The organism is Pseudomonas sp. PA-6-3C, assembly GCF_021605825.1.
Taxonomy (GTDB): domain Bacteria; phylum Pseudomonadota; class Gammaproteobacteria; order Pseudomonadales; family Pseudomonadaceae; genus Aquipseudomonas; species Aquipseudomonas edaphica.
Genome location: NZ_WKDV01000030.1, coordinates 1 through 57,671, shown reverse-complemented (window position 1 = coordinate 57,671; position 57,671 = coordinate 1). Strand labels below are relative to the sequence as shown.

At 59.8% G+C, this 57,671-nt stretch carries 35 protein-coding genes, 2 rRNA genes and 2 pseudogenes (1 of these 39 running past the window's edge); 11 read left to right on the top strand and 28 right to left on the bottom strand.

All coding sequences use genetic code 11. From position 1 onward, the window contains the following. The 13 genes from pgaA to GIW48_RS19620 form a co-directional block, all read right to left on the bottom strand. Positions 1–797 carry the start of a poly-beta-1,6 N-acetyl-D-glucosamine export porin PgaA gene (gene pgaA, locus GIW48_RS19680; RefSeq protein WP_099549574.1) on the bottom strand. It extends 1,684 nt beyond the left edge of the window, so 797 of the gene's 2,481 nt are visible here — the first part of the coding sequence; its start codon is at positions 795–797; the stop codon falls past the left edge of the window. 297 nt (positions 798–1,094) lie between these two features. Then, entirely contained in the window at positions 1,095–2,591 is a 1,497-nt protein-coding gene (locus GIW48_RS19675) for a YdgA family protein (RefSeq protein ID WP_017136594.1), read from the bottom strand. A gap of 147 nt (positions 2,592–2,738) precedes the next feature. Next, on the bottom strand, positions 2,739–3,371 hold the full coding sequence (locus GIW48_RS19670; protein ID WP_026013660.1) for a hypothetical protein: 633 nt from the start codon (positions 3,369–3,371) through the stop codon (positions 2,739–2,741). 80 nt (positions 3,372–3,451) lie between these two features. Next, positions 3,452–4,894, bottom strand: coding sequence for an efflux transporter outer membrane subunit (locus GIW48_RS19665; RefSeq protein ID WP_138449628.1), 1,443 nt, complete (start codon positions 4,892–4,894; stop codon positions 3,452–3,454). Then, positions 4,891–5,781, bottom strand: a complete 891-nt coding sequence (locus GIW48_RS19660) for an efflux RND transporter periplasmic adaptor subunit (RefSeq protein ID WP_017136597.1) — start codon at positions 5,779–5,781, stop codon at positions 4,891–4,893. The genes GIW48_RS19665 and GIW48_RS19660 overlap by 4 nt, the downstream gene beginning before the upstream one ends. Further along, on the bottom strand, positions 5,778–5,987 hold the full coding sequence (locus GIW48_RS19655; RefSeq protein ID WP_016969155.1) for a DUF1656 domain-containing protein: 210 nt from the start codon (positions 5,985–5,987) through the stop codon (positions 5,778–5,780). The genes GIW48_RS19660 and GIW48_RS19655 overlap by 4 nt, the downstream gene beginning before the upstream one ends. Then, complete coding sequence (locus tag GIW48_RS19650) at positions 5,984–8,062, bottom strand: FUSC family protein (RefSeq protein ID WP_236461028.1); 2,079 nt, start codon at positions 8,060–8,062, stop codon at positions 5,984–5,986. The genes GIW48_RS19655 and GIW48_RS19650 overlap by 4 nt, the downstream gene beginning before the upstream one ends. Next, positions 8,059–8,475 carry a MarR family winged helix-turn-helix transcriptional regulator gene (locus GIW48_RS19645; RefSeq protein ID WP_017136599.1) on the bottom strand — a complete coding sequence of 139 codons (417 nt, stop codon included), beginning with the start codon at positions 8,473–8,475 and terminating at the stop codon, positions 8,059–8,061. Before GIW48_RS19645 ends, GIW48_RS19650 begins: the two co-directional genes overlap by 4 nt. A gap of 292 nt (positions 8,476–8,767) precedes the next feature. After that, on the bottom strand, positions 8,768–9,181 hold the full coding sequence (locus GIW48_RS19640; RefSeq protein WP_143521893.1) for a hypothetical protein: 414 nt from the start codon (positions 9,179–9,181) through the stop codon (positions 8,768–8,770). Between the two features lie 138 nt (positions 9,182–9,319). After that, a complete protein-coding gene (locus GIW48_RS19635; RefSeq protein WP_099549579.1) occupies positions 9,320–9,757 on the bottom strand; it encodes a hypothetical protein in 438 nt (145 codons plus the stop codon). Then, a complete protein-coding gene (locus GIW48_RS19630) occupies positions 9,754–10,407 on the bottom strand; it encodes a hypothetical protein (protein WP_099549580.1) in 654 nt (217 codons plus the stop codon). The genes GIW48_RS19635 and GIW48_RS19630 overlap by 4 nt, the downstream gene beginning before the upstream one ends. Positions 10,408–10,646: 239 nt before the next feature. Next, positions 10,647–10,892: a DUF2789 domain-containing protein gene (locus tag GIW48_RS19625; RefSeq protein ID WP_099549581.1), complete on the bottom strand. Its 246-nt coding sequence runs from the start codon at positions 10,890–10,892 to the stop codon at positions 10,647–10,649. A gap of 33 nt (positions 10,893–10,925) precedes the next feature. Next, positions 10,926–12,536, bottom strand: a complete 1,611-nt coding sequence (locus GIW48_RS19620) for a glycosyltransferase family 39 protein (protein ID WP_236461026.1) — start codon at positions 12,534–12,536, stop codon at positions 10,926–10,928. Positions 12,537–12,730: 194 nt separating this feature from the next. On the opposite strand from GIW48_RS19620, the gene GIW48_RS19615 reads away from it, so the two are divergent. Together GIW48_RS19615 and GIW48_RS19610 are read left to right on the top strand one after the other, a co-directional pair. Beyond that, a complete protein-coding gene (locus GIW48_RS19615; RefSeq protein ID WP_236461024.1) occupies positions 12,731–14,887 on the top strand; it encodes an outer membrane assembly lipoprotein YfiO in 2,157 nt (718 codons plus the stop codon). Next, a complete protein-coding gene (locus tag GIW48_RS19610) occupies positions 14,884–15,588 on the top strand; it encodes a DUF3142 domain-containing protein (protein ID WP_200431231.1) in 705 nt (234 codons plus the stop codon). Before GIW48_RS19615 ends, GIW48_RS19610 begins: the two co-directional genes overlap by 4 nt. A gap of 110 nt (positions 15,589–15,698) precedes the next feature. On the opposite strand, the gene GIW48_RS19605 is transcribed toward GIW48_RS19610, so the two are convergent. The 10 genes from GIW48_RS19605 to GIW48_RS19560 form a co-directional block, all read right to left on the bottom strand. Continuing rightward, positions 15,699–17,150, bottom strand: a complete 1,452-nt coding sequence (locus GIW48_RS19605; RefSeq protein ID WP_236461022.1) for an efflux transporter outer membrane subunit — start codon at positions 17,148–17,150, stop codon at positions 15,699–15,701. Then, positions 17,147–18,205 carry an HlyD family secretion protein gene (locus tag GIW48_RS19600; RefSeq protein WP_138450956.1) on the bottom strand — a complete coding sequence of 353 codons (1,059 nt, stop codon included), beginning with the start codon at positions 18,203–18,205 and terminating at the stop codon, positions 17,147–17,149. The genes GIW48_RS19605 and GIW48_RS19600 overlap by 4 nt, the downstream gene beginning before the upstream one ends. A 15-nt stretch (positions 18,206–18,220) precedes the next feature. Next, positions 18,221–19,756: an MFS transporter gene (locus GIW48_RS19595; protein ID WP_236461021.1), complete on the bottom strand. Its 1,536-nt coding sequence runs from the start codon at positions 19,754–19,756 to the stop codon at positions 18,221–18,223. A 377-nt stretch (positions 19,757–20,133) separates the two neighbouring features. Then, positions 20,134–21,054, bottom strand: coding sequence for a LysR family transcriptional regulator (locus GIW48_RS19590; RefSeq protein WP_017136615.1), 921 nt, complete (start codon positions 21,052–21,054; stop codon positions 20,134–20,136). Between the two features lie 60 nt (positions 21,055–21,114). Continuing rightward, the gene (locus GIW48_RS19585) at positions 21,115–21,963 is read right to left on the bottom strand and encodes an ABC transporter permease (protein WP_236461020.1); all 849 of its coding nucleotides are present in this window, start codon (positions 21,961–21,963) and stop codon (positions 21,115–21,117) included. Between the two features lie 11 nt (positions 21,964–21,974). Beyond that, the gene (locus tag GIW48_RS19580; RefSeq protein WP_017136617.1) at positions 21,975–22,826 is read right to left on the bottom strand and encodes an ABC transporter ATP-binding protein; all 852 of its coding nucleotides are present in this window, start codon (positions 22,824–22,826) and stop codon (positions 21,975–21,977) included. A 20-nt stretch (positions 22,827–22,846) separates the two neighbouring features. Next, on the bottom strand, positions 22,847–23,740 hold the full coding sequence (locus tag GIW48_RS19575) for a TauD/TfdA dioxygenase family protein (RefSeq protein ID WP_170039346.1): 894 nt from the start codon (positions 23,738–23,740) through the stop codon (positions 22,847–22,849). Between the two features lie 214 nt (positions 23,741–23,954). Continuing rightward, the gene (locus GIW48_RS19570) at positions 23,955–25,319 is read right to left on the bottom strand and encodes an HlyD family type I secretion periplasmic adaptor subunit (RefSeq protein ID WP_017136619.1); all 1,365 of its coding nucleotides are present in this window, start codon (positions 25,317–25,319) and stop codon (positions 23,955–23,957) included. Further along, positions 25,309–27,465 carry a type I secretion system permease/ATPase gene (locus GIW48_RS19565; RefSeq protein WP_026013663.1) on the bottom strand — a complete coding sequence of 719 codons (2,157 nt, stop codon included), beginning with the start codon at positions 27,463–27,465 and terminating at the stop codon, positions 25,309–25,311. The genes GIW48_RS19570 and GIW48_RS19565 overlap by 11 nt, the downstream gene beginning before the upstream one ends. A gap of 41 nt (positions 27,466–27,506) precedes the next feature. Beyond that, complete coding sequence (locus tag GIW48_RS19560) at positions 27,507–28,865, bottom strand: TolC family outer membrane protein (protein ID WP_017136621.1); 1,359 nt, start codon at positions 28,863–28,865, stop codon at positions 27,507–27,509. A gap of 341 nt (positions 28,866–29,206) precedes the next feature. Between GIW48_RS19560 and GIW48_RS19555 the strand changes: the two genes are divergently transcribed. Both GIW48_RS19555 and GIW48_RS19550 read left to right on the top strand, forming a co-directional pair. After that, on the top strand, positions 29,207–43,780 hold the full coding sequence (locus GIW48_RS19555; protein WP_236490677.1) for a retention module-containing protein: 14,574 nt from the start codon (positions 29,207–29,209) through the stop codon (positions 43,778–43,780). Positions 43,781–43,932: 152 nt separating this feature from the next. After that, positions 43,933–44,271 carry a hypothetical protein gene (locus GIW48_RS19550; protein WP_017134430.1) on the top strand — a complete coding sequence of 113 codons (339 nt, stop codon included), beginning with the start codon at positions 43,933–43,935 and terminating at the stop codon, positions 44,269–44,271. 81 nt (positions 44,272–44,352) lie between these two features. Here the strand turns inward: GIW48_RS19550 and lapD are convergent, their stop codons facing one another. Continuing rightward, positions 44,353–46,299 carry a cyclic di-GMP receptor LapD gene (gene lapD / locus GIW48_RS19545; protein ID WP_017134431.1) on the bottom strand — a complete coding sequence of 649 codons (1,947 nt, stop codon included), beginning with the start codon at positions 46,297–46,299 and terminating at the stop codon, positions 44,353–44,355. A gap of 14 nt (positions 46,300–46,313) precedes the next feature. Continuing rightward, a complete protein-coding gene (lapG, locus tag GIW48_RS19540; RefSeq protein WP_370589355.1) occupies positions 46,314–46,937 on the bottom strand; it encodes a cysteine protease LapG in 624 nt (207 codons plus the stop codon). Positions 46,938–47,255: 318 nt separating this feature from the next. On the opposite strand from lapG, the gene GIW48_RS19535 reads away from it, so the two are divergent. From GIW48_RS19535 to GIW48_RS19515, 5 genes are all read left to right on the top strand, one after another. Then, a complete protein-coding gene (locus tag GIW48_RS19535) occupies positions 47,256–47,966 on the top strand; it encodes a GntR family transcriptional regulator (protein ID WP_017134433.1) in 711 nt (236 codons plus the stop codon). Between the two features lie 378 nt (positions 47,967–48,344). Further along, a complete protein-coding gene (locus GIW48_RS19530) occupies positions 48,345–49,103 on the top strand; it encodes a DUF3050 domain-containing protein (RefSeq protein ID WP_017134434.1) in 759 nt (252 codons plus the stop codon). Next, positions 49,100–50,056 (top strand): diiron oxygenase, encoded by a 957-nt coding sequence (locus tag GIW48_RS19525; protein WP_236462086.1) that lies wholly within the window; start codon positions 49,100–49,102, stop codon positions 50,054–50,056. Before GIW48_RS19530 ends, GIW48_RS19525 begins: the two co-directional genes overlap by 4 nt. Beyond that, positions 50,044–53,418 carry an amino acid adenylation domain-containing protein gene (locus tag GIW48_RS19520; protein ID WP_236462089.1) on the top strand — a complete coding sequence of 1,125 codons (3,375 nt, stop codon included), beginning with the start codon at positions 50,044–50,046 and terminating at the stop codon, positions 53,416–53,418. Before GIW48_RS19525 ends, GIW48_RS19520 begins: the two co-directional genes overlap by 13 nt. Before the next feature lie 11 nt (positions 53,419–53,429). Next, entirely contained in the window at positions 53,430–53,888 is a 459-nt protein-coding gene (locus tag GIW48_RS19515) for an SRPBCC family protein (RefSeq protein ID WP_236462092.1), read from the top strand. A 38-nt stretch (positions 53,889–53,926) separates the two neighbouring features. Here the strand turns inward: GIW48_RS19515 and GIW48_RS19510 are convergent, their stop codons facing one another. Then, a complete protein-coding gene (locus GIW48_RS19510; protein WP_017134438.1) occupies positions 53,927–55,807 on the bottom strand; it encodes a methyl-accepting chemotaxis protein in 1,881 nt (626 codons plus the stop codon). 385 nt (positions 55,808–56,192) lie between these two features. Between GIW48_RS19510 and GIW48_RS19505 the strand changes: the two are divergent. Both GIW48_RS19505 and GIW48_RS19500 read left to right on the top strand, forming a co-directional pair. Then, positions 56,193–56,867 (top strand): annotated as a pseudogene (locus GIW48_RS19505) (FecR family protein); the annotation flags it as partial. Between the two features lie 135 nt (positions 56,868–57,002). Next, a pseudogene (locus tag GIW48_RS19500) lies at positions 57,003–57,185 on the top strand (hypothetical protein); the annotation flags it as partial. 181 nt (positions 57,186–57,366) lie between these two features. On the opposite strand, the gene rrf (GIW48_RS19495) reads toward GIW48_RS19500, so the two are convergent. Together rrf (GIW48_RS19495) and rrf (GIW48_RS29970) are read right to left on the bottom strand one after the other, a co-directional pair. Continuing rightward, positions 57,367–57,482: ribosomal RNA gene (gene rrf / locus GIW48_RS19495) — 5S ribosomal RNA — on the bottom strand. 109 nt (positions 57,483–57,591) lie between these two features. Then, positions 57,592–57,671: ribosomal RNA gene (gene rrf / locus GIW48_RS29970) — 5S ribosomal RNA — on the bottom strand; the annotation flags it as partial.

Genomic DNA, 57,671 nt, shown 5'->3' with positions numbered 1-57,671 from the left:
GCAACCACGTAGCGTTCTTTTTCGGTGCGGGTGGCGAACTCGGCCATGCGCACGCGCTCGGCGGCGAGGTCACCTTCGAGGCGGCGCTGGGTCACCGCGTCGAGCAGGCCCGGATGTTTGGCCGACAGGCGCAGCGCCGGCTCCGGCAGGCGGGCCTTTTGCAGGGCGACGATGTATTCGCGGACCACTTCAGGCTTGTCACCGGCGCGAGTAAAGGCTTGGTCGAACTCGAACAAGGCGTCGTAGTTCAAGCCTGCGCGGGTCAGCGCATAACCCAGGGCCATGCGGCGGTTGGGGTCATTGGGTTGCGCCGCCACCAGTGCGCGCAAGCGCTGCACGGCCGTCGTGGCCTGGCCGCCGTCGGCCTGGGTCAGCGCCTGGCCCAGCTGCAGGTCGACATTGCCCGGCTCACGCACCAGCGCTTGCTGATAAACCGCCAGAGCCTGCGGCCACTGCTTTTGGTTGCGATAAGTGCGCGCCACCGTGGCCAGCGCCTGGGTGGTGAGGTTGCGATTTTTGCCTTGGGCCTCGTAGACCTTCAACACTTCGGCGTCTTGCCCTGCCCAACCGGCAATCACCAGGTGATCGCTGATCTGGCCAGGTGTCTGGCGTTCAGGCGGCAGTTGGCGCAATTGGGTCAGCGCGGGAGTGAAGTTGCCGTTACGCGCCTGGATAATCAGCGCGTCATAGGCTGGGTCGGCGAAGGCAAGGCTGGGCGTCAGCAATTGGCTGCATAAGGCGGCCCCAACGAGCAGGCGCAACCGGCCTGAAGCACTGGTGGGTAGTGTTCGCAGCATATCGTGAGCTTCCTTACACACGGAAAGCTATAACGATAGGTGGTCCTGAGCAAAACGCATCAGGGTGCCGGCGTCTCGTGACCCGGCCTAGCTTTCCTGTAGGAACTATCTCTTAGGAAAGTAGGGAAATGCCCAAATCAGAACAATTGTTCAGAATTATCCAACCGCAGAAAAACCAATGGAGGCCAAGGCTTGCCTGAGCTAAGCAGCCACAGCCGGCCTGTATGCCGGTTGTTTGACTGCCGCTTCAGGTAAACCCACGCCTCCAATATTTATTTCTTACCGATGTAAGAAATCTTACTGCGCGCCGCTGACCGCACCCGCTTTGGCCATCACAAAGCCAATGAATTGCTCCACGGTCATCTTCTGGCCATTAAACGTCACTTCGTTGTTGGCGTAGTGCAGCTTGGAAACCACGTCAGTACCCACCAGGGTTGCCAACTGAGTACCAACGGCCATGCCACTGACCATCTCGGCCGCCATCTGTGATTGCTGTTCGATGGCTTTAGGGTCGGTCACACCGCCCACTTCCGCTTGCAGGGCAGCGACGTCGCCGATCATCGGCTTGGACAGGGTCAGGTTGGCATCCAGCAGCGCGATAACCTGCTTGCCCAGCTCAACCGGTGGCAATTCCATCGAGGTGGGCTTGGTCAGGTCTACCACCAGGTTGAATTTGCTTTCACCGTGGGTGGTTTTCAGCGACAGGTTTTCCACTGCCACTTGCGGCTTGGCGGCCAGCACCTGGTTGACGTTGGCCTCGGCCAGGGTCTGCTCGGCTTCGGTCAGTTGCAGCTCAGGCACCGGTTGGCCGGCAGCCGCGGCGGCTTGCACCGGCTGCATCTTGTCCTGGTAGAGCTTGGTCAGCACCAGCATCGCCGGGATGTCGATGTTCTTCATGCTCAGGGCCATGGCGGCCGAACCTACGGGTTTACCCTGGTAGCCGATTTCGTCGATCTTGTAGTCAACGCGGCCTGCCAGGTTATTGTCCTTGGTTTCGCTGGTGTCTTTTTGCTCGAAGCCCTTGAGGGTCAGCACGGCTTTCTGCGGGCCGAAGGTGACTTTTGTGTCGGTCAGCTCAACGGTGTTTTGCCCGGTGTAGAAACCGAAGGTGGATTTTTCCAGGTTGCTGGCCACGGTCAGGCCGGACAGTTCGGCTTCAAGCGGCTGGCCATTGGCGTCGATCACTGCAACCTTGAGGCTGTTCATGTAGCCGCTGGCCTTGACCTTCTGGCCTTCGGCGCTGCTGTCGAAGTCCAGGTTGGCGCCCGAGAAGCTCACCGAAGACTTGTCGTCCTTGATGTCCAGCGGCAGCAATTCGACGTTGCCGTCGACCGAGCGGTTGTAGCCGATATTGGCCACGCCCTTGAGCGGCGACACGTCTTTGCTGGCGGCGAACCATTTTTCGGTGGTGGCGTTCTTTTCCAGCGCATAGTGACTGGTGGCCATGACCGGCAGCCACTTCAGCGTCACCAGGCGCGAGAACGGCAACGGGCCGTGTTCGATATGGTCGACGAACAACAGCTCAGGGTTCGGGTTTTCTTCACCGAACACGCTGCCTTGGCCTTTGAGGCGGTAGTGCGCGGTGCTGCTGAACAGGCCACGATCCAGGGACACCAGCTCCAGGTTCACCGTGCCATCGACGCCGGCCATAGAGGTCTGCAGTTCTTTGTTGGCGTTCTGGATGGCGGTTTGCAGCACCGGCTCCAGTTGCTTACCGGTGTACCAGGCGCCGCCTGCACTAATGGCGCCGACGGCGACAACGAAACCCAAGAAAACAACTGCTGGCTTATTCATGAAGTGACCTGATCAAATCCTGTGAGAAGTGGGCTGTCTTCCTTGAACCCCGAAGGGGTTGGCTCAAGCCCGCCGAAAACGGGGGAAGATTAGCACTGGCGGCCGATAACGGCCCAGCTTTTCAGAGAGGTCAGGTCAGCGGTTGGTTCACGAGTATTCCAATTCAACCTCATCGAGTTGGTGATCGAAACTCTTCAAGCGTGCAGTCCAGGTGTACACCAACACCTCAAACTCGCGGTGTATCACTGTGTTGCTGGGGGTATCGGCCTTGGGGTCGCAGAAGTCCAGCTGGTAGCGTTCCCGCGCCATTTGCGTGGCCACGTCGGACAATTCCCGGGCGTTATTGAGCCAATGCCTACCGTCGGCGACCTGTTGGTCGAGCAGCACACATTGTTTTTTCAGGGCCTCGAGGCTTTTTTCCAGCGGCGTGCCGGTGAGCTCGCCCATGACTTCCTGGAAAGTACGCCCGGGCTGCCAGTAGCTGCCCCAGAAATAGCGGTCGAACACAGTTTCGACGCGGCGCAGAGCAACCTTGGTGTCCCAGATCGCCACGCGGGTCTTGCCTTGTTGAAGCAGCTTTTTCTTCACCCGTTGATTTTGATAGGACGCCCAGGCCACCACGCCGATGGACAACGTGCCGATCACCAGACAGGCGCTATCGAGAAACACCATGGCCTTGTCGAGTTGGTGGGCAAGCATGACGCCGTAGAAATAGGCAGCCGATAGCAACACCAGTGCGAAAAGCACGCACCAGAAAGCGGGAGCATAAGGGTTTTTCATTATTGGAATCCCCATGAGCAAACGCGAACTTTGTCAGACGGGCCTCACGGTGGCCCGCCTGTCAAAGCATAGCTTTTCGCTCAGGGTTTGCCGGGTTGTGACGCCTGCGTTCGTCCGCTTTCCCAACCGCCGCCCAAGGCCAGGAACAGATCGATCTGGCTCATGGCAACTTGCGTGTTGGCCGCTGCCAGCTGTGCACGTACATCGGTGTAGGTGCGAGTGGCCTGCAGGTCGGCCAGGAACGAGGCACGGCCGGCCTGGAAGAAGCGGTGCGTCTGCTCCGAGGCTTCCTTTGCGGACGCACCGGCGTCGGCCAGGGCGTCGCGGCGTTGCAGTTGCGCGGTGTATTGCGCGAGGCCGGTCTGGGTTTCGCGGATGGCATTGAGCACCACGCCATCAAAGTGCGCCAGGGCGCCCTGGGTCGCGGCTTCGGCTTCGTGGATACGTGCGCGGGCACCGTTGGTCGGCACTGTCCAACTGATCAGCGGGCCAAAGCCCCAGCGATTGGTCGCTGGTGTGCCGAGGTCGTCAAGAATGCCGACCGTGCCCACCGTGGCGCCGATGCTGATGTCCGGGTACAACGCACCGGTGGCCACGCCGATACGGGCGGTGGCAGCCGCCAGTTGGCGTTCGGCCTGGCGCACGTCGGGGCGGCGCTTGAGCAGTGCTGCGCCGTCGCCCACGGGCAGCAATTGGGCGATATGCGGCAGCTCGGCGCAGGTGCCGGTGCCTGCGGGCAGTTGGTCCACCGGTTTGGCCAGCAGCATCGACAAGCGGAACAAACCCGCCTGACGCGATGCTTGATAGCGCGGGATCTCGGCGCGCAAGGATTTGTATTGGGTCTGCGAGCGGGTCACCTGGGTTTCGTCACCGCGCCCGGCGTCGCGCAGGCGCTGGGTGAGCTTGGTGCTCTGGCCTTGCAGGTCGAGGGACTCATTGGCAATCGCCAGCTCTTCATTGGCCGCACACACCTGGGTGTAGGAGCGCACCACATCTGCCACCAGGGTGATGCGCGCAATATCGGCGGCGGCCTGGGCCGCGTCGGTGCTGGCCTGGGCACTCTCGATGCCACGCTGCAAGGTGCCGAACAGGTCAAACTGGTAGGACGTGCTGATGCTGGCGCTGCCGATGTTGGCCACCGGGACTTTTTCCGTCAGCAAAAACGCTTCGCCCGATTCCTGCAGGCGCTGGGCTTCCGCCTTGGCGCCAGCACTCCAACCGCCTGCGGATTCAGCCTCTTGGGTCTGGAAACGCGCGCGTTGCAGGTTGGCGGCAGCCACGCGCAAATCGGTGTTGGAGGCCATGGCCTGGCGCACCAGCTCATCCAGGCGCGGGTCGTTGTACAGCTTCCACCAATCGGCTGGCACCGGCGCCGACACCACGTTGTTGCCCTCGCCCGCGAGCTGCCCTTGCAGGTCGCCACGGTTGATGGCGGACGTTTCCGGCAGCTTGTAATCCGGGCCTACCACTTGGCAGGCCGACAGCAGCAAACCCAGCGCAGCGGTTGCCAGCAGCTGCTTCATGGTTTTTCTCCGTCTTTGACCTTATCGCCGATGATCGACACCGTGGCCGTGCGTCCGGCGATCATACGAAAGTCCGCCGGCACATCATCAAAGGCAATACGCACCGGAATCCGCTGGGCCAGGCGCACCCAACTGAACGCCGGGTTGACGTTAGGCAGCAGGTTGGAGCCGCTGGTGCGGTCGCGGTCTTCGATACCGGCGACGATGCTCTGCACATGGCCACGCAGACGGGCGTTGTCGCCGATCACGCGGATATCCACGGCCATGCCGACGTGGATGCCGTCGAGCTTGGTCTCTTCGAAATAACCGTCGATGTGGAAGGAGTTGCTGTCCACCACCGACAGCACCGGGCGCCCGGCGGTGACGAATTCCTGGTTGCGCGGTGCACGGTCGTTGACGTAACCGTCCACGGGGCTGCGGATCACCGAGCGGTCAAGGTTGAGCTGGGCGGCATCCACGGCCACTTGCGCCTCGGCCAGGGCCGATTGGGCACGGGCCACGCGCGACTGGCTTTCTTCCAGTTGTTCGCTCGGCACCAGGTTGCCCAAACCACGGTTGCGCTTGTACTCGCGGTTGGCCTGGGCCAGGGTTTCCTGGCGGTCGGCCACGGCGGCCTGGGCTTGGCGCAGGGCCAGCTTGAAGCGGTCCTGGTCGACGGCGAACAGCACCTGGCCCTTGGTCACCAACTGGTTGTCGCGCACGTCGACTTGCTGGATCAGCCCGGACACGTCCGGGGCGATCTGCACGATGTCGGCACGGATATGCCCGTCACGGGTCCAGGGCGCAAACATGTAGTACATGACCATGCGCCACACAACGACGACAGCGAAGGTCACTATCAATAACGTCAGGACGACACGGCCGATGGTCAAAAAAGGTTTTTTCATGTCATGAGGTATCGACTGAGTGAGTCCACGGCGCCCAGTAACAGCGCGTAGAGCCCCACATTGAACAATGCCCGGTGCCAGACCAGGCGATAGAAGTGAATGCGCGTCAACAACCCGTGCACCACCAGAAACAACACATACGTAATGCCCATCAGCACCAGCAGCGTGGGCAGGAACACCCCGCTGATATCCAGATCACCGATCATAAAGGCGCTCCATCAGGCAGCGGCGCTTGCATTTCGGTGCCGCCAATAAATTCCACGCCGGGCAGCAACGACAGGCGCAGGCCGGCCAGTGCGTACAGCAGATGCAGGCGGGTGTCATCTTCGTCTTGCAGGCCTTGCCCGTTGAGGGCGCGGCGCGTGCGGTCGAGGGTCATCAGCAGACCGCTGGGCGCGGGCAAGCGTTCACCGGCTTTAAGGCAGGCCTTGAAGTAACCGCCCACGCCTTCCACCACTTGGTTGAGCAGCACCCGTGGCACGCCGTAGATGCGTGGCGCGTAGGCCAACAGGTCAAGCAGGTTCAGTGCCACGCGCAAATCGCGCAGGGCGCTGCCGGTGTCCTGGCCGATCAGGCCCAGGCGCGGCAGGTGCTGCATCAGGCGGTCGAGCATTTGCACAGCCATGTGGCGGTGTTCGGCCAGGGTTGCAGGCTCGGTGAGCGTTACGATGTCGCGCCAGCTGAAACGCGTCAGGCGCTTGGCCGCCAGTTCGGCGCCGAACGGCCGTGCAACCAGCGTCCACACAAAGGCGAACAGCAAGCCCACCGGCCCGGCCAGGTTGACGTTGGCGAAGTTGAGGAAGTCCGCGTCGTAGGCGCCCTGGATGCTGATAAACGAGGAGGTGTTCACCAGCGTCAGCAGCATGCCCAGGTAAAAACGCGGCTGCACCGTGAGCGTGCCGATGCAGATAAACGGCACCGCAAACGCCAACACCAGCATGGGGAAATCATGCAGGTTGGGCAGCACCAGAAACAGGTAAAGGCTGGCGAACAATACCGACATGGCGGTCCAGAAAAAGAACCGGTATATCTGCGGCGCCGGGTCGTCCATCGAGGCAAAAAAGCTGCAGGCCACGGCAGCCAGAATCACTGCGCTGCCGCCGTCGGTCCAGCCCAGCAGAATCCACAGCACCGAGGCGACAATGATCGCGGTAACGGTGGAAAACGCCGAGTAGAACATCAGGCCACGGTCGAGGAACGGCGTGAGCCGGCCCAGGCGCCAATGGCGGTAGACGGCGCGCCAGGTGTCCTGGCTTTCGCACTGGATGGCGGCCTGCAGGCTGCGGCAGTCTTGCCACAGATCGACCCATTCGCCGAGGCGATACAGGGCGTTAGAGAACAGCAGCGTGTGGCGGTCGTCCAGTGCTTCGCCCTGTGGCTGCGCGGCGTCGATCTTGTCGCGCAACACGCGCCAGCGTTCCAGCGGTGCTTGCTCGGTGGTGCTCTCCAGCCAGGCGTTGGCGTCTTGCAGCAACGGCGTGAACCGGTCGAGAAACTCGGGGGCGCGGTGTTCGATCGCGTAGACCGCATCGTCCAGCGCGTCGATCACCGGCAGCAGGTGAATCATGCGCCCGCGCAGTTCCTTGGTGTTGCGCACCGTCTGTGGCCGAGCGCCTTCGTGGGGCAACTGGCCGATCATCAGTTCCAGGGTGTTGAAGGTGGCGACCATGCCGCCGCGCAAGGTGCTGATTTCTTCGGGCGCAACGTTACGGGTCAGAAAGCGCTGGCTATAGACCTGAGCGTCGGCAAACCACTTGGCCACCGAGCCATCAAACACCGGCATCAGGCGCCGCGGCCAGAACATTGCGCCTACTACGGCGGCCACAGCAATGCCGAGGAAAATCTCTTCGGTACGCGCCTCGGCCACATCCCACACCGCCAGCGGGTTATCCACTACCGGCAAGGCGATCAGCGGCAAGGTGTAGCCGGCCAACATCAGCGCGTAGCTGTTGGCGGTACGCAGGTGCAAAGACAAAAACAACAAGGTGCCGGTCCACAGCGCAATGATCACCACCAGCAGGTACGGCGTCTGAATAAACATCGGCACAAAAAACACCGCCGCCGCCGCGCCCATGAAGGTGCCGATGGCGCGGTACAACGCTTTGGAGCTGGTAGGGCCGACAAACGGGCTGGAGACGATATACACCGTGGCCATCGCCCAATACGGACGCGGCATTTGCATAAGCATGGCGATGTACAGGGCGATCATCGAAGCGGCGAAGGTGCGCACGCCGTAGAACCAGTCGCGGGCCGGCGGCATGCCGGTAAAAAATCCGTTCAAGAGGTCGCCTCAGCCGCCTCGAAGGCCTGCAGTACACGCAACGCCGCTTCAAGGTCGCCGTGGGCGATGTCCGCCAGCACTTCCTGGCGCAGGCGCACCAGTTGCACTTCCACCGCCTGCACCAACTCGCGGCCGCGCTCGGTGAGGCTCAAGGCCTTGGCGCGACGGTCATGGACGTCTTCGGTACGGCACACGTAACCGTCATGGCACAGACGATCAAGCAGGCGCACCAACGACGGGCTTTCCATGCCGGATGCCTGGGCTACTTTCACCTGGTGCACACCGTCGCCCAAGCGGCCGATCATCAACAGCGGCACGGCGCAGGCTTCGGAAATACCATAGCTCACCAGCGTGGTCTGGCAGATTTTGCGCCAGTTACGGGCGCCCACCACCATGCTGCTGCTGAGGTTCATATGGAGCTGTTCGAGGGTTTGGGACACTGGATTGTTCGCATACAGTTAGTTTGCTAACTATCAATATGGTGGATGGATCCAAAGCCGTCAAGTTTTGAAACACTTTTGTGATGGGTGGTGGGGTTGTGGATAAGTAAAGCGGGTTTAAGAGCGAGCGTTGGATTTCCGGCAGAACAAAACACCTGTGGGAGCTGGCTTGCCTGCGATAGCGGTAGATCAGTCGAGGTCGATGTTGACTGAACCACCGCCATCGCAGGCAAGCCAGCTCCCACATTTTGGACCCGTGTTGGCCTCAGACTGGCTGTTCGGCCTGAGCATCCAAGCGGCGCTGGATTTCGCCCATCATGTCCAAGCCATCGCGCAACGAAACCAGTGCTGCGGTGACGAGGTGATGAAGGTTCTTGCTGTCCGTTTTGGCGCTGAGCGTTTCCAACAGCTCGGTGCCGATACGCACGCGGCTGCGGGCTGTTTCATGGAGCAGGTGCGAGGGCGCAAACGTGTTGAATGCCAGAACGGGAACGCCGGTGGGATTGGTTTGAAGCGGTTTGTATTGGTCCATCGATAAAGCCTCATAGATAAGATTTTGACCACCCGTCCCCGTCGCCAAACGAGTATGGGTGGCAGCTGTACGCAGGTTGGCGAACCGGTTATCTATGAAACCCGGCAGATCCGAAGATCTCCCGCGCACAGCCGCCATAGAACTCATGTATCCGCCAAGCGGAGAACACGGAGTTAGAGCGCTGTAACGCGTCATAGAATGCGGATCGCCAAATCCGATCGCCGATGTGCGGCGACGGGGCGAACTATAGGGGGGATGGTTGAAGCTGTGCAACTGGCTTATCGACTAACGCCGACTGCTGGAAACGTCAGATTTCTTGCCCCATCGCCAGACGCTCCAAACCTTCATGGCCTCGGACGCGACGACTAGCACCGCCATCACCACCACGCTGTAGCCTGGGACTAACTGAGCGCCTATAAGCAGAAGAGCAACTGAAGGGATGAAAAAAACTAACCGTAACGGGGTTTGAAGGTAAACAAGCCAGCGGACCTTTTGACTACTGAGAAGAAATAAAAAACAGGACGCTACTATCGAGATCTGCAGCAACATGACAAAGCCAAAGGTGTAAATCTGCAGCACGCTGTGGTCACGCAAAACCCATAATGCGCTCTCGATATCGCTCAAGTAAGGAACTCGCCCCTCCACCGCACTGGTGACCCAATAGCGAACCAGATAGATGGCATCCATCGCTCCCCAAAACCAAAAGACCTGCTTGCGCGTCACTGTTTGGCATCCTTGTATTCATACGCTGTGTCCGGTGTCACAGGCTGCCAATGCCAGGATTTCCCACCCTGTTGCCAATTGTCATCTCCCTCCAGATAGCGTTGCTTGATTTGCCGCAGCTCCCCGTATCGGCGCTCAACCGATCTGTGGGTGAGCTGGTCATCACGACTATCCAAGCGGACCCAGCGCTGCGTCATGACCCTGGTGGTGTTCGCAAGATCTTTCCCGTCGGATAAGAACATTCGTCCTTCGTCACCCATAGATGCCAGCCGGTTTGCGGCCAGGATTGCAGTATTTTTAACCCCATCGTAATCGATACTTACCTTTTCCCATTTACCAGGCCCGACATAAAGTCGGCGCCCCATCAAATGCCCATACTTAACACGGCATTCTCGACTTAAAGGAAGAAAAGGCCTGTCCATTACGAACAGCCAATCACCGGACGCCAACTTGTCCAAAACTCGGCGCTGATCGTTATCCCCTGAACACCGAACAGGAGAAACATTGCACTCGGCTAGCAGCTCGCACAGCCCCTGCAATGCATAAGGCGCGCGAAAGAACTCCCTTACCTTGATACCAGCAAAGTAGGGGGTTTCGATTTTGGTGAGATCATAGTTTTCAATTTCTTTGTGAGGGATCAGACGCTGCATGACGTGGCCATAAAAGGAAATCAGCGTCTGTAAATAGCGGGCTCCTCATTCTGGCGACTATCGTCCGCTTCTGTTTAACCAATAGGAAACTTCCCAAGCTGTCCCACTTCTCACGAGGAGCATGGGAACAATCAGACAAAACACCTGTGGGAGCTGGCTTGCCTGCGATAGCGGTAGATCAGTCGAGGTCGATGTTGACTGAACCACCGCCATCGCAGGCAAGCCAGCTCCCACATTTTTTACACGCCGCGCCCTTCCCGCAGTAACAGATTCAGCTCATCCACCACTTCAGCCCAATCCGCATCGTCGAGAATTTCTTCGCGTAAAAACGCCTTCTGGCCGGGCGTCCAAAAGAACGCATCCGCGAGATGTAATTCCGGCTTTAGCGGCGAATGCACTGCCACAAACTTCTCAATACTGGCCGGGTCATCCGGCAGCCCGAGCTGTTTGAACAGTGATGGCAAGCTGTGCACAGGCGATTCCATGGCGAACTCCAGGTCAAGAAGACTTAACTGAGTCTAGCGGCAACCTTCAGGTTGCGGCTGCGCCCCGTTGCACAGCACGAACAGTCGCGCCCTCGCACCACCGCCATCCTGACGGCTCAACTCACGCCAGCCTTCAGGTAAGGGCGCGAAATCATCCGGCGCTTCGTTGCTGCTGATCAGCCAGACACGGCGGGTATCGGCAGGCAATGCCGACAGGCGGTCGAGGTAAATGCGCCCACCGTCCTGGTCGACCAATGTGCCGAAACCGTAGGCGTTCGGGCGGGTCGGCGTGCCGTCGGGTTTGGGCGGCGTATAGAGCTGCAATTGGGCGTCGGTCTGGTCGTAATACACGTAGCTGAGGTACCACAGCATGTCGCTGAGAACGATGCGGTCGTCTTCCTGGTAATTACGATTGACGAATTCCACGGGCACGTTGAACTGGTCATGTTCATCGACGGTGAAGTTGTTTTTGAGCCCCATCAACTCGACACCGACAAACAGCGCGAACAACGCTACGCCCAGCCATGACCAGCGCGCCGGCAGGCGATCAATGGCCAGCGCCAACAGGATGGGCAAACCCAAGGCGTACACCGTAAGGTAACGCTCGATAAACACCGGCGAAACGAACGAAACCGCGTACACCAGCAGCAGCGGCAGCAGGAAAAACAGCGCCAGCAGGCTGGCCGGGCGATGGCGTTCGCGATCCTGCCAGGCGGTGATGCTCACCACAGCAATCAGCAACAACGGGACCAACCAGAACAACGGCGCCCAAAAGCCGCTGCCCTCGTCCTGGACAATGAATTGCCAGATCATCGACGGCAGTGAAAACAGGTTGACCGGGTCTTCCCAGCCGATGTCCCCGCCCACCTTCAGTTGCTCAACGTGTTGCACCAGGCCCAACACATTGGGTAACCACGGCAGGTACGCCACGACGATCGCGGCGTTGGCCACCCACCACGCCGGGCGCCTGAGCAGAGACTGGCCGGGCGCCTGGGCCGAGCTCAACAAGGCCAGGTAGGCCCAATGCACCAGCACACACAGAGCAGTGAAATAGTGGGTGTAGAAACCGGCGCTCATCAGCACGATATACGCCGCCAGATAGCGCGTGCGCTCGGGCTGGCGCACCCAATACACCAGCGCCAGCGTGGCGCCCAGCAGCCATACGGCCAACAGCGAATACATGCGCACTTCCTGGCTGTAACGCACCGCCGTGGGCAGCAGCGCAAGCAGGATCCCGGCGAGCACGGCGGCACGTCGGGTAGACAATTGCCGCGTCAACCAGATGCCCAGGCCCACTGCAATCGCACCGGGAATCGCACTCATGCTGCGAATCGACCAGATACTGTCACCGAACAGCTCTATCCAGCCACGCAGCATGAAAAAGTAAAGCGGTGGGTGCACATCATGGGCGGCGTGAAACCACAGGTCACCGGCAGCGTATTCGCTGAGCAGCAGGCTGGAGCCTTCGTCACCCCAGATTGCGGCGGACGTCAGGTTGTAAAAACGCAGGGCGACGGCCAGTACCAGGATCGGTACCCACCACAGACGGCTCATCCAGCCGGCAACGTGCCAGCTACTCGCGACGCGATCAAATGCGGACAATGCCGCCACCTTTTCATCTTGCTCCACCACAGACCGTCGCACCTCGATTCCCCTACCATCGCCTTTTCCGGCCGGCCAAAAAGCCCTGCGCGTGAATGACCGCCACTCTAGGACAAAAACCCTTTATTCGCTGCTGGAATCGGACAAATCAGCGATTTGTGTAGACCTTCACCGAAGCATTTGTCAGATCACGCTATTATTGCGTCCTTCAAAGGACTCAGGATCAAGGACACGTCATGCGCATCGGTTTTCTGTCACCACTGACCCTGGCATTGCTCGCCAGCCTTTCCTTCCAGGCCCAGGCCAGCGGCGATGACTCGTGCTACCCCGACTGGCGGGTCTCACGCGACAGCCTTGAAGGCTGCAGCAACCTGCCCTTCCTGAGCCCGGGCAATGACAGCCGGGTCAACCTGCGCCTGTTGCTGGCGGATAAACAGGTGGCACCGCTGACGCCCAACGCACTGGGCGAGACGGACCTGGAAGAGGGCTTCGGCCCGGTGCCGTTCCCGGTGTACCGCCTGACCCCGGTAGCCGACGCCGCCGATGAAAAAACCGACGTGGCACCTACGCCCAGCAAACTCGATGAGCTGCTTGCGCCGTTGGGCATTCAGCGTGAAGGCGACAAGGCGGCGGGTGACGCCTTCCTGACCGGCGAAGGCAGCCGTTGCCGCAGCAATGATGAAAGCAGTGCCACGGCGTTTATCAGCCAAGTGGTTAAAGCCGACGTGCCCGACGCGGAGCGCCAGCTGCTGGCCAAGGGACGTGTACAGATGCTCGGCGCCTGCACCTGGGACGGCGCAAGCCTGGGCGACCCGGAGCAGATCCAGTCCACCGCAGGCCGCGAGCTGCGCAGTTACCTGCAAGCCGCCGGTGACTTCTACAGTGGCCGTTTCGCTGATGCGCAGCGCGGTTTTGTTGCCGCCGCCGCCGGCAGCCTGCCGTGGGTCAAGGAAGCGGCGTTCTACATGATCGCCCGCACCGAGTTGAACCAGGCCCAGGAAAACGCCTTCGACGAATACGGCATGCCGCAATTGGAGCATGTGGATAAATCGGTGCTGGCGAATGCCGACACCAGCTTCAACCTGTACCTGAAAACTTATCCACAGGGCGAATACGCTGTCTCTGCCCAGGGCCTGCTGCGCCGGGTGCATTGGCTGGCGGGCGATACCGACAAGCTGGCCAACGACCTGGCCGTGCAGTTGAGCGCCAAACAGCGCAATGTGTCGCTGGACGACCTGGTGCAGGAAGCCGACAACAAGCTGCTCAGTGCCACCCAAAAACCTTCGGCCACCCCACTGATGCTGGCCGTCAACGACTTGATGTGGATGCGCGCCGGCAACCCGCCGCAGCTGAGCCGCGCGGCCCTGGACGCGCAAAAGCCGGTGTTTGCCCAGGAGCCGGCGCTGTACGACTACGTACAAGCGGCGTTTGCCTTGTACGTCGAACATCAGCCCGATAACACTTTGAAGTTGCTGCCTCAGGACGTGCCCGCCAGCCTCGACTACTTCGCCTTCAGCCAGAAAACCCTGCGCGGCCTTGCCCTGGAAGCCAAGAAGGATTGGCAAGGTGCGCAAGCGCTGTGGCTGAAGCTGCTGCCCCTGGCCAAGCAACCTTTGCAGCGCGACCAGTTGGAACTGGCGCTGGCGATGAACTACGAGCGCAACGACCAACTGGCCAACGTGTTCGCCAGCGATTCGCCGATCAGCGCCAAACAGGTGCGCTACATCTTGCTGCGCAACATCGCAGGCCAGGAACTGCTACGCCAACAGATCACCCAGGCCAGCGACCCGGTGGAACGTGCCACCGCCCAGTTTGTGTTGCTGTACAAAGACCTGATGCGCGGCCAGTACGCCACCTTCGCCGACGACCTCAAGCAACTGCCGGCATCGGCGCCCGCCGACAAGCTCGGCACCAGCCTGGGCTATGTCTATGGCGATGGCCGCTCGCTGCAGTTGTTCCAGTGGAACGGTGATAAGGCGGAGTCCGGCTACGCCTGCCCGAGCATTGCGCAAATCGCCAGCACCCTGCAGGCCGATGGTAAAAACCCCAAGGGCTTGAACTGCCTGGGTGAGTTCATCCTGCGCAATAACCTCGATGGCATGCCACTGGACCAAGTGCGCGCCGCCGCCAGCCTGGGCAGCACCGCCTCGCTGTTCAAGGGCGAGACCTTCTCGCGGCTCGACGGTTACCGCCAGGTCATCGCCAACCCCAAGGCGCCGCACAACGACAAGGCCTACGCGCTGTTCCGTGCGATCAACTGCTATGCGCGGGCCGGTTATAACGGCTGCGGCGGTGTAGACGTGGATAAATCCGTGCGTAAAGGCTGGTTCCGCCAGCTCAAAACCGGGTTTGCCGACACCGAGTGGGCCCAGTCGCTGAAGTACTACTGGTGAAGCACCTGTGGCTAGGCTTGCTGCTCCTGGCAAGCCCGGCCTTTGCCGGCGTTGACGCCCGCGACTACGATGCCTTCTGGCTGTGGAGCGGGGTCACGCCGCAGCCGGTGCTCAAACAGGCGAAAACCCTGTACATCCTCCAGGGCCAGATCAACTCCACGCGCCGTGCGCCGCAATTGGGTGTGCAGTTTATCGCCCAGGGCATCAGCGTACCGCGCATCACCCAGGGCGAGGTCTGGGTGGTGTACCGCGCCCACACCCTGCACTGGCCCGAGCGCGTCTACAGCCAACTGCTCGGCCAGGTGCAACGCTGGCGCGATGCGGGCAACCCGGTGGTCGGCATCCAGATCGATTTCGACGCCCGCACCCAATACCTGCACGAATACACAGGCTTCCTGCGCGACCTGCGCCAACGCCTGCCTGCTGACCTGCGGCTGAGCATTACCGGCCTGATGGACTGGAGCAGCAACGCCGACCCAGCCGCCATCGCCCAGCTCAAAGGCGTGGTGGATGAAGTGGTGGTCCAGACCTACCAAGGGCGCCATAGCATCCCGGATTACGCGGCGTATTTGCCACGCATGAACCGGCTGGGGCTACCGTTCAAGGTGGGGCTGATTCAGGGCGGCGTGTGGGAAGAGCCGGGGTATTTGAAAGGGAGTGAATGGTTCAGGGGGTATGTGGTGTTTTTGCAGAACCCTTGAACCACGCAATATTCCATGTGGGCTTGCCCGCGATGAGGGTGCGTCAGTCAACATAACGTTGGCTGAACTACCGCTATCGCGGGCAAGCCCGCTCCCACAGTGGGTTATGTTCAGCCTGCGGGAATGGAGGCTGTCGCGGGGTAGACCGACTCCCAGCCACCGCCCAACGCCTTGTACAGCCCCACCATCGCCAGCGACACGCCGGTGGAGCTTTCTACCCACTGCTCCTGCGTGGCCAGCAGCGCGCTTTGCACGGTGAGCACGTTGACGAAATCCACCACGCCTTCGACGTACTGCTGTTGTGCGGTGCTCAACGCGATCTGGTTCTGGCGCACCGCTTCAGCGAGGCTGTCGCGGCGCAGTTGGCTGGCGTTGTAGCGGGTCAGTTGGTCATCGATCTCATGCCAGGCACGCAGTACGGTTTGCTGGTACGCCAGCGCCGCTTCCTGTTGCTGGGCTTCACGCAAATTCAACATGCCTTGCAGGCGCCCGCCATTGAACAGCGGCAGGCTGAACTGCGGGCCGAAGGCAAACGCGCGCGAGCCCCAGGAGCCGAAATCCGAGAGTTGCAGGGCCTGGGAGCCCAGGCTGCCGGACAAGGTGATACGCGGGTAAAAATCACCTTTTGCCACGCCGATACTGGCGGTGGCCGCATGCAGGCGCGCTTGCGCCTGGCGAATGTCGGGCCGGCGTTCGGCCAGCTCCGAGGGCAAGCCGATGGCGACCTGGCGCGGGGTTTGCGGCACGGCGACGTCCTTGGACAATTGCGCATGCAGCGCTTGCGGCGGCTCGCCCATCAACAGGCTCAGGGCATTGATCAGTTGATCCTGACGCTGCTGCAAGTCGGGCAAACGCGCTTCGATGGCAGCGACCTGGGCGGCGGCTTCGGCCACATCCAGGTCAGTGGCCACGCCGTCGGCCAGGCGCAGTTGCGAGAGTTTGAGGCTGTGGCGAGCGACCTCGAGGTTTTGCTCGGTGACAGCGCGCGTGTTCTGCACGCCGCGCAGCTGGATGTAGTCCTGGGCGGTTTCGGCGAGTACCGACAGCAACACAGCGCGGCGGTCGTCTTCGGCGACTTGCAGGGTGGCGTCGGCGGCTTCGGTTTCGCGTTTGACGCGGCCCCAGAAGTCCAGCTCCCAGGCGGCGGAGAAGCCCATGTCCCATTGGTTGTAAGCAGATTGACCGTTGTTTTTGGACGGGTCGCTCAAGCCTTTGCCGCTGTTGCGCTGGCGCACGTAATCCCCGCTGGCGTTGACGTTGGGGTAACGCTCGGCGGTGGTTACCTGACGCACGGCGCGGCTTTGTTGCAGGCGGCTGCTGGCCAGTTTCAGGTCGAGGTTATCAGTGAGCGCACGACGCGTGAGGGCCGAGAGCTCTGCATCGTGGAACACGTCCCACCAACGCTCTTGCAAAGGGTCGGTCACCGCGTGGCTGGCCGCCTGACGGCCCTGGGGTTCGCGCCATTGGGTGACTTGCTGGCCTTGGGGCCGCTGGAAATCCGGGCCGACCGTGCAGGCGCTGAGGCTGATCAGGCTCAAGGTGAGCCAGGCAAATCGCTTCATTGCTGGGCCACCTCACGCGACTGCGCGACGGGCCGGGTGTCGACTGTGGCTTGCACCGACATGCCCACGCGCAGGCGTTCAATATGGGGCTGGTTCGGCTCCAGGATGATCTTCACCGGAATGCGCTGTACCACCTTGGTGAAGTTGCCGGTGGCGTTATCCGGCCTGACCGACGCAAAGGTCACGCCGGTGGCAGGCGCCAGGCTTTCCAGGTGGCCCTTGAGCAACTCGCCGTCGAGGCTGTCGACGCTGAGTTCTACGGCTTGGCCGGCATGCATATGCGACAGTTGCGTCTCCTGGAAATTGGCCACCACATAGGCCTGGGCCAACGGCACGACCGCGAGGATCTTGCTGCCCGGCGTCACATAGGCGCCGACCCGCACGGCACGTTCACCGACCATGCCGTCCACCGGCGCGACAATGCGCGTGTAGGACAGCTGATAACTGGCCATTTCCAACGCTGCCTGGGCGCGTTTTAGCCCACCTTCCGCTGCGTCTCGCTGGGCGGTGAGGATTTCCACTTGCTTGCGTTCGGCCGCCAGTACGGCCGTGGCTTTGGCCAGGTTTGCCGTTGCCTGGTCGATGCGCGTCTTGGCTTGCTGGGCGTTCTGCACGGTGCCTGCGCCCACGCCGGCGAGGTGGTTGTAGCGGTTCAGTTCGTGCTCGGCGAACGCCACTTCGGCACGGTCGGCCGCGACGGTGGCCTGAGCCTGGGCGATCACCGAGCTTTGGCGCTCCAGGGTCGCGGTGGCGTTCTTCAGCTGGGCCTGGGCGACCAAGGTGTCGGCGTCGGCGGCCTGGGCGGCAGCACGAAAATCGCGGTCGTCGATCAACGCCAGCAATTGGCCGGCCTTGACCCGCTGGTTGTCTTCCACCAGCACTTCCTTGATAAAACCGGCCACGCGCGGCGCCACCAGCGTGAAGTCGGCGGCGACGAAGGCGTCATTGGTGGTCTGGCGCTGGTTACCCAGCACGCCCGGCGCAACCAGATAAACCAGGACGCCGACGGCAAACACAGCGATAACGGAGACGGCAATTTTGTCTTTGCGTTTCATGAGAAGTCCTTGAGGCTAGGTCGGTGCGCGAGGCGGAAAGATCCGCGTGGGCATCCAGAAAATCAGCAGGATCAACGCCACCGCGACACCGGCCATGACGTAATAGAGGTCCGAAGAAGTCAGCACCACGGCCTGCTGGTGCAGGCGCTGGGCAAGGCCCGGCGCGTCGCCGTCGGCCAGGGGCGAGTTGCCCAGGTGGTCCACCAGCATGGTCGAATGGAAGTGCTCACGCTGGGTGGTCAGCGTGTCCAGCACGGCCGTGGCGATGACCGCAGCGAGGCCTTTGACGGTGTTGAACCAGGCCGAGGCGAACGGCCCGTCCATCGGCTGGATGCTGCCGGTAGAGAGCATCAGCAACGGCAATACGGCCATGGGCTGCCCGAAAATCTGCAGCAGGTACCAGCCATAAAAATCGTCGCGTATCCACGCCGAGGTGAGGTGCGAGCTGCCGATGCAGCACAGCACCAGCATGCTCAAGCCAATGCCCAGCACCCAGCGGCAGTCGACCCAACGCAGGTTGCACAGCGCCGCCACCAGCGGCAGCGCAATCAATTGCGGCAACGCCATCAACAGCATTACCGGCGCGGTTTGCAGTGGCCGGTAACCCTGCACCTGGGCGAGAAAACTCGACGGAATGATGATCACCGAGGTCAGTACCATCAGCACACCCGCCAGTACGATCAGGGCGAACGCCAGGTTGCGCAGGCCGAGCATCTGCAACTTGAAAAACGGCACGGGGTGCGACCATTCATTGAGCATGAACAGCACCAGCAATACGCCGCCGCCGATCAGCAAAAAGGTGACCAGGCCGGATTCGAACCAGTCCAGGCGATTGCCCTGCAACAGGCCGATCACCAGCATGCAGATCGCCGGAAAACCCAGCAGCAGGCCGCGCCAGTTGAACTGCTTGAAGCGCTCCAGGCGCAGCGGGTCTTGCGGCAAGCCGTAAGCCACCGCGGCCATCGCCAGCAGGCACGGCCCGACGATTTGCCAGAACGCCCATTGCCAGCCGACGTATTCGGTCCACAACGCCGCCAGCGGCGTGCCCAGGCTCGGGCCGAAGGTGGCGGTGAGTGCGTAACCGGCCAGGCCGTAGAGCTTGACGTGGGCCGGCAGGAAACGCAGCGCCACCGTCATCAGCATCGGCGGCAATGCGCCGCCGGCCAGGCCTTGCACGGTTCGTAGTATCAGCAGGCTTTCGTAGTTCGGCGCAAAGGGGCACAGGATGCCCAGCAAGGTAAACAGGCCGATGGCGCACAGGGTGAAGCGGCGCAGCGAAAACGTCACCGAACACCACGGCGCAAAGGCCATGGCCGCCACGGAGGTGGCCGTGTAGGCCGCAACCAGCCAGGTGCCTTCGTCAAAACCAATGAACAGTGCACCGCGAATATCGGCGAGGGCTACCTTGGTGACCATCTCGTTGAGACCAGAGACCAGCACCGCCAACAACACGCCGACCAGGCCGATGATGATGCGCGGGCCGAACACAGGTGGGCTCAGGGCGGTAGGTTTGGCTGCAGCCTGGAGAGCGGGGGCAGCGAGGGATGTCATGAACGCGCAACTCGGAATTAGAAATACCCGACCAGTTTAAGGGGGCGCATACATGACAAAAAAGTTACTTATTGGAAGCTTATAAGTGCACCAGACGCAATCCTCATGGGGTTAGGGGCAACTGCCCTGTTGTGGCGAGCAGGCTTGCCCTGCGTTGGGCTGCGAAGCAGCCCCAGTAAAGGCACTGCAGTTTTTCCTGAAAGTACTCAGCGTCTGGGTTTGGGGCCGCTTCGCAGCCCAACGCAGGGCAAGCCTGCTCGCCACAAGGGTAATTGGCTGCCTTTAAAAGTTGTGTAAGCGGTGGGTCAGGCAATGAATCCCTACACAGTCAGACCGCCATCGCAGGCAAGCCAGCTCCCACATTGATCGAGTGCACTTCAGCTGGGCTGGGCTTCGAGCCAGGTGGCATGGCAGCTCTCGCGCATGGTTTCGCGCAGCCATTTATGGGCCGGGTCTTTGTCGAAGCGCGGGTGCCAGGATTGGGCCAATACCAACGTCGGCAAGGAGATAGGCAACGGGAAGGCGCGCAATGGCAGGTTCAGGCGGTTGGCGCTCAGCAAGGCTTCCTTTGGCACCGGCAGCAGTAGATCAGAGTCGGGCAGCATGAACATCGCGCCGTGAAAGCCTGGGGCGATCATTGCCACGCGGCGCTCCAGGCCTTGGGCATTCAGCGCAGTGTCAATCGGGCCACGGGCGATGCCGCGTCGCGAAATGCTGATATGGGAATAGCTGGCAAACCGTGCGGCGGTGATTTCTTCGTCGAACAGCGGGTGATCTTGCCGCGCCAGGCCAACAAAGGTGGTGGAAAACAAATTCTGTACCTTCACCTCCGGGCTGGCCGGCAACGTATTGCTCACGCGCAGGTCCAGGCGCCCTTCGCGCAGCGCGTCGTCGTCGGTATCACCTTCGGGCACAAAGCACAGCTCGCACAGCGGCGCCATGCGCTCCATGGTGTCGAACAACCGACCGCCGTACACGCCAACAAAAAAGTCATTGGCCCTCACGCTGAAGCGGCGGCGCAAGGTGCTGAGGTCTACCTGGTCCGCGGAGCGAAACAGCAACGCCGCCTGTTCCACCACGTTGCGCACCTGGCCTTGCAGCTGCAAAGCCTTGGGCGTCGGCACCAGGCCGCGACCGGCCCGCACCAGGATCGGGTCGCCCACCGCCTCGCGAATCCGCGTGAGCGTGCGGCTCATGGCCGCCGGGCTGAGGTTCATCCGCCGCGCCGCGCCGACCACACTGCCCTCGTCGAGCAAGGCGTCGAGGGCGACCAACAGGTTCATGTCCGGTAGTTGCATGCCAAGCACTCGTGAGCAGTGGGGAGTGAATTGCACGCAATCCTAGCAGGGATCAGTGGCTCAGCGCTGCATGCCCCAGCGCTTTACGGTGAGCCGCTCGAAAGTATCAAACACCAGGTTTTCCACCAGCAGGCCGATCAGGATCACCACGGCCAAGCCGGCAAACACTTTGTCGGTGTACAGCTCGTTGCGGTTCTGGAAGATGTACCAACCCAGCCCGCCTTTGGCGCTGGTGGCGCCGAACACCAGTTCAGCGGCGTTCAGTGTGCGCCAGGCAAAGGCCCAGCCGATTTTCAGGCCGGCCAGGATCGACGGCAGCGCCGCCGGAATCAGGATGAACAACACAAAACGCATGCCCTTGAGGCCGTAGTTGCGACCGGCCATGCGCAGGGTTTCGGACACGCCGAGAAACCCCGAATAGGTGTTCAGCGCCAAGGCCCACAGCACCGAATGCACCAGCACAAAGATCAGGCTGTTCTGCCCCAGGCCAAACCACAGCAGCGCCAGCGGCAGCAGGGCAATCGCCGGCAGCGGGTTGAACATTGAGGTCAGGGTACTGAGCAGGTCGCGGCCCAGTTGGGTTGAGACCGCCAGCGTAGTGAGGGCAAACGCCAGCACGATGCCGATCAGGTAGCCCTTGATCAGCACCGCCAGCGAGATCCAGACCTTGCTCAACAGCTCACCGCTGAGCAAGCCGTCGAACAGTGCTTGGGAGGTCTGCAAAAAGCTCGGCAGCAGCAGGTCGTTGTTCTGGTAGCGGGCGACCGCCTCCCAGAGGATCGCGAGCACGATCAGGATCAAGCCCTTGCGCAACCAGCCTTGCTGCCACAGGCGTTGGCGCAGGGGCAGTTCGCGCTCGACAGGGACGCTGAGCAGTGGTTCGAGGGTGACTTCAAATTCCTGGCGCATGGTTCGGCCCCTTAGTAAGCAATGCGGATATCGGCGAAACCCAACTCACGTTCGGCTTCGGGCGCTTCATCGAACAGCAGGCGATGAATGCGCCGCGCCGACGCCTGGAATTCCACACCGCCGAGGCTGTGCAGGTCGTATTGATGGCTGTGGATTTCTGCCCGCACGCGCCCGGGATGCGGCGATAACAACAGGATGCGGTTGCCCACCACCAGCGCTTCTTCGATGGAATGGGTGACGAACAACAGGGTGAAGCGCACTTCTTCCCACAGCAGCAGCAGTTCCTCCTGCATCTTGCGCCGGGTCAGGGCATCGAGGGCGGCGAAGGGTTCGTCCATCAGCAGGATTTTCGGTTGCATGGCCAGGGCGCGGGCGATGGCCACCCGGGCTTTCATGCCGCCGGACAGGGTGTGCGGGTAGGCGTCGGCAAAGGCACTGAGGCCGACTTTTTCCAGGTAGTGCAGCGCGCGTTCTTCGGCTTCGCGGCGCTTGAGGGTCTTGGAGGCCAACAGCGGGAACATCACGTTCTGTTTGACGGTTTTCCACGGTGGCAGTTGGTCGAATTCCTGGAACACCACGATGCGATCCGGCCCGGGTTCGTCGACCTTTTGCCCCAACAGGCGAATCTCGCCTTCGCAGGGTTTGATAAACCCGGCGATGGACTTGAGCAAGGTGGATTTGCCGCACCCCGAAGGGCCGAGCAGCACGTAACGGTCGGCCGGGTCGATTTCGAAACTGACCTGGTGCGTGGCCCGCACCACACGCTCGGGCGTGCGGTATTCGAGGCTGACGTTGTCCACCGCCAACAGCGGTTTGGCGGTACTCAGGGTGCTGGCCGCGTGGCCTTGCAGGGGCGCGTTCATGTCAACTCTCTTGCCGGGAATCAGAAAGGCGCATCGCCCTGGATGGTGGTGCGAAACAGTTTGCGGCGCAGATGGCTCGGGCAACCGGCAGCCAGGTGGATCAGCGAGCGGTTGTCCCAGAACACCATGTCGTGGGGCTGCCACTGGTGGCGATAGATGTTCTGCGGCAGCACGCTGTGAGCGTAGAGCTGGGCCAGCAGGTCGCGGCTTTCGTCTTCCGGCAGGTCGACGATACGGGTGGTGAAGCCTTCGCTGACGAACAGGGCTTTGCGGCCGTTTTCCGGGTGGGTGCGCACAATCGGGTGGACCACTTCCGCCACCTGAGCGAGCTGCTCGGGCGTGAGGGTTGGGCGCCAATTACCTTCGAATTTGGTTTCGCTGTAGCGCGCCGTGTAGGAGTGCGCGGCGCTGCGGCCTTCCACGGCTTTGCGCAGGTGCTCGGGCAGTTGGTCCCAGGCTTTGTGCATGTCGGCGAACAGGGTGTCGCCGCCTTCGGAGGGCAGCTCCTGAGCGTGCAGCATCGAGCCCAGGCTGGGCAGCTCTTTATAGGAGAGGTCCGAATGCCAGAATTTACCCGCATCACCCAGGCCGATGGATTGGCCGTTCTCGATGATGTTGGAGACGATCAGGATTTCCGGGTGGTTGGCCAGCAGGAACTGTTTGAGCACGTGGATCTGCAGCACGCCGAAGCGGCGGCTGAAGGCGATCTGTTGTTCGGGGGTGATGCGTTGGTCGCGGAACACCACGACGTGGTGATCCAAATGCGCGCGGTGGATGCGCGCGAAGTCTGTGTCGTTGACCGGGCGGGACAAGTCCAGGCCAACGATCTCGGCGCCGACGCTGCCGGGCAGTGGGCGAATCTCGAAGGATTGGGCGGTTGGGGTCGCTGTTGGAACAGTAGAGGTGGCGGACATGAGGGCACTCCCGGTCGGACAGGGGAGTGAATTTATAGGTATAAGAATGGAAGCTTAAATACCGTTAGCGAATATCGATATGCTTTAGGGTTGGGACCTGCGGTGATTTGGATGACGCTATCGCAGGCAAGCCAGCTCCCACATTTTGATATGTGAACACATTCAAATGTGGGAGCTGGCTTGCCTGCGATGAGGTCACAACAGGCGCCGAAGATCAGCGCTCGTGCAACGCCTCGGCCCGCGCCTTGATGATCGGCTTGAGCAGGTAGCTGAGGATACTTTTCTTGCCGGTAATGATATCCACCGAAGCCACCATGCCAGGAATGATCAGCAACGGCTTCTCGTCGGTGCCCAAGTGGCTGCGATCAGTGCGCAGGGTGATCATGTAGTAGGTGGTTTTCTTGTCTTCATCGGTGATGGTGTCGGCACCGATGCGTTCAAGCTTGGCCTTGAGGCCGCCATAGATGGTGTAGTCATAGGCGGTGAATTTGACGATCGCTTCTTGCCCAGGGTGCAGGAAGGCGATGTCTTGCGGGCGGATCTTGGCTTCCACCAGCAGGGTGTCATTGAGCGGCACGATTTCGACCATGTCGCTGCCCGGCTGGATCACGCCGCCCACGGTGTTGACCAACAGCTGCTTGACGATGCCGCGCACCGGCGAGGTGACCAAGGTACGGCTGACGCGGTCTTCGAGGGCACGGCCGGTGGACTCGGCCTTGTTCAGCTCGGTGCGGGCTTCATTGAGTTGGGTCAGGGCTTCGCTGCGGAATTTGCCACGGGTTTCGTCGATCTTGCGCTGCACTTCCTTGATCGCCGACTCGGCGCGAGGGATCGCCAGGGTGGTGGCGTCCAACTGACCGCGGGTTTCCATCTCGGCGCGCTTGAGGCGCAATACTTCCACCGGCGATACCGCGCCCTGGGCCACCAACGGCTCCGACATGTTGATTTCCTGGCGTTGCAGGGACAACTGGCTGCGGTACTGGCCTTGCTTGGAGCTGAATTCGCGCAGTTCCTGCTGGCGCTGCACCAGTTGCTCCTGCAAACCACCGACTTCGTCTTTTAATTGCTGACGGCGGCTTTCATACAGCGAGCGCTCGTTGGCGGCCTGGCTGGGCGCAGCCTTGAGCACGTCATCCGGGATGTTCAGCGGACGGTCATCCACCTGCGCACTCAGGCGCTCGACGCGCAGTTGCATGGCCAGGCGCAAGGCTTCGGTTTCGCCGGCATTGGAGACAAACCGGGTGTCGTCGAGGCGAATCAACGGCGCACCGGCTTCGACGATCTGGCCTTCCTTCACATACAGTTCGGAGACGATGCCACCTTCCAGGTTCTGGATTTTCTGCAGCTTGGACGACGGAATCGCCTTGCCGTCGCCACGGGTGACTTCGTCGATGCTGGAAAAACCGGCCCAGGTCACCAGGAATATGAAGAACGCGATGATGGCCCAGATGGTCAGGCGGATCACCCTCGGCGCATCTTCGATCAGCGCTTTGTTGACTTCAGGCAGGGGCTGGCCCTGCAGCGAGTCGGTGCCTTTGAAGTAGCGGCCGACCGCGCTTTTGATGGAGTTAAGCAACACTGATCTGCCCCTTTTTCAACGCTTCCATAACCACGGCTTTCGGGCCGTCTGCGAGGATCTGCCCACGGTCGACCACCAACAGGCGGTCCACCAGCGAGAGCAGTGAGGCACGGTGCGTCACCAGCACCACGGTCTTGCTTTGCACCACAGCTTGCAGGCGTTGTTTCAAGCGTTCTTCACCGGTGTTGTCCATGGCGCTGGTGGGTTCGTCCAGCAGCAGGATGGGCGGGTTGAGCAGCAGCGCGCGTGCCAGGGCGACGTTCTGGCGCTGGCCGCCGGACAGGTTCTGCCCACGCTCGCCCACTTGCAGTTCATAACCTTGTGGGTGCAGGCGGGCGAATTCGTGCACGCCGGCCAATTCCGCGGCTTGCAGGACCATTTCGTCTTCTACATAGCGCGCACCGGAAACCAGGTTGTCGCGCAGGGTGCCGGCCAGCAATTGAATGTCCTGAGCGACGTAGCCGATGTTGTGGCGCAACTCGCTCACGTCGATCTGGCGTACGTCCACACCGTCCACCAGCAAGGCGCCGGAGTCGGGCTGGTACAGGCCGACGATCAGTTTGGCCAGGGAGCTTTTGCCCGAGCCACTGCGGCCGATGATGCCGATTTTCTCGCCTGGCTTGATCACCAGGTTGATATTTCTCAGCGCGGCGTTCTGCTGGTTCGGATACGTGAAGTTCAGGCCACGGCACTCAATGGCACCTTGCAGGGTGCGGCGGCTCATGGGCCGCTCTTCGAAATTGCGCTCCTGGGGCAGTTCCATCATCTGGTCCACCGAGGTCATGGTGACCTTGGCTTGCTGGTAACGGGTCAGCAGGCCCGACAGCGAGGCCAGCGGGCTCAGGGCGCGGCCACTGAGCATGTAGCAGGCAATCAGGCCGCCCATGCTGAGGTTGCCGTCGATGATCTGGTAAACGCCGAACACGATCATGATCACGCCGGCCAGTTGCTGGATGAGCAAGGTCATGTTCATCGACAGACCCGACAGCAACTTCACGCGCAGTTCGAGGCGGCTGAGGGTGCCGATGGTCTGCTCCCAGCCGTACTGGCGCTCGCTCTCGGCGTTGTTGACCTTGACCGCATCAAGCCCGGCGAGGGTTTCGATCAGGCTGGACTGGCGCTCGGCGGCCAGGGCCATGGTCCGCTCCATAGTCGCCACCAGCGGTTTTTGCAGGGCATAGCCGATGCCCAGGGCCAGCGGGAAGGCCAATACCGGGATCCACACCAGGTGCCCGCCCAGGATGGCGATCACCAGGAAAATCAGCAGGGTAAACGGCAGGTCGATCAGGCTGGTGAGGGTCAAGGATGCGAGGAAATCACGCAGGCTCTGAAACTCATGGATATTCTGCGCGAAGCTGCCAACCCGTGCCGGGCGGTACTTCATGGACATGCCGACAATGCGCTCGAACAGCGTGGCCGAGATGATCAGGTCGGTTTTTTTGCCCGCCAGGTCCAGGCACAAACTGCGCAGGCTTTTGAGAACCAAGTCGAACAGGTAGGCGCCGCAGATACCCACGGCCAGCACCCAGAGGGTCGCGGTGGCCTGGTTTGGCACGACACGGTCGTACACGTTCATCACAAACAGCGGCGCGGCCATGGCGATGATGTTGATCAGGAAGCTCGCGGCGATGGCGTCGGTGTAGAGCCAGCGCGAACGTTTGAGCGTGTCGCGAAACCACGAGCGCGCCCGAGGGATCAGGGTGCCGTGGTTGACGTCGAATTTGTGCTGAGGCTGGGCGAAGAAGACTTTGCCGATGTAGTCATTGGCCAGCAGCTCACGCTTGATCAGTACTTCACCGCCGTCGCTTTCGCTGAGCAGGATGCGTGCTTCGTCTTCACCTTGCCAACCCACCAGCACGGTACTGCGGCCGTCCTTGAGCAACAGCAGCGCCGGCAGTGCAATCGTCGGGATCTGCTCCAGCTTGCGCTGCAACACCCGGCCTTGCAGCCCGGCACGCGCGGCTGCACGCGGCAGCAACTCGGCACTCAGTCGCTGCGACGGCAGCGGCAAACCGGTGGTGAGCATGGCCGCGCTGGCAGGTTTTTGATGCAGGGCACAGAGCGCCAACAACCCGTCCAGTAACGGGTCGTCGTGGAGCGTGCGTGGATCATGACTGAGATGAACTCGACTGACTTCGGATTCCACGCGGCGCACTCTCGACTAACAGATGGGGCTATTGGGGTGGCTCAATTCATCCCAGGCAGTTGAACTTTAGGTTTCACGTCGTTCTGTACGACGGACGCCATCGGTGCGACCACTCCCTGGCTTTTGAGCAATTCACCCATGGTCGCCTTGATTCGATACTGAGTAAATAACTGAATGTTCTTGATCTCTTCCAGACGACGGGAAGCGGTGAACAATTCGTTCTCGCTGTCGAGCAAGTCGAGCAGGGTTCGTTGGCCGAGGCTGAACTGCTGCTGGTACGAAGTACGCACGCGGGTGCTGTGGTCGACGTATTGCTGGGCAACCGGCAACTGCGCATTGGCGTTGTTCAAGGCGTTCCAGGCCAGGCCCAGTTCTTCATTGAGTTGGCGCAAGGCGTTGTTACGGATATCCAGGGCTTGGCTGGTCTGGTACGACTTGGACTGCAAGTCGGCCTTGTTGCTGCCACCGGCGAACAGGTTGAAGCGCATGCGCACCATGGCTTCCCAGCCGTTGTTATGGCTGGCGTCGCCGGCTACGTTGTTATCGGCGTTGGTGCCAAGCTCGGCATCAAAGCGTGGGTAGAAGGTCGACTTGGCAGCTTCGTACTGGCTCTCGGCGGCGGAGATATCCGACTCGGCCGAGCGCAGGATCGGGCTGTTATCGAGCATCTGGCGACGGGCTTCATTCAGGTCCGCCGGCAGCATGGCCATAAATGGCGCTGGGCGCTCAAGCTGGTCGGGCATCTGGCCGACGGCGCTGAGGTAGTTGACCTGGGAGTCGGCCAGGTTGGTCTGCTCGGTGATCAGGTTGTTGCGAGCCTGGGCCAGACGCGCTTCGGCCTGGTCCTGGTCGGCACCGTTGCCGACACCGCGCTGGGTGCGCAATTTGATCTGGTCGTAGATGCGTTCGTGGTTGCGCAGGTTCTCTTCGGCCAGGCGCACGAATTCGCGGCGGGTCAACACGTCCAGGTAGACCTGGGCCACGGTCAAACCGGTGCGCTCGGAGGTGCCGAGCAAGGAATAAGCACGGGAGTTGACGTTGGCTTGTTGACGCCCAACTTCGCTGGACGTGGCGAAACCGTCAAAAATCATCTGTTGCAGGCGCAGGCTGGACTCGCCGCGGTTGAGCGTGTCCCAGTGGTTGCCGTTTGGGCCGTTGGCGGCGCGGGTGGTGGAGTTATCGGTGCCTTCGCGACCGTAACCGGCGTTCAGGTCAACGCGCGGCAAGTAACCACCTTGAGCGGCGCGCAATTGGTAATCGGCGGCGATACGGCTGTTCACGCCGGCCTGGATTTCCGGGTGCACATCCAGCGCCTGCTGCATGGCCTGGGGCAATGTTTGGGCTTGTACGAAACCGGCGGCGAGTACGAACGGTATTGCCTTGAACAGGTTCAAACGCATTTAAAAATTCCCCAGGACTTCTTGTCTCAAATCACAGCGATTGGTACCGCTGCGTCGGATAATGGCTACCGTAATGACCGTACGTCGGAAAGTTCAAAAAGCGGAACTGCTTCACACATGTAGGACGGTTCGCCGCATAAATATCAATGTGACATTACGGGGCCAATTGTTTAGGATGGCGACCATAAGGTCAATACTTTGGCATAAACTAGATAACGAATAAATCTAGCCAATTATTTGACGTCAGTAACTACTTATACTACACCCCTCCTGTTTGGCCCTCCCCCCCCGCGAGCGGTCACATGGAATTCATCAGTAACGGATCGCCGGAGAAATCTTTAATGAGCAGTGTAGTTGCCATCGTCAAAAGCATTGTTGGTCAAGTTTTCGTTATTTCTCCGGAAGGGACGCGTCGTGTTTTAGTAGAAGGTGACCGTCTGTTCGCAGGCGACCAGATCGACACCGGCATGTCCGGCGCTGTGAGCCTTGAGTTGGCCGACGGCCGCACCCTGGACCTGGGCCGTGAAACCCAGTGGAGCGCCGACCTGCCGGACTCCAGCCTCGACCTGGCCGCTGCCGCCGAAAACGCCGCGCCGTCGGTTGCTGAACTGCAGCAAGCCATCGTTGCGGGCGCCGACCCGACCACCGACCTGGATGCTACCGCCGCCGGCGCGACGGCTGCCGGTAATGGTGCTGCGGGCGGGGGCCACAGCTTTGTTGTACTGGACGCGACGGCTGGCCGTGTCGACCCGACGATCGGGTTCCCGACCGGCCCACTGGGCCAGGGCGCCGCAACAACGACCCAACTCACGGGCGCCCAGGGCGCCGGTGGCAATGGCAACCTGGTCTTGCAGACGTCGACCCTGACGCTGAGCGCAACGCCGACCATCACTGAAGCTGGTGGTGTGCTGACCTACACCGCCACCGTCACGCAGCCGCCGATCAATGACCTGAGCATCACCCTGTCCAATGGTGCCGTGATCACCATCACCGCCGGCCAACTGACCGGCACCGTTAACGTGCCGCTGGCACCGAATGACAGCCCGTACATCGACCCAAGCCAGATCAACGTGAACGTCACCGGCACCACCGGCGGCAACAACCTGGTGCTGACGATTGACCCGAACCCGGCCGTTACGCAGATTACCGACACCATCGACACCACCACCGTCACGTTGACGGCGGGCAATACCGTGACTGAAGGCGGTCAGATTACCTATACCGCCACCCTGACCAACCCGGCGCAAACCCCGGTGACTGTCACCTTGAGCAATGGCTCGGTGATCACGATCAAGGCTGGGGAGTCGGTTGGCACTGTTGTTGTCGATACTCCGGCGAACGACGTTTACAACAATGGCTCGACTGTCAGCACTACTATTACCGGTGCGACCGGCGGCAACTTCGAAAACCTGGTACCGAGCACTACGCCTGCGGTTACTACGATCACTGATTCGATCGACACCACCACCGTCACGCTGACGGCGGGTAACACCGTGACCGAAGGCGGTCAGATCACTTACACCGCTACCCTGACCAATCCGGCGCAGACGCCGGTGACTGTCACCTTGAGCAATGGCTCGGTGATTACCATCAAGGCTGGGGAGTCGGTTGGCACCGTCGTCGTGGACACTCCGGCGAACGACGTCTACAACAATGGCTCGACTGTCAGCACTACTATTACCGGTGCGACCGGCGGCAACTTTGAAAATCTGGTGCCGAGCACTACGCCTGCGGTTACTACGATTACTGATTCGATCGATACCACCACCGTCACACTGACGGCGGGCAGTACCGTGACTGAAGGCGGCCAGATTACCTACACCGCCACCTTGACCAACCCGGCGCAGACGCCGGTGACTGTCACCTTGAGCAATGGCTCGGTGATTACGATCAAGGCTGGGGAGTCGGTTGGCACCGTCGTCGTGGATACCCCGGCGAACGACGTTTACAACAACGGTTCGACCGTCAGCACCACCATCACCGGGGCAACCGGCGGCAACTTTGAAAACCTGGTACCGAGCACTACGCCTGCGGTCACCACGATCACCGATTCGATCGACACCACCACTGTTTCGCTGACGGCTACCAATACCGTTACCGAAGGTGGGCAGATTACCTACACCGCCACCCTGACCAACCCGGCGCAAACCCCGGTAACTGTCACCTTGAGCGATGGCTCGGTGATCACTATCAAAGCTGGCGAATCTGTCGGCAGTGTGGTGGTCGACACTCCACCGAACGACGTTTACGTGAATGGCAGTACGGTGAGCACCACCATTACTGGCGCGACCGGCGGCAACTTTGAAAACCTGGTGCCGAACACTACGCCTGCGGTCACCACGATTACCGACTCGATTGACACCACGACGGTCACCTTGACGGCTCCGTCCGAGGCGAACGAAGGTGGTCAGATTACGTACACCGCTACGCTTTCCAATAAAGCGGGCACTGATGTAACGCTGAAGTTGGATAACGGTTCGACCATCACCATCAAGGCTGGCGATACCGTTGGCTCCGTGACTGTTGCGGCGCCTGGCGATGACGTGTTCATCGATAAGAGCACTCAAACCGTCAAGATCACTGACATTGCTGGCGGTAACTTCGAGAAGCTGGAAGTGGCTGGTGATGGTGCAACTACGACCATCAACGACACTATCGACAAGGTGGATGTCGTTCTGACCGCAACCACCACCGTCGGCGAAGGCGGCAACATCGTCTACACCGCCAGCCTTGTGGATAAAAACGGCGCGGCAGTGACTAACATCACCAACCCGTTGACCGTCACTCTCGATAACGGCCAGACCATCACCATCGGCGTTAATCAGTCCAGCGGCAACGTCACTGTTGTAGCTCCAGATGACGTGTACAAGGGCGACCAGACCGTCACTACCGCTATCACTAATGTGACCGGCGGTGAGCACTTCGAAAACTTGGTGCCAGGTACTACGCCTGTTAGCACCACCGTCACCGATACTCCGGGTACCGATAACACCACCACCGTGACACTGACGGCTCCGTCTGAAGTGAACGAGGGTGGTCAGATCACTTACACCGCTACGCTCTCCAATAAAGCGGGCACTGATGTAACGCTGAAGTTGGATAACGGTTCGACTATCACCATCAAGGCTGGCGACACCGTTGGCTCCGTGACTGTTGCGGCGCCTGGCGATGACGTGTTCATCGATAAGAGCACTCAAACCGTCAAGATCACTGACACTGCTGGCGGTAACTTCGAGAAACTGGAAGTTGCAGGTAACGGCGCAACCACCACGATCAACGACACCATCGACAAAGTGGATGTGGTTCTGACCGCCACCACCACCGTCGGCGAAGGCGGCAACATCGTCTACACCGCCAGCCTTGTGGATAAAAACGGCGCGGCAGTGACCAACATCACCAATCCGCTGACTGTGACTTTGGACAATGGCCAAACCATCACCATCGGTGTTAATCAGTCCAGCGGCAACGTCACAGTTGTCGCTCCAGATGACGTGTACAAGGGCGACCAAACCGTCACCACCGCTATTACTAATGTGACTGGCGGTGAGCACTTCGAGAATTTGGTTCCAGGTACAACGCCGGTGAGCACCACCGTCACGGATACTCCGGGTACCGATAACACCACCACCGTGACACTGACAGCTCCGTCTGCAGTAAACGAAGGTGGTCAGATTACGTACACCGCTACGCTTTCCAATAAAGCGGGCACTGACGTCACGCTGAAGTTGGATAACGGCTCGACCATCACCATCAAGGCTGGCGATACCGTTGGCTCCGTGACTGTTGCGGCGCCTGGCGATGACGTGTTCATCGATAAGAGCACCCAGACGGTCAAGATCACTGACACTGCTGGCGGCAACTTCGAGAAGCTGGAAGTGGCTGGTGATGGTGCAACTACGACCATCAACGACACCATCGACAAGGTCGATGTGGTTCTGACCGCCACCACCACCGTTGGTGAAGGCGGCAATATCGTTTACACCGCCAGCCTTGTGGATAAAAACGGCGCGGCAGTGACCAACATCACCAATCCGCTGACTGTGACTTTGGACAATGGCCAAACCATCACCATCGGTGTGAACCAGTCGAACGGCAGCGTGACCGTTGTAGCTCCAGATGACGTGTACAAGGGCGACCAGACCGTTACTACTGCTATCTCCAACGTGACTGGCGGCGAGCACTTCGAGAATTTGGTACCAGGTACTACGCCGGTCAGCACCACCGTCACCGATACATCGGGTACGGACAACACCACTACCGTCACGTTGACCGCGCCAAGCGCAGTCAATGAAGGCGGTCAGATTACGTACACCGCTACGCTCTCTAATAAAGCGGGCACAGACGTAACGCTGAAGTTGGATAACGGCTCGACTATCACCATCAAAGCTGGCGACACCGTCGGCACAGTGACTGTCCCTGCGCCTAGCGATGACGTGTTCATCGATAAGAGCACTCAGACCGTCAAGATCACTGACACCGCTGGCGGCAACTTCGAGAAGTTGGAAGTCGCAGGCGACGGCGCAACCACGACTATCAACGACACCATCGACAAAGTGGATGTGGTCCTGACTGCAACCACCACAGTCGGCGAAGGCGGCAACATCGTCTATACCGCCAGCCTTGTGGATAAAAACGGCGCGCCGGTGACTAACATCACCAGCCCGTTGACCGTCACTCTCGATAATGGCCAGACCATCACCATCGGTGTGAACCAGTCGAACGGCAGCGTGACCGTTGTAGCTCCAGATGACGTGTACAAGGGCGACCAGACCGTTACTACTGCTATCTCCAACGTGACTGGCGGCGAGCACTTCGAGAATTTGGTACCAGGTACTACGCCGGTCAGCACCACCGTCACCGATACATCGGGTACGGACAACACCACTACCGTCACGTTGACCGCGCCAAGCGCAGTCAATGAAGGCGGTCAGATTACGTACACCGCTACGCTCTCTAATAAAGCGGGCACAGACGTAACGCTGAAGTTGGATAACGGCTCGACTATCACCATCAAAGCTGGCGACACCGTCGGCACAGTGACTGTCCCTGCGCCTAGCGATGACGTGTTCATCGATAAGAGCACTCAGACCGTCAAGATCACTGACACCGCTGGCGGCAACTTCGAGAAGTTGGAAGTCGCAGGCGACGGCGCAACCACGACTATCAACGACACCATCGACAAAGTGGATGTGGTCCTGACTGCAACCACCACAGTCGGCGAAGGCGGCAACATCGTCTATACCGCCAGCCTTGTGGATAAAAACGGCGCGCCGGTGACTAACATCACCAACCCGTTGACCGTCACTCTCGATAACGGCCAGACCATCACCATCGGTGTGAACCAGTCGAACGGCAGCGTGACCGTTGTCGCTCCAGATGACGTGTACAAGGGCGACCAGACCGTTACTACCGCTATCACTAATGTGACCGGCGGTGAGCACTTCGAAAACTTGGTGCCAGGTACTACGCCTGTTAGCACCACCGTCACCGATACTCCGGGTACCGATAACACCACCACCGTGACACTGACGGCTCCGTCTGAAGTGAACGAGGGTGGTCAGATCACTTACACCGCTACGCTCTCCAATAAAGCGGGCACTGACGTCACGCTGAAGTTGGATAACGGTTCGACCATCACCATCAAGGCTGGCGACACCGTCGGCACCGTGACTGTCCCTGCGCCAAGCGATGACGTGTTCATCGATAAGAGCACTCAGACGGTCAAGATCACCGACACTGCTGGCGGCAACTTCGAGAAGCTGGAAGTGGCGGGTGATGGTGCAACCACGACTATCAACGACACCATCGACAAGGTCGATGTGGTCCTGACCGCCACCACCACCGTTGGTGAAGGCGGCAACATCGTTTACACCGCGTCGCTGGTCGACAAGTCGGGTAATGCGGTGACCAACATCACCAACCCACTGACTGTGACTTTGGATAACGGCCAAACCATTACCATCGGTGTGAACCAATCGAACGGCAGCGTGACCGTTGTAGCTCCAGATGACGTGTACAAAGGCGACCAAACCGTTACCACCGCCATCACTAACGTGACCGGCGGCGCGCACTTCGAGAATCTGGTGCCAGGCACTACGCCTGTTAGCACCACCGTCACCGATACTCCGGGTACTGATAACACCACTACCGTCACGTTGACCGCGCCAAGCGCAGTCAATGAAGGTGGTCAGATTACGTACACCGCGACCTTGAGCAACAAGGCCGGTACTGACGTAACCCTGAAACTCGACAATGGTTCGAGCATCATCATCAAAGCTGGCGACACCGTCGGCTCTGTGACCGTTGCTGCACCTGGCGATGACGTGTTCATCGACAAGAGCACTCAGACCGTCAAGATCACCGACACCACTGGCGGTAACTTCGAAAAACTGGAAGTGGCTGGTGATGGTGCAACTACGACCATTAACGACACTATCGACAAAGTGGATGTGGTGCTGACCGCAACGACCACAGTGGGCGAAGGCGGCAACATCGTTTACACCGCGTCGCTGGTCGATAAGTCGGGCAATGCGGTGACCAACATCACCAACCCGCTGACCGTGACCCTGGATAACGGCCAGACCATCACCATCGGCGTTAATCAGTCCAGCGGCAACGTGACCGTTGTAGCTCCAGATGACGTGTACAAGGGCGACCAGACCGTCACTACCGCTATTACTAACGTGACTGGCGGTGAGCACTTCGAAAACCTGGTGCCAGGTACTACGCCTGTCAGCACCACTGTCACCGATACTCCGGGTACTGATAACACCACTACCGTCACGTTGACCGCGCCAAGCGCAGTCAATGAAGGTGGTCAGATTACGTACACCGCGACCTTGAGCAACAAGGCCGGTACTGACGTAACCCTGAAGTTGGATAACGGCTCGACTATCACCATCAAAGCGGGCGACACCGTTGGCTCCGTAACCGTCCCTGCGCCTAGCGATGACGTGTTCATCGATAAGAGCACTCAAACCGTCAAGATCACTGACACTGCTGGCGGTAACTTCGAGAAGCTGGAAGTGGCGGGCGACGGCGCGACCACGACGATCAACGACACCATCGACAAAGTGGATGTGGTGCTGACCGCCACCACCACCGTTGGCGAAGGCGGCAACATCGTTTACACCGCGTCGCTGGTCGACAAGTCGGGTAATGCGGTGACCAACATCACCAACCCACTGACTGTGACTTTGGATAACGGCCAAACCATTACCATCGGTGTGAATCAATCGAACGGCAGCGTGACCGTTGTAGCTCCAGATGACGTGTACAAGGGCGACCAGACCGTCACTACCGCTATTAAAGGCGTCACCGGTGGCGAGCACTTCGAAAACCTGGTCCCAGGTACAACGCCGGTCAACACTACCGTCACCGACACTCCGGGTACTGATAACACCACTACCGTCACGTTGACCGCGCCAAGCGCAGTCAATGAAGGTGGTCAGATTACGTACACCGCGACCTTGAGCAACAAGGCCGGTACTGACGTAACCCTGAAACTGGATAACGGCTCGACCATCACCATCAAAGCTGGTGACACCGTCGGCACCGTAACCGTCCCTGCGCCTAGCGATGACGTGTTCATCGACAAGAGCACCCAAACCGTCAAGATCACCGACACCGCTGGCGGTAACTTCGAAAAACTGGAAGTGGCTGGTGATGGCGCAACCACCACCATCAACGACACCATCGACAAAGTGGATGTGGTTCTGACCGCCACCACCACCGTCGGTGAAGGCGGCAATATCGTCTACACCGCCAGCCTTGTGGATAAAAACGGCGCGGCAGTGACCAACATCACCAACCCGCTGACCGTGACTTTGGACAATGGCCAGACCATTACCATCGGTGTGAATCAGTCCAGCGGTACCGTCACCACTGTTGCGCCTAACGACGTATACAAAGGCGACCAGACCGTTACCACCGCAATTAAGGGTGTAACTGGCGGCGAGCACTTCGAAAACCTGGTGCCAGGCACTACGCCTGTTAACACCACAGTGACTGACACACCTGGCACTGCGGACACCACGACCGTCACGCTGACCGCGCCAAGTGCCGTCAACGAAGGTGGCCAGATCACTTACACCGCCACCTTGAGCAACAAGGCCGGTACTGACGTAACCCTGAAACTCGATAACGGCTCTTCCATCACCATCAAGGCTGGCGACACCGTCGGCACCGTGACTGTCCCTGCGCCTAGCGATGACGTGTTCATCGACAAGAGCACTCAGACGGTCAAGATCACCGACACTGCTGGTGGCAACTTCGAAAAACTGGAAGTCGCAGGCGACGGCGCAACCACCACCATTAACGACACCATCGACAAAGTCGATGTCGTTCTGACCGCCACCACCACCGTTGGTGAAGGCGGCAACATCGTTTACACCGCGTCGCTGGTCGACAAGTCGGGTAATGCGGTGACCAACATCACCAACCCACTGACTGTGACTTTGGATAACGGCCAAACCATTACCATCGGTGTGAACCAATCGAACGGCAGCGTGACCGTTGTAGCTCCAGATGACGTGTACAAGGGCGACCAGACTGTCACTACCGCTATTAAAGGCGTCACCGGCGGCGAGCACTTCGAAAATCTGGTCCCAGGTACCACGCCGGTTAGCACCACCGTCACCGATACTCCGGGTACCGATAACACCACGACCGTAACACTGACCGCGCCAAGCGCAGTCAATGAAGGCGGTCAAATTACGTACACCGCGACCTTGAGCAACAAGGCTGGCACTGACGTAACCCTGAAACTGGATAACGGCTCGACCATCACCATCAAAGCGGGCGACACCGTCGGCACCGTGACCGTCCCTGCGCCTAGCGATGACGTGTTCATCGACAAGAGCACCCAGACGGTCAAGATCACCGACACTGCTGGCGGCAACTTCGAAAAACTGGAAGTTGCAGGTAACGGTGCGACCACCACGATCAACGACACCATCGACAAAGTCGATGTGGTCCTGACCGCCACTACCACCGTTGGTGAAGGCGGCAACATCGTTTACACCGCGTCGCTGGTCGACAAGTCGGGCAATCCGGTGACCAACATCACCAGCCCGCTGACCGTCACCCTGGACAACGGCAAAACCATCACCATCGGTGTGAATCAGTCCAGCGGCACTGTCACCACCGTTGCGCCTAACGACGTATACAAAGGCGACCAGACCGTTACCACCGCAATTAAGGGTGTAACTGGCGGCGAGCACTTCGAAAACCTGGTGCCGGGCACAACGCCGGTGAATACCACCGTCACGGACACACCTGGCACTGCGGACACCACGACCGTCACGCTGACCGCGCCAAGTGCCGTCAACGAAGGTGGCCAGATCACTTACACCGCCACCTTGAGCAACAAGGCCGGTACTGACGTAACCCTGAAACTGGATAACGGCTCGACCATCACCATCAAAGCGGGTGACACCGTCGGCACAGTAACCGTCCCTGCGCCTAGCGATGACGTGTTCATCGACAAGAGCACCCAGACGGTGAAGATCACCGACACTGCTGGCGGCAACTTCGAAAAACTGGAAGTTGCAGGTAACGGCGCAACCACCACGATCAACGACACCATCGACAAAGTCGATGTGGTCCTGACCGCCACCACCACCGTTGGTGAAGGCGGCAATATCGTCTACACCGCCAGCCTTGTGGATAAAAACGGCGCGGCAGTGACCAACATCACCAACCCGCTGACCGTGACTTTGGACAATGGCCAGACCATTACCATCGGTGTGAATCAGTCGAATGGCAGCGTCACCGTTGTAGCACCAAACGACGTGTACAAAGGCGACCAGACCGTTACCACCGCCATCACCAACGTGACCGGCGGCGCGCACTTCGAGAATCTGGTGCCAGGCACTACGCCTGTTAACACCACAGTGACTGACACACCTGGCACTGCGGACACCACGACCGTCACGTTGACCGCGCCAAGTGCCGTCAACGAAGGTGGCCAGATCACTTACACGGCAACCTTGAGCAACAAAGCGGGTACTGACGTCACGCTGAAGTTGGATAACGGCTCGACCATCACCATCAAAGCGGGCGACACCGTCGGCACCGTGACCGTCCCTGCGCCTAGCGATGACGTGTTCATCGATAAGAGCACCCAGACCGTCAAGATCACCGACACCGCTGGCGGCAACTTCGAGAAACTGGAAGTTGCAGGTAACGGCGCAACCACGACGATCAACGACACCATCGACAAGGTTGATGTAGTCCTCACCGCCACCACCACCGTTGGCGAAGGCGGCAACATCATCTACACCGCCAGCCTTGTGGATAAAAACGGCGCGCTGGTGACCAACATCACCAGCCCGCTGACCGTGACCCTGGACAACGGTAAAACCATCACCATCGGTGTGAACCAGTCCAGCGGCACCGTCACCGTCGTAGCACCCAACGACGTGTACAAAGGCGACCAGACCGTTACCACCGCCATCACCAACGTGACCGGCGGCGCGCACTTCGAGAATCTGGTGCCAGGCACTACGCCTGTTAACACCACAGTGACGGATACCCCAGGCACCACCGATCTCACCAGCGTCACGCTGACCGCACCGAGTGCCGTCAACGAAGGCGGCACCATCACCTACACCGCCACCTTGAGCAACAAGGCTGGCACCGACATGGTAGTCACGCTGGATAACGGTTCGAGCATCACCATCAAGCAAGGTGCGACCGTAGGCTCTGTGACCGTTGCCGCGCCTGGCGATGACGTGTTCATCGACAAGAGCACCCAAACCGTCAAGATCACCGGCACTACCGGCGGTAACTTCGAAGGCGTGACCATCACTCCGGGCGGCGCGACCACCACCATCAACGACACCATCGATGATGTGACCGTGGTGCTCAAAGCCACCGGATCGGTCGCTGAAGGCGGTCAGATTACCTACACCGCATCGCTGGTCGACAAGAACGGCGCTGCAGTGACCAACGTCGGTTCCGACTTGGTGGTAAGGCTGGATAACGGCTCGACCATCACCATCGGCAACGGCAAGTCCAGCAGCACCACCACGGCTGTTGCGCCTAACGACGCGTATGTCGGCGCCAACGATGTGAACAACAAGATTACCGGCGTAGTCAGCGGCGGCGACAAGTACGAACACCTGATCGTCGACGGCAGCACCGTCACCACCAAAGTGACGGATGTGGTCAACAACACCACTATCAGCATCACCGGCGACGCCTCGGTGACTGAAGGCGGCACTGCGCATTACACGCTGACCCTGAGCAACCCGGCGCAAACCGATGTGACCGTGACGCTCAAGTACAGCGGCACCGCCACCGACGGTTCGGACTTCAACGGCGTATACACCGTGAAGATCCCGGCGGGCGCCAGCAGCGTGCCGTTTAACATCGCCACGATCGACGACAGGATCACCGAGCCGACCGAACAGATTGTCATCACTATCGACAAGACCACCGGCGGCAACTTCGAGAACCTGGTGGTCGGCAACGGCAGCGTCAGCACCAATATCATCGATAACGATGCGCCGCCGGTCATCGACCTGGACGCCAACAACTCCAGCGGCGCGACCGGTGCCGACTACAGAACCACGTTCACCGAAGGCACCGCCGGGCCGGGTGTGTCGATTGCCGACACCGATATCAAGATCACCGATCCGGACAGCACGATGCTGACCGGTGCGACGGTCACCCTGACCAACGCACAGGCCGGTGATGCACTGAACCTGGGCAACAGCGTCAATGGCATCATCGTCAGCACCAACAACCAGACGGGCACCATCACCCTGACGTTGTCGGGCAGCGCGACGCTGGCTGATTACATGCAGCGTATCCAGAACATCACGTTCACCAACAACAGTCACGACCCAAGCACCACGCCGCGGACCATCACCGTGACCGTGACCGATGGCGGCAACTATTCCAACGTTGCCACCACCACCGTTAACGTGGTGGCAGTCAACGATCCGCCAGTCGCCACCGGCAGCGCCGTGACCGGCACCGAAGACACGCCGCTGGCGCTGACCTGGGCCAACTTCGGCGTGACCGATGTGGATTCGCCACAAGCCAGCCTGGGCGTGAAAATCACCGACCTGCCGGTGGCCGGCAAGCTGCAATACCTGGCAGCGGATGGCACCACCTGGACCAACGTGACTGCCAACCAGACCTTCACCAAGGCCCAGATCGACGGCGGCCAGTTGCGCTTTATGCCTAACGCCAACGAGTCCGGCGCCGACGGTTATGGCGGCACCGGTGTTGGCAACAAGCAGGCTGATTATGCGCAGTTCAAGTTCCAGCCTACCGACGGCAAGGACCTGGGCAACAGCGCCACGGTGAAAGTCGATATCACACCCGTGGCCGATGCACCTACGCTGAACGTGGCCGATAACAATGTCGCCTCGACCGGTCTGATCAAACAGGGCTGGAACAGCATTGCCGGCCTCGGCACCAACGGGAACGGCGCGGCACCAGACGTACTGAAAAACGCCATCGACAACGCAGGTACGCCGAACAACACCAGTGTCGTCACCAATGTCGAGTCAGTCGACAATGTCAACGCCGGCTCTGGCTCCAAGATCTCCGGCCTGATGTACATGGAAGCTGGCAAGAGCTACACCTTCAGCGGCGTCGCCGATGACAGTGTGGTGGTCAACGTTGGCGGCAAAGACATTGCCAGCGGGCTATGGGCGACCAACAGCGGCAAATTCAGCGGCTCGTTTACGCCAACGGTCAGCGGTTACTACAGCCTCGAGATCTACCAAGCCAACCAAGCGGGGCCTGGCAGCTTTGACGTCAATCTGTCGATCAACGGCGGGGCGATTCAGAACTTGAGCACCAGCACCGTGCCGCTGTACACCGGCCTCACTGATTTGACCAACGCCGGTGTGACCGTGTCCGACCTGCATGGCAGCAACGGTGACGGTTATTACGTGGGCTACAAGCTTAACGAAGCCCAGGAAAACGGCACTGTGAAGCTGTCCAAGGTAACCACCGCGCTGACTGATACCGACGGTTCGGAAACCCTGAGCGTGAAGATCAGCGGCGTACCGGCAGGCTCGGTCCTCACCGACGCGTCCGGGCACACCTTCACTGCGACCAAAGGCGTGGGCGAAGTGAACGTCACGGGCTGGGACCTGAACACCCTGTCCATCAAGCCACCGACCTATTACAGCGGCCAGTTCAACCTGACCGTGACGTCGACCTCCACCGAAAGCCTCGGCGGTTCGGCGTCTACCACGGCGCAATTGCCAGTCACCGTGTACCCGGCAACCTACAACTCGGTGACGGGTACTTCGGGCAGCGACAACATTGTCGGCACTGACGGCAATGACATCGTCGTGGCCGATATCGGCGGCCTGAACGTGGTGCAAGGCAAGAACTACAACATCGCGTTCATGGTGGACAGTTCCGGCAGTATGAGCACCGCTTCGGTCAACGCGGCCAAAGCTTCGCTGACGTCGGTGTTCAACTCGCTCAAAGACAGCCTCGGCGCGAACACCTCGGGCACCGTGAACATCTTCCTGGCGGACTTCGATACCCAGGTGAACAAGTCGATCGCGATCAACCTTAACGATCCAAATGCACTGACGTTGCTCAAGTCCGTGCTGGATTCGATGGTGTCGGGTGGCGGTACCAACTATGAAGACGTGTTCAAGGCCACTGCGAACTTCTTCCAGAGTAACCTGGCAACCAGTAACACAAGTGCCACGAACCTGACGTACTTCATCACCGATGGTCAGCCAACCTACTACCAAAGCGGCGAGCAGACGAACCCGGTGGTGGTTGATTTCTATAGCAGCAACACCACCGATGGTCGCTTGGACGATTACATCAACACCAACAACTATGTGCTGGGCAACACCTTCAACATCAACGTCAATGGCACTAACCTGCAGTTGATCGACAGTCGTGGCCAGGTCCACCAGTGGGTGCAATACCGCGGTGGCAGTTGGTACGACAACGGCGTTATCGGCACCGTGCATGCCCAGGGCGACGGGACGTTTGAAGTCTCGTACCTCAACGGCAGCGGCAGCAGCACCGACTCGTCAACCACCAGCAATGCCAACAGCGGTTTTGCACTGCTCAAAGGCTTGTCGGCGGTTGAAGCCATCGGTATCAACGGCGACGTCAGCCTCAACGACCTCAAGCCTTACGACACCGATGGCAAGCCGCAAAGCAACATCGATCCGAAGGACCTGGCCAACGCGATCCTCGGCCACACCGAAGCCACGCTGCCAGGCGCCGACACCATCAGCGGTGGCGACGGCAACGACATCCTCTTCGGCGACCTGGTGAGCTTCAGCGGGATTACCGGTGAGGGCTACAACGCACTGCAGGCCTTTGTGGCACAGAAAACCGGCGTGGCTGTCTCGGCGGTGACCACCTCGAACGTGCACCAGTACGTCACCGAGCACTACGCGGACTTCGACGTCTCCGGCGCCAAGGACGGCAACGACACGCTGTTGGGCGGCGCAGGTGATGACATCCTGTTCGGCCAGGGCGGCAACGACCTGCTGGACGGCGGCAAAGGCAATGACATCCTGTTGGGCGGCACCGGTAACGACACCCTGATCGGTGGGCCGGGCAACGACATCCTGATCGGCGGCTCGGGTGCCGACACCTTCGTCTGGAAGGCGGGCGACTTCGGCAACGACGTAATCAAGGACTTCAAGGCCTCGGAAGGTGACCGGATCGATCTCAAGGATCTGTTGAAAGGTGAGACGGACAGCACCATCGACAACTACCTCAAGATCACCACGGTAGAAGGTGTGTCGACCCTGCAAATCAGCAGTGAAGGCAAGCTCAACGCCGCCGGCGGCCTGGCCAATGCCGATGTGACCATCAAGCTGGAAGGCAACGATTGGTCGCACACCAGCATCAACTCGCTGATTACAGGCGCCGACCCGACCATCAAGATCGACCACACCTCCTAAGCTGTGATTTATCGGCCGCCCGCAAGGGCGGTCGATTTGCTTGGGCGATACGTCGCTGGCCCTGGCGGCCGGTTGCATCGCATACTCGCGACCATAAACACAGCATTGACCTATGCTGGTGAACGCGTGTGGCTCATTTTCGAGGGATTCTTATGTTTTACGTGCAACGTGATGCACAGGGAGTGCTGAGTCGCGTGGAGGCCGCCGCCTTTGCCGATTCGACCGAAACCCTGCCGGCCGATCACCATGAGATCCAGGCCTGGTACGCCAACGAAGTGGTGGAAACCAGCCTGGCCCAGCTCAAACAAAGTGACATGGAGATGATCCGGGTACTGGACGACTTGATTCAGGTACTGACCCGCAAGGGCGTGATCAGCGTCACCGACCTGCCCCCGGCGGCCCAGGCCAAGCTGATGGACCGTAACCATGCACGGGAAGCGCTGGGTGGGTTGAGCCATCTGATCAATGATGAAGAGACTGGGTTGATCTGATTTCTTAAAGTCGAACCGGATCGAAATGTGGGAGCTGGCTTGCCTGCTCCCACACAAGCCCGCACACACATTGGATTTGCATCACTTCCAGGGAGCAGGCTCACCAATCAACTGCCCCTGCACACCGAAAATCCCCATCTCGCGAATCACCTTCAATTCACCTTCGGTCTCCACGCGCTCGGCAATCAACGGCAAGTCGATGCTGTGGGCCGCGCGCTGGATCGCTTCGATAAACAGGCGTTTGTCGCTTTCCTGGTCGATGGCGCGGATGTAGCTGCCGTCGATCTTCAGGTACGCCAGGCCCAGGCGTGCCAGGTTGCCGATCATGCTGAAGCGCCCACCAAAACGCTGCAGACTGAGGGAGAAGCCCAACTCGCGCAGGCGCTGGGTCAACTGCTCCAGCAGAGCCTGCTCGGGTAATTGTTCTTCGCCAATCTCCAGGGTCAAGCGCGGGCCGAGGTTGCTGTGCTGGCGCAGCAACTCGACAATCCGGTTCAACGCCTGGGCATCCTGCAAGGTGGCCGCCGAGAGGTTCAGCGCCAGGCTGTGCGTATGGCTGGCCATCTGCTTGAGCACGTGTTCGAGCATCAGTCGGTCCAGGCGTGCAGTCCAGCCGAAACGCTCAAGCCACGGCAGGAAACGCCCGGCCGGGATGGTGTGGCCGTCGTCATCCTGCAAACGCGACAGCACTTTGTAGTGCAGCACCAATTGCGGGTCCTGGCTGGCGACAACCGGCTGGAAGTACAGCTCAAAACGCTGGTGGGTAAGGGCCTGGTCCAACAGCGTGTGCCAGGCATGGTGATCGTCACCGACACTGGCGGCGGCGCTGTGGTCCAGGCACACCCAACTGCTGTCGCCCTGCCCTTCGGCCTGGGCCAGAGCCTGGTCAGCCAGGGTCAGCAATGCCTGGGGCGAATCACCGTGGTTGAATGGCGCAAGGCCAATGTAGGCCACCGGCGTGACGTCACTGGCACTGGTGGCCTGCAGGCTGAGCAGGGTGCTTTCAAGGTTTTGTGCCAATTGCAGCGCTTCTTCACGCACCAGCCCGGGCGCCAGCACCGCGAACTCACCACCACGAATACGGGTGACGAGGTTGTGGGTTTCCGGGTAAGGCTCACACTGGCGCAACAATTGTTCGCCAACCGCTTGCAGCAACTGGTCGGTGCGCTGGCCACCCAGGCGTTGGTTAAGGCCGGCCAGGTCCTTGACTCGTAGCAGCAGCAGGTAACCGGAATTGGTGTCTTCCGGGTTACTGACGCGGGCGTTGAGCTGCATCTCGAAATAACGCCGGTTGGCGAGGCCGGTCAGGTTGTCTTGATAGGATTCAATGCGCAATTTTTCACTGCGCTCGGCCTGCTCCTGGAACAGCGCCTTGAGTTTCTCGACCATCTGGTTCATGGCCTGCACTACGCGCCGCAGTTCCGGCGTGCGGGGCAGATCCGGCAGGCTGAGAAACTCGCGGCGGGCGATGGCGTGGGACTGTTTGACCATGTAGTCCAGCGGCTTCAACTGCCGACGCAGCAGCAATGCACCGAGCACCGCACTCACCGCGCCGCACAGCAGCAACCAGCCCAGGCTGCCCAGGGCGCTTTGCCAGAGCTTGGCCAGGGCGAACATCGGGTGGCTGACCACCTCCACGCGCGCCGCCTGCTCCCAGCCGCGGTTGACCAGTGCATCGCCGCCGGCCGGCTCAAGACCGATCAGCTTGACGAACCAGTTGGGCACGCCGTTGTTGTCCGGGATGCCGCTGCGTTCGACGATGGTTTTGTCGGTGGCTAAATCCACCACGCGGATGCTGGCGTAATAGCCACTGTCGAAAATCGAGCTGACCAGCAACTCCACCATCGCCGGGTCGTCGATATTGGGCGTCAGCGACAATGCCAGCGCAGTAGCCGCGTCCTGTGCATGGGAGCGCAATTGGTTGACGTATTGGGTGCGCGAGCTTTCCAGGCTGACCATGAAGCTGCCGCTGAAGGCGACCACCAGGAACAGACAGATTGCGATCAATAGTTGTTTGAACAGTGACATCCGATCAGTTACTCCTAGTTGGCAGGCTCGGCCGGGAAGCCTTCCGCACGCATTTTTTTCAACACATCCTGCCAACGCGACAAGCGTTTGGTATCACCGACTTTCTTGTTGCCCTTGGCGCCGGGCAGGTACAAGCCCTCGGCGTTGAATGAGTACACCGGCACCAGGTCGGTACGGCGGGTGGCCGGCAGGATCTCATCCATCAGGCTGTCGAGCACCAGCGGGATGGCATCGGGCGTCGGGTAATACGTCAGCACCATGTGCGCGCGATTCTGACGCAAAGCCTTAACGTAAGTAATGCGCAATTTGTCGCTGGAGACGCCCAGGTGGCGCAGGCTGAAATACTTGGCGATTGCGTAGTCCTCGCAATCTCCTGCACCCTTCCACAGCGCTTCGATGGGGGTTTCCCAATAGTCGACCACGTGCCAGAGGTCGATGTCTTCTACGTAGCTCATTTGCTTGTTGAAGAACAGGTTGACGACCTTGAGCTGCTCCTGTTCATCGACCTTCTTTTCAGTCGCCAACAGGCGCTGCCAGGCGTCGATGCGCTGTTGGCCCTCGCCGAGCGGCCCGTACAGAGCCGTGGCTTTGCGGCTGATCTGCGAGAAATCCCAATCGGCATGCAGCCCGCCGGGCATCAGGCCAGCGAGCAAAGTCGCTGAAAGTAGCCAGCCGACTATTCGAGAGGGAATAAAACTTACCGCCAAGGCGTTCAGTCCGTGAAGGGAGACGGAATTTCAGGGATGGTGAAGCTTCGATCAACAAAAAACAATGGCACAGTGCAATCATTCATGAGGGGTTCGAGTTTATAAACACCGCTTGTGGGACTCACAAAGTTCCGCCTGTAAGCCCTTACAAACTGAAACTTTGGCTGTTTGACAAGCGCGCGACCCATCTCTAGTGTGCTTTGGATCCAATTAAACACACTCCATTCAAGAAGGGAGGATAGCGTAACCGTGACGCAGAAGCCGAACCCATTAAGCAGCATCAAAATCAGCGGGCCTATTCCCGCCCATCTTGCACGCGCCGTTATTGAAGAAACGTTGCGCAATGCCATTCTCGACGGCAGGTTGCCCTGTGGTACCGCGATGCGCCAGCAAGAATTGGCCAGCCTGTTCGGCGTCAGCCGCATGCCCGTGCGCGAAGCCTTGCGCCAGCTGGAAGCCCAGTCCTTGCTCCATGTGGTAACCCACAAAGGTGCTGTGGTTGCGCCGTTGATCCAAGACAATTCGGCCGAGACCTATGCCCTGCGCATGTTGCTGGAATCCGAAGCGCTGCGCCTGTCAATTCCGTTGCTCACCGACGCAGACATTGCCGAGGCTGAAGCCTGCATCAATGCGTTGGAACAAGAGCGTGACTATGCCGAGATTGGCCGGCTCAATCGGCTGTTCCACATGGCGTTGTATGGCAAGGCGCCCAACCAGCGGTTGCTCAATCTGGTTGCGCACGGCTTGAATGAGGAGGAACGCTTTCTGCGCTTCAACCTCGAAGCGATGGGCCTGGGCGAGACATCCCAGGAAGATCACCGTGAATTGCTGAACCTGGTGGTGCACAAGAAAGTCGACGAAAGCATCCTGACGCTACGCAATCACCTGATGCGCGGCATGGAAGTGATCAATACCTACCTCGATAGCCTTGAGGGCACCGCAAAAAAAACTTCACAGTAAGGGTCTACACCGCCCTTTCTTGCCACGTTAACGCTATGGGGTATCTATCCTCTCAGGAAGTGCCCCATGTTTATGCGCCACGCTGAGATTAACATTCAAATAAGCCCACGCTTGTTAAAGAAACTTCTCACACACTTGCACACTACTTGATCACGACTAGTTGCTTCCCGCAAAAACATTTAATACTTTCATCAGTTTATCCAAACGTTTAATCGGATTATTATCTTTCACCCATAAAAGAACACTTCATTCGGCAGTGCCAACCTATGTCAGGTTAGCGCTGTACGCGTGGCTTGCCTAAACGCAGGCCATCCGCTTTTCATTACAAAACCCCATTACTGTTTCCAGAGCAGTCGCAACAACTTATAGGCGTCAACCATGCATCAACATTTGCTTGAACAAAAAAAACTACAGCTATGCAGCCATCCGTTATTTGCAGAAATAACTTCACTTAACAAGTTACAAATTTTTATGGAGCAGCATGTATTTGCTGTTTGGGACTTCATGAGCTTGGCTAAACGCCTGCAGCAGGATCTGACATGCATGCAATTGCCGTGGCTGCCACCCGTTGACCCGCAGAGCGCACGCCTGATCAATGAAATAGTGCTTGGCGAAGAGTCAGACGAACATCCAACGCGTGGCCACTGCAGCCACTTCGAGCTATATCTGGAGGCGATGACCGAGACCGGCGCAGATACCTCAGCCATCCAACGCTTCATTGAACTGCAGCGCCAAGGCGTCCAGGCAGATGCTGCGATGCAAAGGGTCAATGTACGCCCTGGCGTAACGCGCTTCGTCAGCAGCACCTTGCAGATCGCGCTGAACGCGCCCGCACACTGTGTGGCAGCGACGTTCCTGCACGGCCGCGAGAGCGTCATCCCATCGATGTTCGAACGTATTCTGCAGGGCGACGCCTTCATGGCGCGTCAGGCACCGTTGTTCTGTCACTACCTCAGCCGTCACATCGAACTGGACACCGAGGATCATGGCCCAGGTGCAGAGCAGTTACTCCAGCGCTTGATCGGTGCCGACCCCAAGCGCCAACGCGAAGCGGATGAAACCGCCATCAGCGCCATAGAAAACCGCCTCGGTTTCTGGGACGACGTACATGCCTCCCTACACGAGGTGCGACCATGAACACTGCAGACTACCGCTCGTTTGCCGAAGATTGGGAACGTCGCGCCACCATCCGCACGCGCCCCCGGCGCCTGCTGGAAAACGACGATCGCTTGATCTTTCCGCTCTGCCGCCAACCCTTGGTGCTAAACGCAACTTTTGTCGAGCATTGCCCGCAGTGGCGCGACTTCGTGTTGACGCAAAGTTTCTACAAATTCATTAATGACGTGGTGATCTTCGAAACCGAGATCGTCGACAAGATCGCCCGCAGCATTGCCAAGAATCGCTTCACACTGCCCTTCCCCCTTGCCTGTCGCATTGATGCGATGACGGTCGTGGTCGATGAGGATTACCACGCGCTGGTCGCGTTGGACTTCCTGCAACAGACCATTGAACTGACCGGCATACAACCGCTCGAGCTGCCCACGCAAATCGAACTGAGCCGGGCCTTGCCGGCCGCCCAGGCGCTTGCCCCGCAACACCTGCACGACGCTGTAGCGTTGATTGGCGTGGCCATCGCCGAGAACACCGTCACCCACGATGTAGCGGCGTTTGCCAAGGACGATAGCGTCAAACCTTCGATTCGCGGCTTGATGGCCGACCACTTGTTTGACGAGGGGCGTCACGCCCAGTTCTGGACGCAGCTGGTGCGTCTCTACTGGCAGGCGGCTAGCCCGGCAGACCGCGACAGCATCGCCGCAGTCCTGCCGACCTTCTTGACCCACTACCTGACCAACACGCTGCACAAAGGCTTCGACCTTCAGCTTGTCGAGCACCTGGACGTAGGCACCGACATCCGCCAGGCACTACGCGACGAAGTCACGGCCCTGCACTTTCCCATCACCCGCCAGCACCCGCTGCTCGGCAATATCATGGGGTTCCTGCATAACAGCGGCGTGCTGCACACACCAAGCGTCGCCCGCGCGTTGAGCGACTACCTGCCCGAGTCGGGGAGGCAGACATGCGACGTCTGAGTATCGGATGGGCCGGCACCAGCCACGCCCTGATTGCGCTGAAGCAAGTGCTCGAAGAATACGGACACGCCAGCGTGACACAAGCCTTCGACCTGTTTATCGAGGACGGCACTCAAGCGCCGCTCGCATACTGTGCCGCAACCCGATGGTTAAGCCTGCGGTTGGGTATCGGCCCGGTGTACGAAGGCGGCCTGCCCTCACTGCAGTTACGCTGCTATGACCGTGACCAACGCGTGCTGGCGGTACATAACGTTGCCGAGGAGCCCAGCGGCAACGGCCAGCGATTGCGCCGGCAGGCGACAAGCTCACTCGTGGAGTGGGCCACCTCGCTGGTCAGCGGCTTCTCGAGGGATGCGGGCTTTTTTGCCGCCAGCAGCACCATTAACCTCTGGCCTGAACAAAGCTTGCACGGACTGGACGCCCTTGCGTTTATGCACCGGTTCAATCGCACCGACCAGCCAGCATTGTTGCTGGCTGCCCAGGTGCCGATGATCGAGCGATTGCAGGCCGGTCTGCACGCCTTCGCCGAGCGCCCGGCGCTGAACATCGCGGGTAGCGTGCTGACCTACCGCCAATTGCAGCTTCGCGCCTTGTCGATCCAGCAACGCCTGCACCCTCTACTGGAAGGCGTTGAGACGCCGGTGGTTGGCGTGTGCTTGGAAAAGTCCGTCGAGTTGTATGCCAGTATTCTCGCAGTACTCGGTTGCGGCGCGGTGTATCTGCCACTGGCTCCGGATCATCCGCCGCAACGCCAGCAGGCCATGCTGGAACACAGCGGCGCCAAGGTATTGCTGGATGACGGCCGACACCCTTTGCGCGAGCAGTTCACGACACTGAGTGTCGGCAATATTGACTCCAACCACGCCGACATCACGCAGCCATTGATACAACGCCGCCCCGACATCGACGCTCCGTGCATGGTGCTGTTCACCTCGGGCACCACCGGCCAGCCCAAAGGCATACTACTGAGCCAGGGCAATCTTGCGCATTTCACCAGTTGGACCGGCGCCAGCCTGGCGTTGGATGAACACAGCCGTGTCCTGCAGTTTTCGCCACTGAGTTTCGACTCATCACTGATCGATATCTTCCCGGCCCTGATCGCCGGTGCCGAGTTGATCGTCCCAAGCGAAGAGCAGCGGCGCGACCCTCAGCAACTGGTCGAGTTGATTCGCCAACAGCGCATCAGCCATGGTTTTTTGCCGCCGGCGCTACTGAGCATCCTACCGTTGGAAGAGCCCCTGGGCCTGACCCATCTGTTGACCGGCGGCGATGCCTGCGAGCCCTATGTGATCGAACGGCTGGCGGGCCAGTGCCAGTTGCACAACCTCTACGGCCCTACCGAGACCACGGTGCTGGTCAGCCACCGGACGTTGCGCCCCGGTGACAGCAATCGCAATGTGGGGCGCCCCATTGCCAACAGCCAGGTGCTGATCCTCGATGACGCGCTGCAACCGGTGGATGAGCAGGTCATGGGCGACCTTTACATCACAGGCCCTGGCGTAGGGCTGGGGTATGTGACCGCGCCGCCGCCCGGGGGCAACCCGTTCGTTGAGCTTACGTTGCCGGGCGGCCAAGCGCTGAGGGCCTACCGCAGCGGTGACCGGGCCAAATGGACGGCGGACGGTATAGAGCTGGGCGGACGACGGGACGATCAGGTGAAAATCCGGGGCTTTCGCGTCGAACCCCAGGAGATCGAACAGTGCCTGCGCAGCAGTCGGCTATTTCGCCAAGTGGCGGTGGTGATCGACCTTGACCGACGGATTTTAGCTTTTGCCGCCCAGCCCGAGGCCGACGCAACGGTGACGGATCTGAAGCAGCATGCAGAGCAGTGGTTGCCGGCTTACATGCAACCCGAGCGCTGGACAGAGCTGCCGGGCATGCCCTGCACCGGCAATGGCAAAATTGACCGCCAGGCGTTGCTGACGGTGCTCGGGCACGCGACGCCGCGCACCGCCCGCGCCTCGGCGCAAACGCCGCTGCAAACGCAACTGGTGACCCTGTGGAGCGAGTTGTTGGGCATGCCTGGCGTTGATCTTTGCATTGATGAGAGTTTTTTCAATCTGGGCGGCCATTCCATCTTGCTCTCGACCTTGCTGCTGCGATTGCGCGAACAGTTTGGCCGCAGCCTTTCTTTGAACCGTTTTTTTGAAGCACCGACGATTCGTTCGCTTGCCTTGCTGATGGAAGACGCCGCACCGTCTTACACACCGTCATGCCAGATGGAAAAGGACGCATGCCAGGCGCTGAATGTAGAAATCCTGCCAGAGAGGTCCGCTGGGGATCCGCGCAAGGTGATCGTCACGGGTGCAAACAGCTTCGTGGGTGTGCATCTGGTCGAAGCGTTGTTGGCGGGTGGAGCACAGGAGGTGGCATGCCTGGTGCGTGAACGCCCGGGGCACTCGGCGCCAGCGCGGTTTGCACAGGCACTGCGCGAGTACCACCTGGAGCATCTGGACCTGAGCCGTGTGCAGGTTTATGCCGCTGACATGAGCCAGCCTCGTCTGGGCCTGGCCTGCGATGTCTATGACCACCTCGCCCGAAACCATGGTGTGTTGGTGCACAACGCAGCCAGGGTCAACCATGTGCTGGACTATGCCTCACTTGCCCGGGATAACGTCGAACCCGTGCTTGAGTGCCTGCGCCTGTGTGAAACCCACAGCAAGAAAGTCTTCAACTTCATCTCGACGCTGTCAGCCTGCAGCAGCATCGACGCTCAGGGTCACATCCTCGAAGCACCGGCCGTGGCCACGTTGCCGCTCTACCTCAAGAATGGCTACAACCTTTCCAAGTGGGTTGCCGAGCGGCTGCTGGGGCGTGCGGTCGAACAAGGTGCCTGGGTGAATATTCATCGACCGGGGAATATTGCGTTCAACAGCCACAACGGTGTTTGCCAGCCGCAAAACAACCGCCTGATGCTGATGCTCAAGGGGTCGCTGCAGTTGGGCCTCGCGCCCAGCCTGGAAGTGAATTTTGACTTGATGCCGGTGGACTTTCTCGCACGTTTCGTCGCGTTTCACTGCGGTCAATTCGCGGCACGGCGAAACGTCTTCAACCTGCATAACCCGCAGCCTTTGAGCTGGGACCATTACCTGGATGCGTTCAGCCAGGCCGGCCATCTTTTCGAACGGGTGAGCGTCGCGCAGTGGCAAAAGATGCTGCCAACAGTGGGGCCTGATAACGCGCTGTTTGGCGTACTGGGTTTTTACCTGGATGACCTCGCGGAAGATATCAGCGACGTCTCGATGATTTGTCACGACAACGCACGCCAGGGTGTGGCAGCGATGGGCGAACAGTACCCGCGAAAGGACCCTGCGCTGTTGCGCAAAGGCTGCGACCACCTCAAGGCCATTGGCTTTCTTTGACAGGACTCCTTATGGAACCGCTGCAACCCGATACATTGATCCGTAACCCGAATGGCGCGCCGCTGATAGCGTCTGTTGACGTCGCGTGCGATGCCGCAAGCCTGTGGAGTGTGGTGGGAAATTTTGCAGGCTTTGATGCCTTCATTCCTGCCCTGTCGCACATCGAAATGACGGGAACCGGCGTAGGCGCATTACGCACCAAATTTTTCCATGATGGGCATCGCGTCGTTGAGCAACTCAACAGCCGTGACGACGAAGCGATGTGCATGACGTGGACCACCCTCTACAACACCTTGGGGGTCGCGCGGCTATGGGCCGCCATGCGTGTGGAAGCACTTGGCGCCAAACACGCCAGGGCGACCTGGACGCTGATTGGCGAACCGGTTGATACACCGCAGGCGGCATTCGAGCAGTTTGCGCAGGCTTTTGCCGACAGCGCCTTGGAGAATGTGCGCCGGATGTTCGACTGATCAGCAGGAGCGAGAGGCCTCGCTCCTGCCAAGTCGGGTCAGATCTTGAAGCTGTCGACCAGTTGCTTTAATCGACTGGCCTGCTGCGACAGCGCATCGCAGTCCTTGAGCGTTTCGTTGAGGTTGACGACACCTTGCTGGTTCAACAGATTGATCTGGTTGATATCAACGTTGAGGGTTTCAACCACTGCGGTCTGCTCTTCGGTAGCCGCCGCAACCGATTGGTTCATGCCATCGATCTCGACGATTCGCTGCGTCACGCTGACCAGGCGCTCACCCGCCTGGTTGGCCACTTCAACGCTTTCTTCGCTGGAGACCTGGCTGGCGTTCATGGTGGTCACGGCTTCACGCGAGCCCACTTGCAGCGAAGTGATCATCTTGTGGATCTCTTCGGCCGATTCCTGGGTACGGTGCGCCAGGTTGCGCACTTCATCGGCAACCACGGCAAATCCGCGCCCGGCTTCACCGGCACGCGCAGCCTCGATCGCCGCGTTGAGCGCCAGCAAGTTGGTTTGCTGAGAGATGCCTTTGATCACATCCAGGATGTGCCCAATGTTATCGGTGCTGGCGTTGAGGGTTTCGATCTGCGTACAGGACAAGCTGATCTTTTGCGACAGTTCCGACATGGCCAGGATGGTTTGCTCCACCACCTTGCGCCCGTCATCTGCTTGCTCGCTGGCACCGCTGGCATGTTGCGATGCGTCGGCTGCGTTGCGGGCGATTTCCTGGGTGGCGGCGCCCAGCTCGTTGATGGCGGCTGCCACGCTGTTGGTGCGCGCGCTTTGCTCGTCCGAGCCGATGATCGAAGCGTTGGAGGATGCCATGACGCGCTGTGACAGGTCGTGCACCTGACGCGTAGCCGAAGACACTTCGGAAATCGAGGCATGGATGCGCTCGACGAATTGGTTGAACGCACTGCCCACTTCGCCGAACTCATCTTTGCTGGTCACGTCCAGGCGGCGGGTCAAATCGCCTTCGCCCTGGGCGATGTCCTGCATGGCCACGCCCATAGTGGTCAGCGGGCGCAACAGCACTTGAATCAGCAGGCTGAGCAGTACAGCGATCGCCACCACGGCGATCAACATGGCGATCAGTGCCGATGTACGGAATTTACTGAGTGGTGCGTAGGCTTTGTCTTTGTCGATCGACAGGCCGATGTACCAATCCGCGCCCGGCAAACCGCTGATCGGGGTAAATGACAGAATACGGTCCTGGCCGTTGAGCACAACGTCCTGGCTGACCTTCTCGATACGCAGGCTGGTGCCCGGGTAGATGTCCTTGAGGTTCTTCATCACCTGGTCCTGGTCAGGACTGACGATGACCTGGCCATCGGCGCTGACCAGGAACGCATGGCCAATACCCCCGAAGTCCACCGAGTTGATGATCTTCACCAGGGTTTGCAGACTCAGGTCACCGCCGACTACGCCGAGCAGCTCGCCGTTCTTTTTTACCGGCAGGGCGATGGTCACGATTTGCCCGCCAACGGCCGCCATATAAGGCGGAGTGAGCATGGTTTTATCGGCGGCGACCGCCTGCTTGTACCAAGGGCGCTGACGAGGGTCGTAATCGTCGGGCATCTTGGCGTCAGGGCGCTGCGTAAATACACCGTTGGTTTGGCCGACATAGGTGAACTGGAAGTTCGAGGTGAGCGCGGGCTGGTCGACCAGCCCTGGCAGGTCAGCACCGCTGCCCTGGTGAGCAACGTTTTGCGCCAGGCTTTCGAGGACCAGGATGCGGCCACTGAGCCAGTTCTGCACGCTGCTGGCCGTGAGTTCGCCCGATTGTTGAATGGACGACTCAAGGTTTTGTTTGATGGTGCTGCGCTGCAGGTAATCGTTGTAGAGGGTAAATAGCGCGAAGGCCAGAACCACGACGCCTGACGCGGCCAGTAGAATTTTATGACTGAACTTGAGATTCATTTCATCGACTTCTTTTGCCAAAGGGGGGTGAGCGTGCCGAGTGGAACATTCCATGTAACGGGATAGGCGGACTCTTCGGCCGCTCTATTTCGGTGCACGCATGGCTCGTCAGGCTTTCGGCCACTTCAGGAGAAATCTTAGAGATTTGTGAGAAGCATCCTGATTTTGAGTAGGAAACCGACCAGCGGTAGACGCTCAGGGTTCGGCGCTGCAAATTTTTTCTGCCCTCGCGACAATGCGACTAATTGTCATTTGTGACACTTGGCCAGGCCTGTGTGAGTGCCCTCTACTGACTACATTGCGCGCGAAAGGGTTGTACACACGCTTTGCAGCACCCACCACAACTGGCTCAACACTTGTCTGCGCAGTCGCTTGGGCAAGGGCGGCGATTCCTGGGGCGCATGCGGCACTGGAAAACGTCGCACAAGGCTTGGGCCGACGACGGGCACTGAAGGTGTTGTCGAGTGTGGTGTTGGTGGGGTCCGCGGCGTGGATAAGCCGGGGCATGACCGGCTGGCAGCGCTGGACCTCCGATTTCGCAACCGCCACCGGCGAGCGGCGCAGCGTGCAATTACCGGACGGCACACGCCTGCAACTCAACTCCGACAGTACGGTGTACCTCACCTTCAATCCGCAACAGCGCCTGATCACATTGGTGCGCGGGAAAATCCTGGTGACCTGCGGTTCGCCATCGTCAGCACCTTTGCTGGTACACACTCGCCACGGCTTGCTCGAAGGCATCGATGGGCGTTTTACCGTGAGCCAAGACAGCGAGTGCACACGCTTGAGCGTAGTCAGCGGCAATGTGGCCATCCATTCACCGCAGACGGCCGATGGGCTGATTGTGACGCGAGACATGCGCCTGGCTGACTTGGTGTCGGAAGTGGAGCGCTCCCGTCAGGGTTACCTGGGCTGTGCGGCGGATATCGGCGACTTGCGGCTATCAGGGGTTTTCCGCTTGGACGACACCGACAAGTTGCTGACGATCGTTGCGCAAACACTGCCAGTTCAAGTGCGCTATCGCACACGTTGGTGGGTGAGCCTGGAACGCCTGGCCTGACTTTTTCAGTTTTTGTTGGCGGCTTTTTTCCGTGAGTACGGCTTAGACAGTAAGCCTCTTTATCTGCCTTGACCGCCTCTACGGACCTTGATCATGACTGTGCGCTTTCTCAACGACTCACCAGACTCCTCCTACCATACGTTGTTTGACGCTTCAGGAGGATACGACTTGGGCAAAGTGGGCTTGAAGGGTGTGGATGTAAGGCTCAATGCCAACAACCTGACCAATGAGAGTTATGTGGCGTCCTGTGCCAGCCTGAACTTTTGCTATCTGGGTGAAGAGCGTAATGTCAGTGCGACGGTCAGCTATCAGTTCTGATCCGTTAAAGCTTCTAACAAGCCGGCGCCTGATTCCTGGTGCCGGCTTTTTTGTGGGTGTCGTCAGGTTGCCTTTGTCCGGCCCAGACGTATATGTGGGCGATCTGCAGCCGGGGCATTATCATCCCCCCTAAACGACAAAACCCCTGTCTGCGTTAGCAGACAGGGGTTTTGGAATTTAATCTTGACGATGACCTACTCTCACATGGGGAAACCCCACACTACCATCGGCGATGCATCGTTTCACTGCTGAGTTCGGGATGGGATCAGGTGGTTCCAATGCTCTATGGTCGTCAAGAAATTCTGTGTACCAGCCCGTTGCGCTTGCAACGTGCCGGTGAAATTCATGGACTTCTACATAAACAAAACCCCTGATTGCGTTAGCAATCAGGGGTTTCGGAATTTAATCTTGACGATGACCTACTCTCACATGGGGAAACCCCACACTACCATCGGCGATGCATCGTTTCACTACTGAGTTCGGGAT

What these genes read in the sequence shown, in the direction of transcription:
- GIW48_RS19600 (WP_138450956.1), bottom strand. Translation starts at nt 18,205, where the DNA reads ATGAAACGCAAAGACAAAATTGCCGTCTCCGTTATCGCTGTGTTTGCC.
- GIW48_RS19660 (WP_017136597.1), bottom strand. Translation starts at nt 5,781, where the DNA reads ATGAAAAAACCTTTTTTGACCATCGGCCGTGTCGTCCTGACGTTATTG.
- GIW48_RS19665 (WP_138449628.1), bottom strand. Translation starts at nt 4,894, where the DNA reads ATGAAGCAGCTGCTGGCAACCGCTGCGCTGGGTTTGCTGCTGTCGGCC.
- GIW48_RS19645 (WP_017136599.1), bottom strand. Translation starts at nt 8,475, where the DNA reads ATGAACCTCAGCAGCAGCATGGTGGTGGGCGCCCGTAACTGGCGCAAA.
- lapG (WP_370589355.1), bottom strand. Translation starts at nt 46,937, where the DNA reads ATGCCCGGCGGGCTGCATGCCGATTGGGATTTCTCGCAGATCAGCCGC.
- GIW48_RS19510 (WP_017134438.1), bottom strand. Translation starts at nt 55,807, where the DNA reads ATGAATCTCAAGTTCAGTCATAAAATTCTACTGGCCGCGTCAGGCGTC.
- GIW48_RS19525 (WP_236462086.1), top strand. Translation starts at nt 49,100, where the DNA reads ATGAACACTGCAGACTACCGCTCGTTTGCCGAAGATTGGGAACGTCGC.
- GIW48_RS19555 (WP_236490677.1), top strand. Translation starts at nt 29,207, where the DNA reads ATGAGCAGTGTAGTTGCCATCGTCAAAAGCATTGTTGGTCAAGTTTTC.
- lapD (WP_017134431.1), bottom strand. Translation starts at nt 46,299, where the DNA reads ATGTCACTGTTCAAACAACTATTGATCGCAATCTGTCTGTTCCTGGTG.
- GIW48_RS19605 (WP_236461022.1), bottom strand. Translation starts at nt 17,150, where the DNA reads ATGAAGCGATTTGCCTGGCTCACCTTGAGCCTGATCAGCCTCAGCGCC.
- GIW48_RS19520 (WP_236462089.1), top strand. Translation starts at nt 50,044, where the DNA reads ATGCGACGTCTGAGTATCGGATGGGCCGGCACCAGCCACGCCCTGATT.
- GIW48_RS19625 (WP_099549581.1), bottom strand. Translation starts at nt 10,892, where the DNA reads ATGGAATCGCCTGTGCACAGCTTGCCATCACTGTTCAAACAGCTCGGG.
- GIW48_RS19655 (WP_016969155.1), bottom strand. Translation starts at nt 5,987, where the DNA reads ATGATCGGTGATCTGGATATCAGCGGGGTGTTCCTGCCCACGCTGCTG.
- GIW48_RS19595 (WP_236461021.1), bottom strand. Translation starts at nt 19,756, where the DNA reads ATGACATCCCTCGCTGCCCCCGCTCTCCAGGCTGCAGCCAAACCTACC.
- GIW48_RS19590 (WP_017136615.1), bottom strand. Translation starts at nt 21,054, where the DNA reads ATGCAACTACCGGACATGAACCTGTTGGTCGCCCTCGACGCCTTGCTC.
- GIW48_RS19580 (WP_017136617.1), bottom strand. Translation starts at nt 22,826, where the DNA reads ATGAACGCGCCCCTGCAAGGCCACGCGGCCAGCACCCTGAGTACCGCC.
- GIW48_RS19585 (WP_236461020.1), bottom strand. Translation starts at nt 21,963, where the DNA reads ATGCGCCAGGAATTTGAAGTCACCCTCGAACCACTGCTCAGCGTCCCT.
- GIW48_RS19630 (WP_099549580.1), bottom strand. Translation starts at nt 10,407, where the DNA reads ATGCAGCGTCTGATCCCTCACAAAGAAATTGAAAACTATGATCTCACC.
- GIW48_RS19515 (WP_236462092.1), top strand. Translation starts at nt 53,430, where the DNA reads ATGGAACCGCTGCAACCCGATACATTGATCCGTAACCCGAATGGCGCG.
- GIW48_RS19615 (WP_236461024.1), top strand. Translation starts at nt 12,731, where the DNA reads ATGCGCATCGGTTTTCTGTCACCACTGACCCTGGCATTGCTCGCCAGC.
- GIW48_RS19670 (WP_026013660.1), bottom strand. Translation starts at nt 3,371, where the DNA reads ATGAAAAACCCTTATGCTCCCGCTTTCTGGTGCGTGCTTTTCGCACTG.
- GIW48_RS19575 (WP_170039346.1), bottom strand. Translation starts at nt 23,740, where the DNA reads ATGTCCGCCACCTCTACTGTTCCAACAGCGACCCCAACCGCCCAATCC.
- GIW48_RS19675 (WP_017136594.1), bottom strand. Translation starts at nt 2,591, where the DNA reads ATGAATAAGCCAGCAGTTGTTTTCTTGGGTTTCGTTGTCGCCGTCGGC.
- GIW48_RS19640 (WP_143521893.1), bottom strand. Translation starts at nt 9,181, where the DNA reads ATGAGTTCTATGGCGGCTGTGCGCGGGAGATCTTCGGATCTGCCGGGT.
- GIW48_RS19560 (WP_017136621.1), bottom strand. Translation starts at nt 28,865, where the DNA reads ATGCGTTTGAACCTGTTCAAGGCAATACCGTTCGTACTCGCCGCCGGT.
- GIW48_RS19530 (WP_017134434.1), top strand. Translation starts at nt 48,345, where the DNA reads ATGCATCAACATTTGCTTGAACAAAAAAAACTACAGCTATGCAGCCAT.
- GIW48_RS19550 (WP_017134430.1), top strand. Translation starts at nt 43,933, where the DNA reads ATGTTTTACGTGCAACGTGATGCACAGGGAGTGCTGAGTCGCGTGGAG.